Below are 57,671 nucleotides of genomic sequence, written 5' to 3'. Positions count from 1 at the left end.
CCATCGGCGTGATGATTGTTACCTCGCTTTCCGTGGCTCGCGAACGTGAACAAGGCACGCTTGACCAACTGCTGGTTTCTCCACTGGCGACCTGGCAAATATTTGTCGGCAAAGCGGTGCCTGCGCAAATTGTGGCGATTGGCCAGGCAACCATCGTGCTAGGGGTTGGGATATGGGGTTATCACATTCCGTTTTCCGGCTCGCTGCTGCTGTTTTACTTCACGATGCTGATTTATGGCTTGTCGTTGGTGGGGTTTGGTTTGCTTATCTCGTCCCTGTGCTCAACACAACAGCAGGCATTTATCGGGGTATTTGTCTTTATGATGCCGGCGATTTTGTTGTCAGGCTATGTGTCGCCTGTCGAGAATATGCCAGTGTGGTTGCAGAATCTGACATGGGTAAATCCGATACGGCATTTCACCGATATCACTAAGCAGATTTATTTGAAGAACGCGAGTTTTGACATTGTGTGGGGAAGTGTGTGGCCACTATTGGTTATAGCGGCCACAACGGGTTCAGCGGCGTACTGGATGTTTCGGCGCAAAATCGCCTGATGCCTTATCTTTAACCAGCAGTGAATAAATAATCGGCCCGGCAATCATTGCCAGGCCTGCGCCTGCCAGCAGAAATTTGTTTTCGACCACGCGTGATAATAGCCACAGCACGATCATCGCATTGCCGAAATACCAGGTGGTAGTCAGCTCTTCAAGAAAATCACCAATGTCACGTAACCGCCCAGAGCGTACACGCTGGAGGGCGAACATTAAAATTACTGTTGCTGCATACAGCAAACATAAGCCAATCCCGACCGGTATGAGGGAGGCAGTTTTCCAGCCAACGAGCAGTAAACAAAGCACAGAAAGATGCAGCATTATCTGCCAGCAGCTTAGGCCTGTTGTCACTTGTACACGTTGTTGCCATTTCATTATTTCTCTCCTGGCCGCTATTTCCTGTCATTCAGAGTACCGCAGTATGCGGAAAATTCCGTAACCCGGCACCTATTTGTGACAGAGACTACACTTTATTTTCATCAGGATGTTAACAATGCCGGGAGAAGCATGAGTAATAAGTCTCAGCACCTATCCTTTAAAGTGCTCACAATTAATACACACAAAGGCTTCACCGCACTCAACCGGCGTTTCATTTTGCCGGAGTTGCGTGATGCAGTACGTGCAGTTTCTGCTGACATTGTCTGTTTGCAGGAGGTGATGGGGGCTCACGAAGCACACTCACTGCATGTTGATAACTGGCCGGATACCAGCCACTACGAATATCTCGCCGATACGATGTGGAGCGATTTTGCCTATGGTCGCAACGCGGTCTATCCCGAAGGCCATCACGGCAATGCCGTATTATCTCGCTTCCCTATCAGCCAGTATGAAAATCGCGATATTTCTGTAGAAGGCCACGAAAAGCGCGGCATGCTGCACTGCCAGATAAACCTACCGGGTGCCAATATTCGTGCGCATGTTATTTGTGTGCATCTCGGTTTGCATGACGCTCACCGCCAGGCGCAACTCAATATGCTCTGCCAACTGGTGAATGAACTGCCAGAAGGCGAGCCAGTAATAGTGGCTGGCGATTTTAACGACTGGCAGCAACGCGCTAACCGGCAATTAAAGCAAACCGGATTGGATGAGGTATTTACCCGCGCATCTGGCCGCCCGGCACGCACCTTCCCTGCCCGCTTTCCGCTACTTCGCCTCGATAGAATTTATGTGAAAAATGCGTCCGCGAGTGAACCAACGGCGCTGCCATTGCGACAGTGGCGGCATCTCTCCGACCATGCGCCATTAGCCGTGGAGATTCATATATGAAAAATAACTGGCGTGACGGGAACCGAATTACATTACTCGAAAACGGTGACCAGTTTTTCCCGGCGGTATTTAAAGCCATCGAAAATGCACGCAGCAAAGTGATCCTCGAGACATTCATCTGGTTTGAAGATGATGTTGGAAAGCAATTACATGAAGTTTTGCTTACTGCTGCCCGTCGTGGCGTGAGTGTCGAAGTCTTGCTTGATGGCTATGGTTCGCCAGATTTAAGCGATGATTTTGTCAGCCAACTGACTACCGCCGGAGTGATGTTCCGCTATTACGATCCGCGCCCGTTGGTGTTTGGCATGCGTACTAATTTGTTCCGTCGTATGCACCGCAAAATCGTGGTCGTGGATGGCATCATTGCATTTGTCGGCGGTATTAATTATTCCGCGGAACAGATGAGTGATTACGGCCCGGAGGCGAAGCAAGATTACTCGGTCAAAGTTGAAGGACCGGTGGTGGATGATATTCACCAGTACGTGATTTCTAACCTGCCCGGCCACGACAATAAACGCCACTGGTGGCGACGCCGCCGTAATCCGGCACAAGAAAACCTGACGCCCGGTGAAGCACAAGCGTTGTTTGTCTGGCGTGATAACAACCAGCATCGCGATGATATCGAGCGTTATTACCTGAAAATGCTCAGTAAAGCGAAGCGTGAAGTGATTATTGCCAACGCCTATTTCTTCCCAGGCTACAGGCTGCTTCACGCAATGCGAACTGCATCTCGTCGTGGCGTTTCGGTGAAATTGATTGTGCAGGGCGAGCCTGACATGCCGATTGTCAAAGTCGGCGCACGCCTGCTGTACAACTACTTAGTGCGTTCCGGTGTGAAAATCTTTGAATATCACCGCCGCCCCCTGCACGGCAAAGTCGCCATCATGGATGACCATTGGGCAACGGTCGGCTCCAGCAACCTTGACCCGCTGAGTTTGTCGCTAAATCTTGAAGCGAATTTGATTATTCACGACCGCACATTCAATGACACGCTGCGTGCCAATCTAACCGGGTTGATTGCCAAAGATTGCCACCCGGTTGTTGAGTCGATGCTGCCAAAACGCACCTGGTGGAATTTGGGTAAGAGCGTGCTGGCATTCCACTTCTTGCGCCACTTCCCGGCGATGGTCGGTTGGTTACCCGCACATACGCCAAAACTTGCGCAAGTGATGCCACCAGCGCAACCACATATGGAAACGCAGGATCGGGTTGAGACAGATAATCCGGGGGTGAAATACTGATGTCGCACTCGCATCCCAAATGGCGCAAAGCGAAGAAGATACTCACTTGGCTATTTTTCATCGCCGTTATCGTGCTACTGACGGTGTATGCAACGAAGGTTGACTGGGAGGAAGTCTGGAAGGTTATCCGCAACTACAACCGCCTGGCACTGTTTAGCGCAGTCGGTCTGGTCATTTTGAGCTACCTGATTTACGGCTGTTACGATTTACTGGCGCGGTCGTATTGCGGGCATAAACTGGCAAAGCGCCAGGTGATGTTGGTATCTTTTATCTGTTATGCCTTTAACTTAACGTTGAGCACCTGGGTTGGCGGCATTGGCATGCGCTACCGGCTCTATTCACGGCTTGGTCTGCCCAGTGCCACTATTACGCGCATTTTTTCGTTAAGTATTTCGACTAACTGGCTCGGTTATATTCTGCTGGCCGGCATGATTTTTACGGTCGGCGTGGTGCAACTACCGGAGCACTGGTACATCGATGAGACGACATTACGGATTTTAGGTGCCGTTCTACTGGCGATCATCGCGGTGTATTTGTGGTTCTGCGCCTTTGCTAAACATCGCCATATGACGATAAAAGGCCAGCGCCTGGTGCTGCCATCATTTAAGTTTGCTCTGTTGCAACTGGCAATTTCAGGTGCCAACTGGATGGTTATGGGCGCGATTATCTGGCTATTGCTTGGTCAGGATGTGAATTACTTCTTCGTGTTAGGCGTGCTTTTGGTCAGCAGTATTGCCGGGGTAATTGTGCATATTCCTGCCGGGATCGGCGTGCTAGAGGCGGTGTTTATCGCGCTACTGGCAGGGGAGCATGTTAGCAACGGCACTATTATTGCCGCCCTGCTCGCCTATCGAATGCTCTATTTTATCGCACCACTGCTGCTGGCGATTGTTTGCTATTTAGGGCTTGAGAGTCGGGCGAAGAAGATGCGAGTGAAGAACGAGAAGAATATTCAGGAGAGTTCGTAAGAATTAGGGTGGATGTCGCTTACGCGCATCCACCCTACATAATCATCGAAATTAACGGCGGTTGCCGAAAATACGCAACAACATCAAGAACAAGTTGATGAAGTCGAGATACAGGGTCAATGCGCCAAGAATTGAATATTTGCGCATAGTTTGCGTATCACGGGTATCAATTTGTTCACCGATATTTTTCAGCTTCTGGGTGTCATAAGCCGTCAGACCAACAAAGACAATCACGCCGATATAGGTTACAGCCCACATCAGCGCCGTGCTTTTCAGCCACATGTTCACCAGTGAAGCCAACACAATACCGATCAGCGCCATAAACAGCATATTGCCAAAACCGCTGAGATCACGCTTGGTGGTGTAACCGTACAGGCTCATGGCCCCGAACATCCCGCCTGCGACGACGAAGGTGCTGGCAATGGACGAGTAGGTATAGACGATAAAAATGCTGGAAAGCGTCAGGCCCGTTAATGCCGAATAGAGCATGAACAAGCTGGTTGCCATACCTGCGCTGAGCTTATGCACCATGCCCGAGAGCACAAACACTAAACCCAACTGCACGATGATAAGCCCGAAGAAAGTGATTTTACTGGAAAAGACGAATTCCATTACTGCTGGGGTATTCGCCGCATACCAGGCGACAAATGCCGTCAGTAACAGGCCGCAGGTCATCCAGCCATAAACTTGTGCCATATATGCCTGCAAGCCGGTACGGGCCTGCTGCACGATGGTGTCATTGGAGCGTGGGAATCGATCCATGATGCTTCCTTAAGTGAATTACGTTGACCGAATTTCAGGCTTTAAAGCCTGTGCCTTAAGATTAACACAACTGCGCGAAGGTGCCTGTTACCAGCGTTTTGCCGCTTGCTTGTCAGTCTCACGCGCTTCGACCCAACGATCGCCGTCAACTGTGGCTTCACGCTTCCAGAACGGCGCTCGCGTCTTCAGATAATCCATAATGAATTGTGCAGATTCAAACGTTGAGCTGCGATGAGCTCCGGTCACACCAACAAAAACAATTTCGTCGCCAGGCCATAATTCCCCGATGCGGTGAATCACGCTTACGCGTTGCAGCGGCCAGCGAAGGCGCGCTTCTTCGATAATTTCAGCCAGCGCTTTTTCCGTCATACCCGGATAGTGTTCGAGAGTTAACGCACTCACGCTATCGCCAAGATTATGATTGCGCACTTTGCCGGTGAAGGTCACTACCGCACCATCTTCATCGCACTGAGCAAGCCATTGGTACTCGTCGCCAACGTTGAAGTTTTCATGGCTTACGCGGATTCGGGTGTTTTCCATTTCAGCCTCCAGTAACCGGCGGGAAGAAAGCGACTTCATCACCGTCGGTAAGTGGATGGTCGAAACTCACCAGCGTCTGGTTCACGGCGGCGAGTAATTTCCCCGACTCCAGCGCCAGCGCCCAGCGTTCGCTTTTGGCTGCAAGGCTCTCACGCAGCTGTTCAACATCGCCAAAAGTGGCGTCTAGCTGCAGTTGGTCACAATCGACCAATTCACGCACCTGGGCAAAAAACAGGACCTTAATCATTGCTCTCAACCTTAAAGTCGCCAGACTTGCCGCCACTTTTTGCCAGCAAACGCACCGGGCCAATCACCATATCTTTTTGCACGGCTTTGCACATATCGTAGATGGTTAACGCAGCGACCGATGCGGCAGTCAGCGCTTCCATTTCCACGCCGGTTTTACCCGTCAAACGGCATACAGATTCAATGCGCACGCGGTTATGTTCTGGTTCAGCGGCTAAATTCACTTCGACTTTGCTGAGCATCAGCGGGTGGCAAAGGGGGATTAAATCCCAGGTGCGCTTCGCAGCCTGAATCCCGGCAATACGCGCCGTGGCAAATACATCACCTTTGTGGTGACTACCTTCAATAATCATGGAGAGCGTTGCAGCTTCCATAGTGATAAACGCTTCAGCACGTGCTTCGCGCACCGTTTCAGTTTTGGCGGAAACATCAACCATGTGCGCTTCGCCTTGCGCATTAATATGAGTCAGTTGCGACATAGTTTATTTCTTGAGATGTGGGTGGAAATTACAAGGGCGCACGCGGGCATCCAGCTGTGGCTGAATGATATTTTCCCACGCGGTATGACATGCTTTGGTTGAACCTGGCATAGCAAAAATCAGCGTACGGTTCGCGATGCCTGCCAGCGCGCGCGATTGCAGCGTTGAGGTGCCGATTTCTTCAAAAGAGAGCATGCGGAACACTTCACCAAAACCTTCGATTTCGCGGTCAAACAGCGGCAGTAATGCTTCTGGAGCCTGGTCACCATCGGTAAAACCAGTGCCACCGTTAATCAACACCACCTGAACTTCATCATCAGCAATCCACTGGGAAACCTGAGCGCGAATCGCGTAACGGTTTTCTTTCACAATCGCTTTGGCAACAATGTGGTGGCCCGCGTCAGTTGCCGCTTCACGCAGATAATGGCCGGAGGTGTCGTCTTCTTCGCCACGGCGGCTTGAGACGGTCAGAATGGCAATATTTACCGGGACAAATTCGCTACTTATCTGGCTCATTGTTATCTTCCTTTTTATACCCAAAATTATTGGGCTACAGCGGGTTTTAGCCGCCGATATAAGACAGGTTTTGAGTGATGCCGGTATCACCGTCATGCAGGAAATGGGTCTGTTTCTTGTGCGTTAAAGCTTCAGCGATGCGCGCCTCAAGCTCGTCGATTTGCCCGTCATCCGCTAATAGGTCGCGCAGGGAAATGCCCTGTTCGCCAAACAAACACAGATGCAAATTGCCGACCGATGACACACGCAGACGGTTGCAGCTGGCACAGAAATCTTTTTCATACGGCATGATCAGGCCAATTTCGCCCTGATAATCCGGATGGCAAAAGACCTGCGCCGGTCCATCGTTGCGGCTGCGAAGCTGGTGAACCCAGCCGCGAGCCAGAAGCTGGTCGCGAATGGTTTTGCCCGAAATGTGGTGTTTGCGAAACAGATCACCGCCGTCGCCGGTTTCCATCAGCTCGATAAAGCGTAGCTGGATTGGACGGGATTTGATCCACGCAAGGAAGGTATCGAGTTCGTGATGATTTACATCGCGCATTAGCACGGTGTTCACTTTTACACGTTCAAAACCTGCTGCAAAAGCGGCATCAATGCCATCCATCACCTGGCGGAATTTATCCTGCCCGGTAATGGCGTGAAACTGGCGGGCATCGAGGCTATCAACGCTAACATTCACCGCAGTCAGTCCGGCATCACGCCACTGCTGAATATCACGCGCAAGGCGATAACCATTTGTGGTCATCGCAATCTGGCGAATACCGGGGTTTTCACGCACAGCGGCGATAATGTCAGTGAAGTCTTTACGCAAAGAGGGTTCACCACCTGTCAGGCGTACTTTTTCAGTACCCAGGGCGGCAAAAGCGCGGGTTACACGGCGAATTTCATCGACGTTGAGGAAACTTTTGTTCGCCACACCATGAGGCTTGTAGCCATCTGGCAGGCAATAGTTGCAACGAAAATTGCAAACGTCGGTAATAGATAGACGCAGGTAAAAAAACTTACGAGCGAATGCATCGGTAAGTTGGGTAGCCATGTACACCTTCCAAATACGGGAGATGCAGTCATTTCTTTCTGCACCCTGGTGACTCAAGGTCACGGCCAAAGCACCGTATCTTTCGACTTAGGTCCAGAGGCTTAGTGTGTTTAGAACGATAGTAGCGCGTGGGGAAATTATTCGCCATAGCAGCTTTCGTTATATAAATCTATATATAGCGAGCTAATCGTTCAATTTCGCCACAGACTACGCGAAAAGTGAACTTTTGCTTTGATATACATCATTATCCTCCGAGGCTGAATCGTATTCCGCACTCTTTTGCGCTACCTTATTTCGATAGTTCGTCATAAGGAATAGTTATGCGCAATCGTACGTTTGCGGATTTAGACCGGGTGGTCGCCCTTGGCGGTGGGCACGGTCTGGGCAGGGTTATGTCATCCCTATCCTCTCTTGGTTCACGCTTAACCGGCATTGTTACCACAACCGATAATGGTGGCTCGACAGGTCGTATCAGGCGCTCTGAGGGAGGCATTGCCTGGGGCGATATGCGCAACTGTTTAAATCAGTTAATTACTGAACAAAGCGTTGCTTCTGCTATGTTTGAGTACCGTTTTGGTGGTAATGGTGAACTTTCCGGGCATAACCTCGGAAACTTGATGTTAAAGGCATTGGATCACCTAAGCGTAAGGCCTTTAGAAGCCATTAATTTAATTCGTAACCTGCTAAAAGTGGATGCGTTTCTAATCCCGATGTCTGAACACCCTGTGGATTTGATGGCAACAGACGCAGATGGCCATTTTATTTATGGTGAAGTGAATATTGACCAGCTTTCTTCACCTCCCCAGGAGTTATCGCTATACCCAAAAGCGCATGCTACCCGCGAAGCTGTTCAGGCTATCTCCGAAGCAGATCTTATTCTGATTGGCCCCGGTAGTTTTTACACAAGCTTAATGCCGATACTTTTGCTGGAAGATATGGATCAAGCATTGCGCAGGACTCCTGCACCAGTAGTGTTTATCGGCAATCTGGGTAAAGAACTAAGCACCGCGGCCGCCAGCCTGTCGCTTGGGCAGACACTGGACATCATGGAGCAGCGCATCGGGAAACGTATTGTTGATGCGGTGGTAGTTGGCCCGCAGACCGACGTATCTGAAATTACCGATCGTCTAGTCATTCAAGAGCCGCTGGAAGCGGTTGATATTCGTTATCGCCACGACCGGCATCTGCTACGCCAGGCGTTGGAAAAAGCTATTCAGCAGCTCGGATAAAACAACGCCTTCTTCACGAAGGCGTTTTTACTACGACGTTGCAATAAACAACTGCCGCAACTGATGGAGCTGGTCACGGATCTGCGCGGCCTCTTCAAATTCCAGGTTTTGCGCATGCTCCAGCATCTTCCCTTCCAACTGGTGAATTTTCTGCTGCAAGGCTTTTGGCGTCAGGATGATTTCATCATCTTCAATCACGCTGCGAGCTTTACTCTTCATCCGGCCTTTGGTTTTCGCCATGCCTTCACCAAGCTGAAGGACATCGACGACTTTCTTGTTCAGCCCTTGCGGCGTAATACCGTTTTCTTCGTTGTAACGCTGCTGTTTTTCACGGCGACGTTCAGTTTCACCGATAGCCTTAGCCATTGATGCTGTGATTTTGTCGCCGTACAGAATCGCTTTCCCGTTGATATTACGTGCCGCACGGCCAATGGTCTGAATCAGCGAACGCTCGGAACGCAGGAAGCCCTCTTTATCGGCATCCAGAATCGCTACCAGCGACACTTCAGGCATATCCAACCCCTCACGCAGCAAGTTGATGCCCACCAGCACGTCGAACTCGCCAAGGCGCAAATCACGGATGATTTCCATACGCTCTACGGTATCGATATCTGAGTGCAGGTAACGCACCCGCGAGCCGTGCTCTTCGAGATATTCGGTTAAGTCTTCGGCCATGCGCTTGGTAAGCGTGGTGACCAACACGCGTTCGTTAACCTCAACGCGTTTGCGAATCTCAGAAAGTAGATCGTCAACCTGAGTACCGACCGGGCGAACTTCGATAATCGGGTCTAATAAGCCAGTTGGTCTGACGACCTGATCGACAACATCGCCGCCCGATTTTTCTAACTCGTAATGGCTTGGTGTTGCCGAAACATAAATTGTTTGCGGTGCCAGAGCTTCAAACTCTTCAAATCTCAGCGGGCGGTTATCAAGTGCTGATGGCAAACGGAAGCCATACTCCACCAGTGTTTCTTTGCGTGAACGGTCACCTTTGTACATTCCGCCGATTTGCGGAATTGTCACGTGGGACTCGTCAACAATTAGCAAACCATCTGCTGGCAGGTAATCGAAAAGCGTAGGAGGTGGCTCGCCAGGACCGCGCCCGGAAAGGAACCGCGAATAGTTTTCGACACCAGAACAGTATCCCAGCTCGTTCATCATCTCTAAATCAAACTGGGTACGTTGCGAGAGGCGTTGCTCCTCAAGCAATTTGTTATTCGCCAGCAGCACTTTTCTACGATCTGCAAGCTCAACTTTGATCTCTTCCATGGCTTGCAGAATACGTTCACGCGGTGTGACGTAGTGCGATTTTGGATAGACTGTGAAACGCTGGATGGCCTGGTCAACCTGCCCGGTCAGGGGGTCAAACAGCGACAACCGTTCTACTTCTTCATCGAATAGTTCCACGCGCAATGCCAGGTCGTCTGATTCAGCCGGGAAGATATCAACCACTTCACCGCGCACACGGAAAGTACCACGCTGGAATGCCTGGTCGTTGCGGGTATATTGCAGTTCAGTCAGGCGACGTATTATAGAGCGCTGATCGATGATCATCCCTTTGGTCAGGTGAAGCATCATCTTCAGATATAAATCCGGGTCGCCCAGGCCGTAAATTGCCGACACAGACGCCACCACAATCACATCCCGCCTCTCAAGCAATGCTTTGGTTGCCGATAACCGCATCTGCTCAATATGTTCGTTAACCGAAGAGTCTTTCTCGATAAATGTATCGGAACTTGGGACGTAGGCTTCTGGCTGGTAGTAGTCGTAATAAGAGACGAAGAACTCTACCGCGTTATCCGGAAAGAACTCTTTCATCTCACCATACAGCTGCGCGGCCAGCGTTTTGTTAGGAGCCAACACCATAGTGGGGCGTTGTAAATCAGCAATCACATTTGCCACGGTAAAGGTTTTACCAGAGCCCGTCACACCCAATAAAGTCTGATGGGCAAGCCCGTCTTCCAGACCTTCTTTAAGGCGACGAATGGCCTCTGGCTGATCGCCAGAAGGTTTAAATGCTGAATTTAATTTGAACGCTTTACTCATGAAGAGGCTACCTGATGAAGAAACGAGCGGGCCGGAGGATAATTTTACTCGGCACAGAAAATTTTGCCAGAAAATAATACTGGATGAAAAACCAGTTCCTCACTAGCGCGTTTAAGATACTTCCCCGCTTTACCGTCTGGTTTGCCGGTAAAATACTCTACTCACAGATATTTCAGCTGACCAAAATGGTTATCCCCAGATTTTTTTTACCTTTTAACATTTGTCAAGCAGTGTCATAAAAGCGTAAGGAACATCTGTGGCACTTTTATTGCAACGATTGATTTTATTCAACTGATTGATTTAAAGCAGTTATTTAAGAAAGTCTGGTTTCGCGCCAATTCATGCGCAACCCACGCCGGCTCTCGCTTACCACAAGTTTTCTAACTCTAATGCACATGGTTATCCACAGGAATAGTGGATAAGTGCTCTCAGCCCTTTTGCAGCGCACACCGCAAAAAACCATAAATTCTCTGTGCCGGGGCCCAAAAATATTTTTCATCATTATTTTTACTCTTTTTGGACTTACCTGATGCCTGCCATTTCTTATGATCCTGCTCACGAATTGCGCATTTCTATGGAGCAGTAGTCTGGTGTTGCACCAAACACACCAAAAATCAGGCACCGACAAAGTGCATTCTGATTTCCGAGTCGTAGAAGCCGAAGGCTTATTCAACCATTTTCATGAGGCTTTTCTCAAAGTTGCATTGTTCTGGTCAGCAAACGAGTTAATGGCAAGGTAATTGCAAAGTTTGTAACTCTTGCTTCGTGTTGCAGAAGCAGCCTGGGTCGTTAACCCTGCCAGAAGGAGAATGTCGATGTTGAGCCTGCGTGCTGTTAATCAGTTTTACGGTGAAAGCCATATCCTGTGGAATCTGGATCTTGAGCTGGCACCTGGAGAGTGCACCTGTGTTCTTGGCGCACCAGGGATGGGGAAAACAACGCTTGTAAACTGTATTACGGGTTACTTGCCAGTACAAAGTGGCAGTATGACCTGGCTTGAAGCAGGCCATCCACCACAGGATCTTCTCACCCAACCTATAGAAGGCCGAGTCGCACTGGGAATGAGTTATGTCGCGCATGACCGCCGAATATTCTCGCAACTAAGCGTTGAGGAAAACCTGCAAATTGCGCTATTGGCTGCTCGCGTGCGTTCCCGTAGCATTCCAGGCATGATCTATGAACTGTTCCCTGAACTGTACAGCTTAAGGCACATGCGCGGTGGGGAGCTATCAAGCGATCTTCAGCAGCAACTGGCATTGGCAAGAGCGCTAGTGACAGAACCAAAACTGCTGATTCTTGATGAACCCACTTTTGGCAGCGGCCAACGTTTTATCAATGAGCTGGGCAATATTATCCGCCGTCTGAGCCGTGATTTTGGCCTGACAATATTGCTGGTAGAGCAACGCTTATCGTTCATTCGCCGTGTGGCGGACCGTTTCTGCTTACTACACCGGGGCCGTAATGTTGCTCAGGGAAATGTCGCGCTTCTGGATGATAAGCTGGTATCCAGTTGGATAGATCCATGATGGTGCGCCGAACGACGGCATGAACAGCCTCTCAGGTTCTGCCGTCACAACTTACCAAGTTGCTTCTGCATATTTCTATCAAGACTGGCGAGCTCCCGTTGTAAGTTGCATTGCCGGGTTACAGCAGATAACTCCACCAGTGGCAAAGGTACTTTTGAAACTCCTGTTTCACGCATCCAACGCAGCACCGGTTCCAAATGCCAGATAGCGGTTTTACCGTCATGTACTGGTTGCGGAAAAGCCTCGCGGCTTACCATCACTTTGCGAATATACTGCCGTGAAAACCCCAGCAACTCAGCAATATCTGTTAACCCAACCAGATCTGGCATCACTTCGACCAACGCAGTACCTGGAATAATGCGTTTTACATCCTGAATCGCTGAAACAACGGCTAGTTTTGCATCCGATGCTTCGCGGATGAAATTCAGTGCAATTCGCCCTGTGACACCCACACCAACCAGCGCGTCATCGCAACCTTGCGCACCCAAAGCTTCAATCCATTGTTCCGGATTCTGGCCATTTTCTGGCAGGGTGAAAATCAACGTGAAGCTAAATTCTGACATATTCTGCTCCTTGAAAATTAATGTCTGATGGCAGGTGGCGAGCCTTGCTGGCTACAGTTATCGACGACACGACGTATCTGCCTTGCATGGTTATAAGCACTGTGCGGTGTGCTCCAGATGCAGCTAATGCAAAACTCACCGCAGCGGCAGGCTTTGTCGTTCCACGGACAATACATTTTCCCCCAACAATGTGCCCCACCGGGCCGCACTTGCCAGCCCTGACATTCGGCATAACTTAATGCTGCTTCAATGTCCTTATTGGGGTGTATACGCCGCTTCATAAAACCTCCTGTCCATATTCGCAAATAAGTTGTCATGTGACAACTTTAAATTGAGAAACAATTTACCTGCGAGGTATTTTTCTTCAAGGAGAAGATTTGAAAATTAGCGGTATCTGGAAGAGCGCCCGCAAGATTTATCGGGCGTTACAAAAATGAGCTGTGGATTTGCGAATTACTGTGAAAGAAGGGAGATATCCAGGTGACGACCGAGCGAGGTTTCATCGTCTATATGCGGATAGAACGGGATTTCACCTAACATGGGGGCTTTTAAAACATCACGTAACGTTGCGAGATACTCAGCATGGCGCTTCCCGGTAGGTTGAACATCATTAGCAATCCAGCCCGCCAGGCGCAGACCCGCATTTTGCACTGCATGCGCAGTTAACATGGCATGGTTGATACAGCCGAGTTTTACCCCCACGACCAAAATTACAGGCAACTGCTCTTGTATTGCCCAATCTGCAAAAGTTGTTGTTGCTGAAAGTGGTGTAAACCAACCTCCCGCCCCTTCAACCTGTAACCAGTCGACCTGAGAAGCAAGCGCTTCAAGGCCTGCTGACATCTGCGAAAATTCGATGGGCTGCAATGCTTCCGCACTAACAATATGCGGCGATGTTGGCTCCAAAAACGCAAACGGGTTGACCTGTGCATAGCTTAATTTGACGTTACTGTTGCGCTGTAGGGCAAGCGCATCACCGTTACGAATACCCTGAGCAGTCATTTCACTACCAGAGGCCACCGGCTTATATCCTGCAGTACGGTAACCCGCATCTCCTGCGGCCTGAAGCAAAGCACAGCTGGCAATAGTTTTACCCACTTCCGTATCCGTTCCGGTTACAAACCATTTTTTAATCACGTTCAATCACTCCACAAACGAGTTGCCAGGTCAGAGGGAATTGACCCTGTTTCTGTGGCCAGGCGAGACTTAATTTTTGTAATTGTTGGCGGGTCATCAGCGATGCTTTACGTCCATCATGAAGATGTGTCGCACCAATACCTTTTAGCGATTGCATGGCACTCAATACGCTATCGTAAGACTGGCTGATTTCATGAATTTCTAGACTGTAGCGCCACCCTTCGCACGCATCCTGAATCTGCTCAAATGTCATAAATCGGTTGGCATGAGACCGTTCATCTATCACCTGCCAGGCGGTATGCAGTTCGCAAAGTGAATTTGCCGCAAGCGTAGTAAATGCCAGGCAACCGCCCGAGCGAGTGACACGGTAAAGCTCACTTAAACCACTGCGCAAATCATTGCACCACTGCACCGCGAGGTTACTCCATGCAAGATCCACCTGCTGGTCGGCAAGGTTGATGGCTTCAATATCGCCTTCGAGATAGTTATCAGCTGAACCTTGAAGTGCAGCATGGTTCAGCATCGCGGGGGAGAGATCCAGCGCCGTAACATGGCAGCCTTTTTCACGCCAGGCGCGGCTATACCAACCCGTACCGCATCCAGCATCCAACACGTTGCTGATTTGACGGCCTTCAAGCATTCCCAGCAGCAAGTCTCCGCTGGTGCGTTGCAATTCGGCGTGGCTGTCGTAGGTGCTTGCCGCGCGGCCAAATGCTGCGGCAATAGCCGCTTTATCAACGAGTCGCGTCATACAGCGCCTCCAAAAGCTTGTTGATGTCTTCGCTGGTGTGGCTTGCAGTAAGCGTCACACGCAACCGCGCCGTACCAGGTGGCACGGTTGGTGGACGAATGGCTGTTAGCCAGAATCCGCGTTCGCGTAAGGTAGTGGCAAGGTTCACCGCAGGCTGATTTTCCCCCACGATCAATGGCTGGATGGCAGTTTGTGAGGCCATTAATTGCAGCGGTAGTTGTGCGGCTCCCGCACGGAAATGGGCAATATTGGCGTGTAATTGAGCACGCAGGGAATCCTCACGGCGGATAACATTCAATGCTGCCGATAACGCACACGCCTGTGCAGGTGGCATAGAGGTGCTGTAAATAAGATGCCGGGCGGATTGCAGCAGATAATCAGCCATCGATTCACTACACAGAACTGCGGCCCCACTTGCACCAAATGCCTTGCCGAACGTTACGACCAGCAAGTCTGGTTTGACGTGTTGCTGGTAGCAGCTACCGCGCCCTTCCTCACCTATCACGCCAATACCATGGGCATCGTCAACCATCAACAAGCCCTGTGCTTCCCGGGTAGCCTGCGCAATTCCAGCCAACGGAGCGGCATCTCCGTCCATGCTGAAAATTCCTTCGGTAATAACCAGTTGTTGACCGTCAGTTTGCGAGGCCAACAGCGTTTGCAACGATGCGATATCGTTATGGGCAAAACGCCGTAACTGCGCTGGACTGTGCATTGCGGCTTCCAGAAGTGAAGCATGGCTAAGTTTATCGGCAACAATCCGGTCTGATTTTTCAGTCAGTGCCGCGATAAGCGCCTGGTTAGCCGCGAAACCTGAAATAAACAGTAATGCGCGCGGATAACCCAGCCAGTCAGCTAACTGCTGTTCAAATCGCTGATGGGCTTCGTGATACCCGGTGACATGCCCGGAACCACCACTCCCAATACCGTAAATCTCAGCACCCTGCTGCCAGGCATTAACCACTTCAGCATGGTGACTGATTCCCAGATAATCGTTACTGGAAAAATTTAGATAACGGATATCGTTTTGAACAAGGTAGCGCCCGCTACCTTGTTGGTTGGCCTGCCTGGTGCGAAAACTGTTGTTTTCCCGCCGCCTGGCAAGCGCGCTATCAATGCGTTGCTGCCAGGTCATACAGCCGCCGCGTTGTAGTAATTCTCCGTATCCGCGTTGAGCAATTGATCGGTTAGTTGTTGTTGCTGCTCGTTGTCGCCTGCATGAGTGGTTGTTTGCTGCGGATTAAGCCCAAGCTTGCGGAACAATTGCAGGTCTTTGTCTTCTTCCGGGTTTGGCGTAGTCAGTAATTTGCAGCCATAGAAAATCGAGTTTGCACCAGCCATAAAGCACATGGCTTGAGTCTGCTCGCTCATCTGTTCACGCCCGGCAGAAAGCCGTACGAAAGAGGTCGGCATCATGATACGCGCGACAGCAATAGTGCGAATAAAATCAAATGCATCGACGTCCTCGTTATCTGCCATCGGGGTACCTTTGACTTTCACCAGCATGTTGATTGGCACGCTTTCTGGTGGCGTTGGCAAATTGGCTAATTGCAGCAGCAACCCGGCACGATCGGTTACCGTTTCACCCAAACCGACAATTCCGCCCGAGCAGACTTTAATCCCGGCATCACGCACTTTATCGAGCGTATCAAGACGTTCCTGATAAGTACGCGTAGTGATGATATTGCCGTAGAATTCTGGCGAGGTGTCGAGATTATGGTTGTAGTAATCAAGCCCTGCTGCCGCCAGGCGATGTGCCTGCGTATCGGTTAATGTGCCGAGCGTCATACAGGTTTCAAGCCCCATCTCGCGCACGCCCTGCACCATTTGTTCAAGGTACGGCATATCGCGATCGTTAGGGTTTTTCCAGGCAGCGCCCATGCAGAAACGAGTAGAACCCGCATTTAACGCTTTACGTGCGGAGTCCAACACTTGCTCAACTTCCATCAAGCGCTCGGAAGCCAGCCCGGTTTTGTATCGCGCACTTTGCGGGCAATATTTGCAGTCTTCTGGGCATGCGCCAGTTTTAATCGACAGCAGCGTACTGACCTGAACGTGGCGGGGATCGAAGTGCTGACGATGCACCGTTTGTGCTTCAAACATCAGTTCGAGGAAAGGTTTTTCAAATAAAGCAGTGACCTGCGACATTGACCAGCGTGCGTGGTGAGCCATGGGGCGTCTCCAAAAAGGGTGTTGTTAGCCATTGATTGACGTTATACTTGTAAACCTAAATCTTTTTCAAATGGTTTACAAGTCACCCTATGACCCCTGCTGATTTAGCGTTCGACCAACAACATATCTGGCACCCTTACACCTCCATGACTAAACCGTTACCGGTTTATCCGGTTGTGGCGGCAACAGGCTGCGAACTACAACTTGCTGATGGTAAAGCCCTTGTTGACGGGATGTCGTCCTGGTGGGCGGCAATTCATGGCTACAATCACCCGCGCTTAAATCAGGCAATGAAAGACCAGATTGACCAGATGTCGCACGTCATGTTTGGCGGGATCACGCACCCACCCGCAGTGGCACTGTGTCGTAAACTGATCGCCATGACGCCGGAAAACCTCGAATGCGTATTTCTTGCAGACTCCGGTTCTGTCGCCGTAGAAGTCGCAATGAAGATGGCATTGCAGTACTGGCACGCCAAAGGCGAACCTCGTCAGCGTTTCCTCACTTTCCGCAACGGTTATCACGGCGATACTTTTGGTGCCATGTCGGTGTGCGATCCGGATAATTCGATGCACAGCCTTTGGCAAGGTTACCTGCCTGAGCACCTGTTTGCTCCCGCGCCAAATTGCCGTTTTGACGATGAATGGGATGAGATGGACATCGTGCCATTTGCACGTTTAATGGCCGCTCATCGCCAGGAAATTGCAGCAGTGATCCTTGAGCCTATTGTTCAGGGGGCTGGCGGTATGCGGTTCTATCACCCGGAATGGCTAAAGCGTATTCGCCGCATGTGCGATCGCGAAGGCATTTTGCTGATTGCCGATGAGATTGCGACCGGCTTTGGCCGTACAGGCAAGCTGTTTGCCTGTGAACACGCGGGAATTTCACCGGATATTATGTGCCTCGGCAAAGCGCTGACGGGCGGCACAATGACACTTTCTGCAACTATCACTACCCGCCTGGTCGCAGAAACCATTAGCGACGGTGAGGCCGGATGCTTTATGCATGGCCCAACGTTTATGGGCAACCCACTGGCCTGTGCTGTTGCGACCGAAAGCCTTGCGTTACTCGAAGATGGCCACTGGCAGCAGCAGGTCAAAGCGCTTGAAGAGCAGTTGCTGGAAGGGCTGAAACCTTTACGCGACTGTGAACTGGTGGCAGATGTTCGCGTGCTTGGCGCCATTGGCGTGGTAGAAACTCTTCATCCGGTAGATATGGCGGCCCTTCAGGCATTCTTTGTTGAACAAGGTGTCTGGATTCGCCCGTTCGGCAGGCTGATTTACCTGATGCCGCCGTACGTTATCAACCCTGAGCAACTGGATAAATTGATCCAAGCCGTAACGCTTGCGGTACAAAATCCGGCATTTTTCAGAAGCTGAGAGCCAGCAAGCCTTACGGGTATGCACTACACTTCGAGGATCTTTTCACGTCCCAAACAGGGAGATTCAGATGAAAATCCTCATGGTTTTAACCTCGCACAATCAGCTCGGCAACACCGGTAAACCCACAGGCTTTTGGCTTGAGGAGTTTGCCGCGCCGTATTATGTCTTTCACGATGCCGGGTTGAAAATCACCCTTGCTTCACCAAAAGGTGGGCAACCGCCGCTTGATCCCAAAAGCGATGAACCGGATGCGCAAACCGACGACACGCGCCGTTTTCGCAGCGACACCGCCGCACAAAAACTGTTAGCCAACACCGAAAAGCTTGAAAACATCCATGCAGATGATTTTGACGCGGTGTTTTATCCTGGCGGCCACGGCCCGTTGTGGGATCTCGCAGAAGATGGCCATTCCATCAAACTGATTGAGCAATTTTGGGCCGCTGGCAAACCCGTTGCTGCGGTGTGCCATGCCCCTGGGGTTTTGCGCAAAGTAACAAAACCCGACGGCTCACCGTTGGTCAAAGGCAAACGGGTCACCGGCTTTACCAATAGCGAAGAAGAAGGTGTAGGTTTAACCTCAGTGGTGCCCTTCCTGGTAGAAGATGAACTGAAGAAAGCAGGTGGCTTATATGAGCGCACCGATGACTGGGGCGAGTATGCTGTAGTCGACGGGCACTTAGTTACCGGGCAAAACCCGGCATCTTCTGCGATTGCGGCCGAAGAGTTGCTGAAGTTACTGAATATCTAAACGCGAGGAGTTGAGATGAAACTGGTCAGTCAGGATTTCAACGATGGGGATAAACTCCCATGGCGTCAGGTACTTAATGGAATGGGTTACGATGGCAATAATATTTCGCCTCACTTAGCGTGGGATGATGTTCCTACGGGAACCAAAAGCTTTGTCGTGACCTGCTACGATCCTGACGCACCAACTGGTTCAGGTTGGTGGCATTGGGTGGTAATCAATTTGCCAGCCGATACACGCGTTCTGCCGCAAGGTGCAGGTTCAGGCCTGTCTGAACTGCCAGAACCTGCTGTGGAGACACTCACCGACTTTGGTAAACCGGGTTATGGTGGTGCAGCACCACCGAAGGGTGAAGTACACCGCTATATTTTCACAGTTCACGCGCTTGATGTTGAAAAGCTAGAGGTGACGGAAAATGCATCCGGGGCAATGGTGGGCTACAACGTCCATTTCCATTCATTAGGCAGCGCTTCAATCACCGCGAAGTTTAATTAACCCTATCTTTTTATACCCAAATAATTCGAGTTGCAGGTAGACGGCAAGAGAAAGAGTCCCGATGAGCTTACTTGAGTAAGTGATTCGGGCCATTGAGCGTAGCCAACAACCCTGCAACTCGAAGAATGACGGGTATATGAAGCCGATTTGCACAATCGGCTTCCAGTTTCCCCCAACTTAGTATAAAAAAGCAGGCTTTAAGATCCCCTTTTAAATTTGCACTGCAAGGAGCAACCCTTGAACACCTTCTCTGTTTCTCGTCGGGCAGCTGTGCTCGCTTTTGCTGTGGCGCTATCGGCTTGTAGCTCTACACCGCCAGAAGATAAACCGTCCACGCAAGTGGCACCAGGCACCCAATCTCGTCCAGTTTTATCGTCCGATGAAGCCCAGAACTTTGTTCAGGCACGTTACTTCTCATCTAAAAATAAAAATGAAACCCCCTGGACTCCGTCATCCATTCGTATTCCGCAGCAGCCTGACTTTGTTGTTGGTGCAGCCGGTGGCGAAGGTGTGACCCATACATCTGTCCAGGCTGCCGTTGATGCAGCCATCATGAAACATAGCAACACCCGTCAATACATCGCTATTCAGCCAGGTGAGTATGTTGGCACAGTTTATATTCCGGCCGCTTCTGGCAGCGTAACGCTGTACGGCACCACCGATAATGCAAGTGATGTGAAAATCACTATGCCACTGGATTCTGAAATCGATGCGAATACCTGGCGTCGTGCAGTTAACCCAGGTGGTAAATATATGCCGGGTAAACCTGCCTGGTACATGTTTGATAGCTGCCAGAACAAGCGTAATGCCACCGTAGGTATTATGTGTTCTGCTGCTGTCTGGTCTCAGAACAGCGGCTTGCAGATGCAAAACCTGACTATCGCTAACACTCTGGGTGACAGCGTAGATGCCGGTAATCATCAGGCTGTAGCACTGCGTACTGATGGCGATAAAGTACAGTTGAACAATGTTCACCTGTTGGGCCGCCAGAATACCTTCTTCGTCACTAACAGCGATGTGCAAAACCGCCTGTTAAATGACCGCCAGACACGCACATTAGTGACTAACAGCTACATTGAAGGTGATGTGGATGTGGTTGCAGGTCGTGGTGCTGTGGTGTTCGAAAATACCGACTTCCGTCTGGTTAACAGCCGTACAAAAGAAGGGACCGTGTTTGCGCCAGCTACACTGCCGAATATTTATTACGGTTTCCTGGCGATCAATAGCCGCTTCACTGCAGCAGGCGATAACGTCGCACAACTGGGCCGCGCCTGGGATGTTGAAGCAAGTGAAAATGGTTATACCGCAGGCCAGACCTCTAACGGTCAGGTTGTTATCCGTGACAGCGTGATTAATGAAGGTTTTAACAGTGCAAAACCTTGGGGCGATGCCGCTGGTTCTAAGCGTCCATTCGCTGGCAATATCGGTACTAAAGGCGAGAAAGGCGAAATCCAACGCGATTTGAATGATGCGAATGCTAACCGTCTATGGGAGTTCAACAACCGTGGCGTAGGTAGCTCGGTGGTTGCCGAGTAAAATCAGCGCTGTGCACAAAATAAAAAACCTCGCAATCGCGAGGTTTTTTTTATCAGCATAATTAAAAATTTATACTGCGTTTACCACAACCCACATCGGCCCTTGCCCTACTGCATAACGGCCTTTCTCTTCCAGTAAACCTTGTTCACCGGTAATTTGATAAACCGCGATGTGATGCGATTTCTGGCCTGCTGCAATCAGATATTTACCACTGTGATCTACATTGAAGCCACGTGGTTGCGTTTCAGTCGGCTGATAGCCTTCCACCGCAAGAACGCTACCATCTTCTGACACGCTAAATACCGTGATGATGCTGGCAGTACGGTCACAAGTGTAGAGATGGCGACCATCTGGTGTAATGTGGATATCTGCGCCCCAGCGCGTATCTGAGAAGCCCGGAGGCATCATGTCCAACGTCTGCACGCATTCAATTTTACCGTTAGCGTTTTTCAGTTCCCAGACATCAACAGAACCATTGAGCTCATTGACGCAATAAGCATATTTTTGATTTGGATGGAACGCCATATGGCGCGGACCAGCCCCTTCCACGGTGGTGACTTCTGCCGGGGTCTGCGCCACCAGATGGCCATCGTCAGACAAGGTAAACTGGCAAATGCGATCTTGTTTCAGTGCCGGAACCCAAAGTGTGCGGTTATCAGGGGTGATATTGGCTGAGTGGCAACCTTCCAGCCCTTCCATTACATCAACAACTTCACCTGGCAGGCCATCATTGGCAAGACTAACAACGCTCACGCTGCCTGAATTATAAGAAGCGCTGAACAGGTAGCGGCCCTGGTGGTCGGTAGAAATATGCGTTGGGCTGCCTGGAATGGCAGTGACACCCGCCTCGGTGAGCGAGCCGTCATCTGGTGTAATACGATAGGCGATAACGCGAAACTCAGGGCGCACACCCACGTACAGGTAACGTTTGTCAGGGCTAATAACCATTGGCTGAACCTGGCCTGGGACATCAACGACCTGCACAAGCGTAAGCTCACCACCTGGGTTAAGCTGCCAGACGTGAATTTGCTGGCTTTCCGGGCTGGCGGTATAGACTGTTTGTTTCATGAAATCTCTCTCCTCCCAACGTCTTGAGTAATAGTCACAAGGGTAGTGCGTGTTGCCATTTTGAACAACGCGGCAAGCGGTGTAACATCGACACAAGCCTTATGATTCTGAATTTGACTGGAACCCTAAATGTCTTATCGTGTAATCGCCCTTGATCTTGACGGCACATTGCTGACACCGCAAAAAACCATTCTTCCTGAATCACTGACAGCTTTACAACGCGCACGTGACGCTGGCGTGAAAGTTGTCATCGTGACGGGCCGTCATCACGTTGCCATCCATCCTTTTTATCAGGCACTGACCCTGGATACACCTGCAATTTGCTGTAATGGCACTTATTTGTATGATTATCATGCGAAAAAGGTTCTTGAGTCCGATCCATTACAACCGCAGCAGGCCAATCAGTTGATTGACTTACTGGATACCCACAACGTTCATGGGCTGATGTATGTTGATGATGCCATGCTGTATCAAGAGCCAACCGGCCACGTTTTGCGTGCCGAAAACTGGGCAAAATCTTTACCTGAATCGCAACGTCCTGTGTTCCGCCATGTGAATTCACTGCGCGAAGCGGCTTATGAAGTTGACGCAATCTGGAAATTTGCTCTTACCGATGAAGATACGGTGAAACTGCAAAACTTTACCCAGGTCGTTGAGCAGCAGCTTGGACTGACGTGCGAATGGTCATGGCACGATCAAGTCGATGTGGCGCAAAACGGTAACAGTAAAGGCAATCGCCTGGCGAAATGGGTTGAATCACAAGGTTTATCTATGAGTCAGGTGATGGCTTTTGGTGACAACTTTAACGACCTGAGCATGCTGGAAAGCGCAGGTTTGGGTGTGGCGATGGGTAACGCTGATGACGCGATTAAAGCACGCGCGGATTTGGTGATTGGTACTAACCTGGAAACAGGCATTGCCGAGACGATTTATAAGCATTTGATTTAGTTTTATGAAAAGGGTGGATGACCCTTTCGCTTATCCACCCTACAAAACAGTCTCGTCATTCGACAAAATCACGCGGTTATCGAAACACTCTTAATTTGCGCGTACAACCACTGGCCTGGCTTAATCATTAACTCATCCCGCGCCCACGGGCTAATACGCGCCCAAAGTGTTCTTGAACCCACTTCCAACTGCACTTCAACCTGCCCCTCATCGTCGTAGCACTGTGCAACCCTGGCACGCAGCACGTTACGAATACTGCTGTTGACCGGCGGCTGGAGAATCAATGAAACATCTGACGCCTGAATGCGAATGCGCAATGTTGCCTGCAATGGGCTTTCCAGTTTATTCACCCATAAATGCTGGTCGCCCAGCGCCAACGCGGTCATCGCGTAATGCGGATGATGTTCCAACACTGTCACTTTCAGCACGCTACTTTGCTGCTCTTTTGGCAACCATGGGTGCATAACACTGCTACCCCATACCTCCTCCAGATTGCCAAACGCTTTCACTTCACCGCCGTCGAGCACCAGTACTTTATCCGCCAGATGAAGGATCTCTTCCAGCGAGTGGCTGACATATAGCATCGGAATGTTAATTTCACGCGCCAGGCGTTGCAGATACGGCAGCAACTCGCGCTTACGCGGGATGTCCAACGAGGCGAGCGGTTCATCCAGCAGCAGCAACTCTGGTGATGTCAACAGAGCGCGGCCAATCGCTACACGCTGTTTCTCGCCACCAGACAAACTCCACGGAAAGCGCTCCAGTAAAGGTTCAATACCCAGTAAAGCGACTAATTTATCAAACTGCCCGGCGGCGGATCGGTGCATACCGTATTTCAAATTGCCGCGCACACGGTAGTGCGGGAACAAACGCGCATCCTGAAAAACATAGCCAATGCGACGTTTTTCAGGAGCCAGGAAACGCTTGTTTTCGGCATCACTTAACACGCGGTCATTAAGAACGATTCGCCCCTCTTGCGGGCGAGTCAGGCCGCTAATGGCGTTAATCAGTGAGGTTTTCCCCGCGCCTGAAACGCCAAATACCGCAGTAATCCCCTGTCCCGGCAAGGTTTCGTTAATCGCCAGACGATGGTCGCCCAGCGTCTGAACAAAATTCAGCTCCAGCATTAAAGTGCCCCTATCCGTTTACGGCTCTGGCGCGCTAACCATTCGGCCACCAGCAAAGAAACCAGCGCCAGCACGATGGAAATCACGCACAGTCGTGCAGCCGCATTTTCGCCGCCAGGGGTTTGAATCAGGGTGTACATCGCCGAAGGAATGGTACGGGTTTCACCCGGAATATTGGAAACGAAAGTAATAGTGGCACCGAATTCACCGAGTGAACGCGCAAATGCCAGCACAGTTCCGGCAATAATGCCGGGTAACGTCAGAGGGAGCGTAATGGTGCAGAACACTCGCCAGCGCCCGGCACCTAATGTGCGAGCAGCCTGTTCGAGTTTCATATCTACACCTTCAAGCGCAAGGCGAATCGCTCGCACCATCAGCGGGAAGGACATCACCGCTGCGGCAAGCACCGCACCGCGCCAACTAAACGCGAAGGTGATACCGAAAACATCGTAAATCCAGGCGCCAATCACGCCACGTCTACCCATCGCAATCAGCAATAAATAACCAACGACTACAGGGGGGAGAACTAATGGGAGATGGATAATACTGTCGAGTAAAGCTTTACCCGGGAACCGGCAACGCACCAGCACCCAGGCAAAGAAGATCCCAAAAGGAAGACTAAATAGCACCGCAAGGGTGGAGACTTTCAGGCTCAGCAGTACCGCCTGCCATTCGGGATCGGTCAATATCATTTGATAGTCGTAAATCCGTAACGTTGGAAGATAGCCGCCGCTTCCGGTCCTTTCAGATAGGTGTAAAAAGCGCTAACGGTTGGGTTGTCGTGGCCTTTTACAATGGCAATTGGGTATTCAACTTTCTTGTGGGAGTCTTCCGGGAAAGTGCCCACAACTTTCACGCCTTTGCTGGCAACCGCATCGGAACCGTAAACGATACCAAGTGGTGCTTCATCACGCTCAACCAGAGCCAGTGCGCCACGAACATCTTCTGCCGGAGCTAATTTTGGCGATAGGGTATCCCACGCACCTAATTTTTGCAGCGCTTCTTTAGCGTAAATGCCAGCAGGAACATGGTCAGGATCGCCTACAGCAAGACGGCCACCTTTCAGTAATGAAGCCCAATCGGTTTTCGCGTTAATGGCTACATCACCAATTTTACTGGCTTTCGGTGCAACGACCACAAGGCTGTTGCCGAGCAGCGTTTCGCGGGTGTCAGTTTTGATAGCATCTTTGCTTACTGCGTAATCCATCCATTTCTGGTCAGCAGAAATGAATAAATCAGCAGGAGCACCCGCTTCAATCTGGCGCGCAAGCGTTGAAGATGAGGCGAAAGAAGATGCGATTTCAACAGTCTTACCTTTCTGATATTGCGTAGCAATATCCTGCATCGCATTGGTTAAGGATGCCGCGGCGAAAACGGTAATTTTGCTGTTATCGGCAAATGCCTGCCCTGCCATTGTGACGCTCAACGCGGCACCTAATGCCAGACGTACCCATTGCTTAGCCATTTGTTACTCCACTTGGTTTCGTTATGTAGCGCATAATATAACGATGCTAAGGCGGAATTTACAGATCTTATCGGCAAGATGGGCGGAAAGTTTACCCACAGGAGAAGTTCAAGTGGCTGTGGCTACAATAAAAATATTGTCGCCAGCCCCAGGAATATAAAGAAACCACCGGTGTCGGTGATAGCGGTAATCAGCACGCTTGAACCGACAGCCGGGTCTTTGCCCAGACGCATCATGATCATCGGGATCAGCACGCCCATTAGCGATGCCACCAGCAGATTGAGTACCATCGCAAGCGTCATCACACCGCCCAACGCCATATCGTCGTAGAGCAGCCAGGTCACACATCCCATTACACCGCCCCAGATAATCCCGTTAAACAAGGCAACGCCCAGTTCACGTAACACTAAAAAGGAGAAGTTCCCCGGCTGGATATGTTGCAGCGCCAGCGCCCGCACAATCATGGTGATAGTCTGGTTACCGGTATTACCGCCGATACCTGCAACAATCGGCATCAGAGAAGCCAGTGCCACCAGTTGGGAAATGGTGTGTTCAAACAAGCCGATAACGCGTGAGGCGACAAACGCGGTACACAAATTTATTGCCAGCCACGCCCAGCGCGCTTTAACCGCTTTACTCACCGGGGCAAACACATCTTCTTCTGCGCTTAAGCCACCCATACGGCGCAAATCATTGTCGGTTTCTTCGTAAACCACATCAACGATCTCATCAATCGTCAGGCGACCAATCAGTTTGCCGCTGCTGTCGATGACCGCCGCACTGACTAAGTCATCACGTTCAAAGGTACGCGCCGCAACTTCGTCATTGTCTTCGGGAGCAAAGCAGGTTGGGTTGTCGTCCATCACGTTCATGACCAGCGTCTGCGGAGCATGCAGTAAGATGGTGGTTAACCCCAGCTCCCCAAGCAGCGTTTTATCCCGCGTGGTGACAAAAACTTTATCCGTGTTTTGCGGCACTTTGCCGCGTAAACGCAGGAATCGTTGTACCACCGCAAGCGTTACATCCGCCCGTACGGTGATCACTTCGAAATCCATAATCGCGCCAACACTGTGCTTTTCGTAGTGCAACACTTGCCTGACACGGACGCGTTGTTCCTGTGGCATGGTCGCCAGCAAACGCCCCATCAAGTCGCGAGGCAGATATTGCGCAAGGTAAATTTGGTCGTCGATATCCAATGGGCGAATGATATTGAGCAGCGCTTTATCGCTCATCCCTTCAATCAGGTCATCCCAAACAGTTTCCGAGGCTTCAATTAATATCTTGCCGCGCTGATCATCTTTGAGCAGTCGCCATAACGCATGGCGTTCTTCCGTCGGTAAGGCTTCCAGGACGTCAGCAAGATCGGCCGCGGGCAGTCTTGCCACAAGCGTGGCTACCTCTGAAATATCCTGTTCGGGAGTGTGGGCATCAGGTTGCGGCAACCTGCCCAGAATGCCTGTGGCAACGGCTTTATTGGTTAATAGAATTTGGAGGATGCGGGCTCGGTCTTGCGCACGTTGTTTAGTGCTGTACTTTGGAGTGACAGACATCTGGCAATATTCCCTGAGAACGACGAGCTAAGTTATAGTCCTTTCAAGCCCATAAAACAAAAAACCAGCCGATTAAGGCTGGTTTTATTGATCAGTTGACCGTTCGCGCGACGGCATCGCGCGAAGCATGCTCTCGCTCGTGGCCGGTTAACTCACCGAGTTGCCCGTGGCGCATTTCCAGTAACCGATCCGCATGAACAAAATAGTGATCGTCATGACTGATGGCAAAAATGGTTTTGCCCATTTGCTGCATTAGCGGCAATAGCGTCTGGTAGAACTCGCGACGGAAATGCGGGTCCTGGTCGGCGGCCCATTCATCTAACAAAATAATGTCGCGCTCTTCCGCTAACGCCAGCAGTAAGGCCACGCGTTTTTTCTGCCCTTTCGACAGTTTCAAATTGAGAATAGTGCCGTTTTCCAGCTCGAGCTTGTCGCTCATTTTCAGGCGCTCAATCCATTGCGTAACCAACTCTGGGTTAGCCTGTTCACCCTGCGGCCCGAGCAGGCGGTCAAACAACCAGACATCGGTGAACACCGCAGAAAACAGCTTGCGATAATCGTCCTGATTACCGGCATCAATCTTTTTACCGTCCAGATAAATAGCGCCAGATACTGGCTGATAAAGCCCGGTCAGCAGCATCGCCATGGTCGATTTTCCGCTACCGTTGCCGCCAATGAGGAACAACAATTCGCCACGTTCAATTTTGAGATTCAGCGGCCCAACGGAGAAGCTGTTGTCACCGTACTGGAACACCACATCGCGCATTTCGAGGGTTTGCCAGTGGGCAGGTTCAAGGCTTCGTGGGAATGCGGCATCGTAAGGTGCAAGATGGAATTTGTTCAGTTTGTTGAATGCCACCTGAGCGGTAAGTAACGTCGGTAATGCGCCAATCGCCGACAACATCGGCGTGCGTAAGAACAGAAGTGTCAGAGAAAACGTGGCGGCAACATTGGTATCAGACCAACCGAGGCTGTTTGCCATCCAGAACACCAGGCCAATCACGCCGAGCATCATAATATTCGACCAGTTCACCGCACTCAGATGGTAGGTATCCGCGCGAATAATATGGCTGCGATAATCGTTAGCATGAGGAATATAAGTGTCTTCATAGACGCGTTCAGCACGTTCGCGGTTTAAAGCCAGTTCTTTGCGCCCTTCAATCACGGTCTGGTAATCGTTGTAAAGCTGGTCTTCAATTTCGCGCAGTTGCGCAAGGTGCTTGTAAACTCGCGCCACCAACACATAGCCGCCATAGATGGTTACAGCGACCCAAATCGCCGTGACACCCAGCATTTTTGGTGACAGCCAGGCCAGATATGCCGCTGAACCAAAGGTCAAAATAATGCCCTGCACTAGTTCCGGCAGGCGCACAAAGGCAATGGTAATATTGCGCACATCACTGGTTAAACCCGCCAGCAGTGCCGCATTGCCGAGTTGTTCAACCCGTTCCACGTGCGTGTCCATCAGGCGTTTAATAAATTCACTACGCAGGCGGAACACAAAATGATGGCCGAGTGTGGTCAACGCCAGCTGCGAGCCTAATGTGACTGCCATTAATAGCAGTAATAAGCCAAGAAATTCGGGTAGCACCGAAAGAGAGAGATCGGGCGTTTCAATCAGCCGCAAATTAATAAAGGCAATTAAGCCGATACCTAACGCCGCGCTGAGCAGGCTTAATGCCATTACTGTCAAGAAAGGCCAGCGATACTGCCGGTAAACCACACGTAAAAGTTCCATCACTCACTACCCAAAATCGAAAACAGCGAGCAGTTTAAACGGCAATTACTGTACAGCAAGAATAATTCTTATTTATATTCGTGTTACCGGGTGCGGCGGAAAGTGAGATTGTAGCGAAACTCGTCAGTAGCAGGATGATGGCCCGGTTTAAGCGGTAAAATACCATGATAAAACAGCCTTGATGACCCGCCCCAAACCACGACATCACCGTGTTCGAGCATCACTCTTTTCAGCGGGTCATTGCGCTTAAGCCCACCAAACTGAAACACGGCGGGTAACCCAAGCGACACCGAAACAATTGGCTGTTGCAGATTTAGCTCATCTTTATCCTGATGCAGCGAAAGTTTAGCGCCCGGTGCGTAGCGGTTAACCAGGCAGGCATCAGGATTAAAATCAGGATACCCCGCAGCCTTTGATGCGGCATCGGACAACTGGCGAAAAACGGTCGGTATCGCGGGCCAGTGTTGTGACGTCAGCGGGTCAATCGGGGAATAGAGGTAGCCGTGAGCGTTAGTCGTCCAGCCGACTTCGCCGCAGTTGGTCATCGCCACCGACATCGTGTACCCGCCTGGCGTGACCATCTGGCGAAAGGGGGAAAATGCAGCAACTTCCTCAATTTGCGCGATAAGCAGCCGTGCATCCGCGCAGGCAAAGCGGCGCAAAATAACCGCGCCATCAGCCAACGGCTCTAGCCACGGTGCTTCATCGGCAAATAAATCGAGCATCACTCACTCCCCTGCTGTTCGGCTTCGATCTTAAGAAGTTGGCGTTTACGCTCAACGCCCCAACGGTAGCCAGAAATCGCACCGTCATTACGCACAACACGGTGGCATGGAATAATGACCGCCAGTTTGTTTGCGGCGCATGCTCCGGCCACTGCACGTACTGCCTGCGGCTTGCCGATGCGTTCGGCAATGTCGCGATAGCTCGCAGTCTGCCCAGCAGGGATGTCACGCAACGCCTGCCAAACTTGTTGCTGAAATGCGGTGCCCTGAATATCCAATGGCAAATCAAACTGCTGGCCTGGGCGCTCTAGTAAACTCACCACCTGCGCGACATTTTGCGCAAAGAGTTCGTCGCCTGCCATTAATGCAGAGTGCGGGAACAGCGTTTCCAGTTCGGCAATCAGCGTTTTGGCCTCGTTACCTAACAGTATGGCGCAAATACCTCGCTCGCTCTGCGCGACCAGAAACGCCCCCAAACGACATGACCCCACCACAAATTGAATCACGGTGCGGTCACCTCCATGGCGGTATTGTTTCGCCGTCATCCCTAAGACTTTATCCGCCTGCTGGTAATAGTTGCTTCCTGACTGAAAACCAGCGTCTAAAACAGCCCGTGTGACTGGCTCACCCTGGGCCAACTGCGCACGTAACCGTTTTGCCCGCAACGCCTTTTGCCACGCGTGAGGCGTTAGCCCGGTGACTTGTTTAAACAGACGATGAAAATGGAACGGGCTCATTGCTACTTGCGAAGCTAAGTCGGCAAGAACGATTGAATCGTTGCTGGCTTCAAGGATTCGGCAGGCCTGCGTGATGCGGTCAATACGTTGTTGCTCAGGCGCTTGTTTGTCCGGCTGGCAGCGTTTGCACGGGCGAAAACCGGCATCAACGGCGGCGTCAACGCTTTCAAAGAACAGCACATTTTTACGTAACGGATGACGCGCGCTGCAAGAAGGACGGCAGCAGATCCCGGTAGTTTTCACCGCAAAGACAAACTGCCCATCAGCGCGACTATCACGGGTTTCCACAGCCTGCCAGCGGCTTTCATCGTTGGCTTTATCAAAAAAATGATTCATGACTGGCTCCTGTATTTTGCTGTCATGGTATGACTTTGACAGTTTGAGGACGCTGGGAAACCCGCAATCTTGCTTTCTAATTTTACTCGCTAAGTAAGAAGGTTTTAAACTGAGGAGACATCCAGGTGGTGAAACTATCGCCCTCTTTGGTTATTAAATAAACCGCCAGCCCCTCTTTTTCAGCCACCTGTTTGGCTTTTTCAGTTCCAAGCACCATCAAACCAGTATCCCAACCGTCGGCTTCCATCGCCGTTGGTGAAATCACCGTCGCGGAAACTAATTTATGCTGAATCGGTTGGCCTGTTTGTGGGTCAATCACATGGGACAAACGCTTGCCATCAAGTTCATAATAATTGCGATAGCTGCCGGAGGTGCTTATCCCGTGCCCGTTGAGATCAACCACCGCCTGCACCGCGTTTTCGCGATCGGTCGGTTTCTGAATGGCGACGCGCCAGGCTTTGCCATCGGCATTCGTGCCACGCGTGACCACCGCCCCACCAACGGAAACTAAATAACGGCTGATGCCATTTTGTTCCATTAAACGCGCCAGATGATCGGCAGCATAACCCTCACCCATCGTGGAAAGATCAACATACAAACCCACAAGATCTTTCTGTAACCACTGTTTCCCGGCCTGGTTTATCACCGTGAGATGATGCAAACCGGTCAGCGCTTTCGCAGCATCAATCTGTGCCTGATTAGGCGTTTTTATCGGTTGTTTATCTGGGCCAAATCCCCACAGATTCACCAACGGACCGACGGTGATATCCATCGCGCCATCGGTCTTCGCGCCAATGCGCAAAGCCATAGTCACAATATCGCTCATTGCTTCAGCAACGGGGTAAGGTTCCGTCGAAGAGGACTGGTTAAAGCGCGATAAGGCAGAATCTTTTTTGTAGGTCGACAAGAGGCGATCGTCACCATCTAGCTGTGTCTGAATTTTTTCCCGCAGCTCAGTCTGTCTTGCATTATCCACACCCGCGAGACTTGCACGCCAGTATGTCCCCATGGTTTTGCCTTCCAGCACCATGCCAGTATTACCTTTTGCTGCTGGGTTATCGCAGCCTGCCAAAGCACCCAAAACTATGGCAAACAGGCCATAGCGTAATAATCGTAAGTCCATTGTTTCTCTCTCCTGTTTGAGCGCAAAAGGGTACACCAACTGGCAAAGAATTGGATTAAAAGTGAAGGATTGTTGAGAGTTCAGACATAAAAAAGGCGCCCTAAGGCGCCTTTTATAACGAACACTGCGAAAGCAGGAATTAGAACTGGTAAACCAGACCAACACCTACGATATCGTCAGTACCAATGCCAGCGGCTTTGGTGAACTCGTTCTCGTCCAACAGGTTGATTTTGTAATCAACATAGGTGGACATGTTTTTGTTGAAGTAGTAAGTCGCGCCAACATCAACATATTTCAGCAGGTCCTGGTCGCCGTAGTTGGTGGCGCCATTGTTGATGTCCTTACCTTTAGATTGCAGGTAAGCAATGGATGGACGCAGACCGAAGTCGAACTGGTACTGTGCAACTACTTCGAAGTTCTGTGCTTTATCAGCAAAACCGTAAGCGTCGGAGTCAGAGCTGCCGCCGAAACGAGTTGCGTTATAAGTCTGGGTGTACTGTGCAGCCAGGTAGACATTGTTGGCATCATATTTCAGGCCACCGGTATAAGTCTCAGCACGGTCGCCGTTACCATAGATACCAGCTTCGCTGTTCTGGTCAGCAGTACGTTTGGAAGAAGACATCGCTGCACCAGCACCGAAACCTGAACCCAGATCGTAAGTTACAGACATACCGTAAGCATCACCGTTCTGTTTCAGAACGCTGCGGCCGCCAAAGTCTTCACCGCTGGTGCTACCGTTTTTACCCTGGTATTGCAGAGCAAAGTTCAGGCCATCAACCAGACCGAAGAAATCGGTGTTGCGGTAAGTTGCAACGCCGTTAGCACGGGATTGCAGGAAGTTATCTGCACCATAAGTGTCGCCGCCAAATTCTGGCAGAACGTCGGTCCAGGATGTTACATCGTAAACTACGCCGTAGTTACGACCATAGTCGAAGGAACCATAATCGCTAACGCGCAGACCAGCAAACGCCACACGAGTCCATGCATTGTTTTCGCTTTCAGAGGTGTTGCCCTGAATCTGGTATTCCCACTGGCCGTAACCGGTCAGTTGGTCATTTACCTGAGTTTCGCCTTTGAAGCCCAGACGCATATAGGTCTGATCACCGTCAGCGCTTTTGTCGTCGGAGAAGTAATGTAAGCCATCTACTTTACCGTACAGATCTAATTTGTTGCCATCTTTGTTATAAATTTCGGCCGCATGAGCGGTGCCTGCTACCAGCAATGCTGGAACCAGGAGGGACAGTACTTTAACTTTCATGTTATTAACCCTCTGTTATATGCCTTTTTATATGCCACTGCTTACTGATTAATTTACTAATCAGTCGGCTAACCCATTCTCCAAAACAAATACAGATTAATCCAATCCGAATATGATACTAAAACCACAGAGATGTTTCATTTGTCTATATACGTGTTTCAAAATGTAAATATGATGGAACTTTTTTCCGCACAAAAAGACAATAATATAAGCACTAATCGTCAAAAAAATTAAAATAATAAACAAAATCAATTTGATGGATTAAATAAATATACGTAGCACTGAATGATAAAACACACTCAATATTTATATATAAAATAGCTCCCGCTATCATCATTAACTTTATTTATTACCGTCATTCAGCTTTGAATGTCTGTTTACTAGTATTTTGGACCGGATGCTTGCATCCGGTTTTTTTTACGCTTCTTTACGTAACTTTAATCATTTTGTGCTACTCCCTTCAAAAAATAACGTCTATTAACAAATTGCCGCTTCGCTTAGAGACAAATCTCACTTCTCATGCGGGAACTTTCTCAAAAAAGAAAACCTAAATAGACAATCATTTCATATTAAATAATTGTACAAATGAAATTAATTTGTACAAAAACACCGCAAAAGATTGGTTAAAATACACTCCGTTTAATGGCGTTATTTCGGCTAATTATCAACAGCCTGGAAATATCACGATTTCGAATTATACTCGTTGAGTTTTAAGACACAGACGATGACGCCAACGCCTGTTGCAGGTATTCTTAATCTGGATATGTTGGTTTACTTACTAACAGCTATAACGCCTGCTGGCTTGCCTTGCAGAGCAGTGGATTTTTTTAAGTGGCGAATGCTCGCCGGGTTGCGCGCTAACAATGAGTCAGTCAGACCGAATGATCCCTAATAAATTTTCGCTTATCCCCAGCAATATCACGCGCTTCTTCCTGCTATTGATAGTCGTGCTACTGGTTGCCATGGGGGTCATGGTGCAAAGTGCCGTCAACACTTGGCTCAAAGATAAAAGCTATCAGATTGTCGACATCACCCATGCGCTTCACAAAAGGGTCGATACCTACCGTTACGCTACCTGGCAAATCTATGACAACATCGCCGTCTCAACGGCGCCAGCAAGCGACGGCCTGCAAGAAACGCGTCTACGCCAGGATGTGTATTATTTAGAGAAGCCGCGTCGTAAAACCGAAGCCCTGATTTTTGGCTCACATGACAGCTCAACACTGGATATGACACAACGTATCTCTACTTATCTTGATACGTTGTGGGGTGCTGAAAACAGCCCATGGTCGATGTACTATTTAAATGGCCAGGATAACAGCATGATCCTGGTCTCGACCTTGCCACTTAAAGATCTTTCTTCCGGTCTTAAAGAAAGCGGCGTCGGTTCCATAGTCGATTCACGCCGCGCTGAAATGCTTCAGCAAGCAAACGCACTGGATGAGCGCGAAAGCTTCTCTCAACTACGCCATCTTGCGTGGCAAAACGGTTATTACTTTACCCTGCGAACAACCTTTAACCAGCCAGGCCACCTGGCAACGGTCGTAGCGTTTGATTTACCCATCAACGATTTGATTCCACCAGGGATGTCACTAGACAGCTTCCGTCTGGAAAATAACGATGCTCCAATGGCGGCTAACGGCATAGAAAAAGAAGATCCGGATAGCATCTCCATTAATTTTAATGGCGCGAAGATTGAAATAGCTTCCCCGCTTGCTACAACCCATATGCGGCTGGTCTGGCAGGTTCCTCTCGGCACTCTGCTGATGGACACCTTGCAGAATATTATATTACCTCTGCTACTCAATATCGGCCTGCTGGCGCTGGCGCTGTTCGGCTTCACCACTTTCCGCCAACAGGCAGCCCGTCCCGTAGAAGTGCAAAACGGCAACGGCGAATTACAAATTTTACGTGCACTTAACGAAGAAATTGTCTCGCAATTGCCACTAGGCCTATTGGTACATGACCTGGATTCAAATCGCACAGTTATCAGCAATAAAATTGCCGACCATTTGTTGCCACACCTTAATTTGCAAAACATCATTGCGATGGCCGATCAGCATCAAGGTGTAATTCAGGCAACTATCAATAATGAACTGTATGAGATTCGCCAGTTTCGCAGCCAGATTGCGCCGCGCACGCAGATATTTGTGATTCGCGACCAGGACCGCGAAATTCTGGTTAACAAAAAACTCAAGCAAGCTCAGCGTTTATATGAAAAAAACCAGCAGGGACGAATTACGTTCATGCAGCATATTGGTGAAGCGCTACAGCTACCGGTGAAAAATATCGCCGAACACGCCAGTGCACTAAATACTCCAGAGGGGCATGCAGTTGCCAATGAAGCCCAAAGCATTGTGCGCCTGGTGGATGAGATTCAGTTGCTGAACATGCTGGAAACCGATACCTGGAAAACTAATGCAACGCTGTTCGCAATCCAACCATTGATTGATGAAGTTGCACTTGAGATGTTGCCCATTATCAAGCGTAAAGGTTTGCAGCTGCTGATTAACAACCATCTGGCAGCAGATGAAGAGCGTCATGGCGACCGGGAAGCACTACGTAAAGTGCTGCAGTTATTGCTGCATTATTCGGTAACGACTACCCAAATTGGCAAAATCACCCTGGATATTAGTGAAGAAGAGTCCGGGCCTGACCGTCTACTATTCCGTATTTTGGATACCGGTGAAGGCATCAGTAGTGGTGAAGTCGATAATCTCCACTTCCCTTTCCTCAACGAAACCAGTGAAGATCGTTACGGGCATGCTAATGGATTAACATTCTATTTATGCGATCAGCTTTCACGCAAACTCGGCGGGCATCTGAATATCAAGACCCGTGAGGAAATTGGTACACGTTACAATTTGCACATCAGAATGACAGCCGAACCGCAGCAGGAAGAGCAGGAAGAGAAACTGCTCGATGATGTGGTGGCGATGATTGATATCACCTCCAATGAAGTCCGAAATATTGTCACTCGCCTGCTGGAAAACTGGGGCGCGCAGTGCATCACTCCGGATGAAAGACTGGCAAGTCAAGAGTTTGATATCTTCCTGACAGATAATCCGTCTAATCTTACATCTTCGGGTTTGCTTTTAAGCGATGATGAGAACGGAATGCGGAAGCTAGGCCCAGGCCAGTTCCGAGTTAACTTTAATATCAGTAATGCTATGCAGGATGCGGTGCTGCAGCTGATAGAAGAGCAACTGGCGCAAGAAGGTATTTCAGAATCACCATTGGGTGGCGATGAAAATGCACAACTTCATGCCAGCGGCTATTACGCGCTGTTTGTCGACACAGTACCGGAAGATGTTAGGAGATTGTATACTGAATCAGCGGCGCACGATTTCGCAGCATTAGCACAAACAGCTCACCGCCTGAAGGGAGTGTTTGCAATGCTCAATCTGGTACCCGGCAAGCAGTTATGTGAAACGTTAGAGCATCACATTCGTGAAAGTGATGCTACCAACATACAAAAATATACCAGCGATATTGACGCTTACGTCAAGAGTTTGCTGTAGCAAGGTAGCCTATTACATGAACAGTATGAACGTAATTATTGCCGACGACCATCCGATTGTCCTGTTCGGCATTCGTAAATCACTCGAGCAGATCGAGTGGGTGAATGTTGTCGGTGAGTTTGAAGATTCCACAGCGCTTATCAATAACCTGCCAAAACTTGATGCTCATGTTTTGATAACCGATCTCTCAATGCCTGGCGATAAATACGGCGACGGCATTACGCTTATCAAGTACATCAAGCGTCACTTCCCTAGCATTTCTATCATCGTTTTGACGATGAATAACAACCCAGCCATTTTGAGCGCGGTGTTAGAACTGGATATCGAAGGAATTGTGCTCAAGCAAGGCGCGCCAACTGATTTACCAAAAGCGCTGGCAGCACTGCAGAAAGGCAAAAAATTCACACCGGAAAGCGTATCTCGCCTGCTGGAAAAAATCAGCGCCGGCGGTTACGGTGACAAGCGTTTGTCTCCGAAAGAGAGCGAAGTTTTACGTCTGTTCGCCGAAGGTTTCCTGGTGACTGAGATTGCCCGCAAACTGAACCGCAGCATCAAAACCATCAGTAGCCAGAAGAAATCAGCAATGATGAAACTGGGTGTGGAAAATGACATTGCGTTGCTGAACTATCTTTCGTCGGTAAGTCTGTCTCCGGCCGACAAAGACTAATTCAATGTCGGATGACGCTGCGCTTATCCGACCGACAAGAAAGCAATCGTAGGGTGGATTAGCGTAAGCGACATCCACCATTTTTTTATCTGCCGCTACGCACCCTTGCAGCATACAGATCGACCGTCGTTTTCAGAATATCCAGCGTGACCGGTTTCGACAGGCAGCTATCCATTCCCGACTCAATACAGCGTTGTTTCTCTTCTGCCAGCGCATTTGCCGTCACCCCCACCACCGGCAAAGTCAAACCGAGCTGACGAATCCGTTGTGTCAGACGATAACCATCCATATTCGGCATGTTGACGTCGCTCAGCACAATATCAATGTGATTTTTACTCAACACATTCAATGCATCGACACCGTCGTTTGCCGTTTTACATTGATAACCCAACGATCCCAACTGATCTGCCAGCAAACGTCGGTTGATAGGATGATCATCGACAACAAGAATCATCATATCGTCATTTTTTTCATTGCTATCAACGGCTACCGGTTGGGTGGAGTCGGTCCCTGGCAGATTAACCGTAATGCTGTAAATGCGCCCAAGGAGCAGCAATAAATCATGGGGTGCTGCGAGGCTATGTAACCAGCAACCCGGTGAGGCTTCAATTGGGATCCCGATATGGCGACGGCAGAAGATAATGGCGCCGCGCCCTTCCCAGGCTTTTTCCAGCTCATCATCGGTTATTAAAATATCGTCGTTATCCGGCCTCTGACCCTGATACTGCCGAACATCGATTTGGTTTCGAGCAAGCACAGACTCGAGATATTTACTCAGCGAAGCATTACGCACCGCCAGCCAGCAGCGTTTATTAACCAACCCTTCGACCTGGGATTGCTCGGCGTATTTTGCAGCGTATAAAGGAATACGGATCGTAAACTGGCTACCCATCCCCACTTCAGTATCTACGGCAATATCACCATCCATCATGCTAATTAGCTTCTCGCAGATGGCCAGCCCAAGCCCTGTACCCTGGAAGTTGTGCTGCACGCCTGTGCCCACCTGGAAGAATGGGTCAAATAAGCGCGTGACTTCTTTAGCCGGGATACCCACGCCGGTATCACGCACACGCCAGGAGAGGTAGTCCCCTTCCACACTGACGTGAAGAACAATACAGCCAATATCGGTAAATTTGATGGCGTTACTGAGCAAGTTGGAAATGACCTGCTGCAAACGCATTGGGTCGCCTTGCAGCGTTAACGGCACATCCGGTTCGATAAAACAGTACAGTCCGAGCTGTTTACGCACCACTAGCGGCAGGTAGTTTGCGGTGATATGGCTCATCACTTCACGTGGTGAGAACTCATGCGGCTCTATTTTTAACTGCTCTGATTCAATTTTTGAGAAGTCGAGAATATCGCTGATGATTTTCAGCAACAGGCTCGATGAGTTGTTCATCGCCGTCACCAGGCGATCGACCCCTTTCGGTAGCTCTTTAGTCTGCAATAAATCCAGGTTACCGATGATGCCATATAGCGGTGTGCGCAGTTCGTGGCTCACGGTGGCTAAGAACATAGATTTTGACTGGCTCGCCTGCTCTGAGGCTTGTGCCATTTCCTGGAGCGACTCTTCCATCTTGACGCGCGCACTGACATCCACCAGCACACAAATTGCGACGTTTTCATTACGATAACGCGAATGGACAAAGCTAATCTGCAAGTTGGTGTGGCTACTGGTCAACACATCGACAAAGTTAACCTGCTGGCCACAGATAATTTGCGTTAACCGCTGTCGGTCTTCATGTGTCAGCATATTGAGATAATTGTGCGCCAGTTCGTTACTCAGAATGTTTGTCCCATCCTGAGTGCGCAAAATACAGATACCGACCGGCGCTGAGGCGACAATTTTACGGTTGAACTGCTCGTGCTCTTCGAGGCGCAGGGCATCATTTTCCGCCGGAATAAAGATCCGTTTTTCATACATACGCGCCAGAGTAAACAGCACAACTCCAACCAGGATATTCAGCAGCACCGCATTGAGAATCAACATGCGAATGCGTTCCAGCACCATATCCACAGGTACGGAGTACACCACGCTCATCGATGACGGCGGCAAGTTTTTCTTGAGAATAAATTGCTTATATCCGGCGGTATAGCCAAACCAGGAACGTTCCTGAAGCCATTTTTCATCAGGCTGAATGTTTGCTTCCGGGCCGGTAAGTGAAATCAATGGATGGCTATTTTCATCGAGAATTGTCACGCCAATTGGCATTGAACCCGGTGAAAGGAAGTTCTCCATACGAATGGTTTGCTCAACCCCCAACAGAGCCTGCAAGCGGTTAGCCAGATACACCGGCGTAAGAGTATAGAAATACCCGACTCCTGGGCGTGAACCCTGACCAATCCAGTAAATACTATTGCTGCGCTCATCCTGTGGTGCATTGCGATATTTCATGATGCGCTCATGCAGCGTTTTCAACGCTTTTTCACGCTCAAGGGGCATTTCACGTAGGCCGAAATCCGCCATGCAAAGATTGTCACCGCCAATTAAAAAGACGCGATTGAGATCGTAGGCCGCCGAGAAATTGTCTCGCCAATAGCGTAAAAACCACGCCAGGGATTGCAAAGATGAACGCCAGGTTGAGCTGACAGCTGAACAGTCAGAGTCGGGGAACAACGGCATGAAACTCGGTGGGTCGACTCTGTTGTCATCATTTTCCACCGACGGCAACACGCCATTAGCGGCGGTCAGACGATTTTCCGCAATGTACTTGAGCTCTTTCACCACATCAGACGTACGCTGGATATAACGCTGAGCCTGGTCAAAGCTGATATTAAATTCCTGGCGAATTTCTGACTCTTTTTCGTGTAGGGCATTCATGATGTAGAACACCGAAAAGAGCGCAATCAGCAGCCAAAGCAATAAAGCCAGTGCCCGAAACAGGTAGCGGGAGACTTTTAGTGTGGCGCGAAAGGAGACAAGATATTTCAAATTGAGCCTGGTCGTGGAAATAGCAAAACTTTGGATGCCGTTAAGGTAGCCGCAAAAATGGCAGCCCGCAACGGCAAACCGGTAAGGTTTATCGCGATCGATACCTACAAATTGCCGTGGCGGGCGCCTGTATTTATCCGATCGCGAGGTATTACTTTCAGAACTTTTCGATAACCTTGAAGTGCATCAACACCAGTGTCATATCCGGAGAGAACAGATCGTACTCTTCAAAAAAGCGTTTATGCTCGTTACGCCAGTACGCCAGCGTGCGGTCACCTTCACCTTCTGCCAGAGCGTGGGCTTCGCCCACCTGTTCAAAAGTAGTCATTTCCGTGGTGGTCAGTTCAATCGCGCAAACCGGCTTATTCTTGCCATCTACCACCACAAAGATATCGCCTGGCTGGGCAATACCCTCGCCATCCAGATTAGCGCAGGTGGCTGTTTTCACGCCATCGAGCACTAATTTAACCAGTTCGTCCGCCTGTTTTTCTGTATCACCAAACGCCCAGCGTTCTACATCTTCATACTTCTCAGGAATAGCCATTGAATTACCTTATGAGTTAAACCAAGCCTAACTTGATATTAAAATAAAAAACGCCCGATGCAATAAATGCATCGGGCGTTATGAGTCATATCAAACAACAAAATTCAGATTATTCGTCTGCTTCGTCGTCTGCTTCATCAGAAGCGTTGTCATCAACGTCTGCTTCAGGTGCGATTTCGTCATCACCTTCCGCAACGGTACCGTCGATAGCATCCAGTTCTTCTTCATCAACCGGTTCTGCAACACGTTGCAGGCCCACCACGTTTTCATCATCCGCAGTACGGATAAGAATAACGCCCTGTGTGTTACGGCCAACGACACTCACTTCAGAAACGCGAGTACGAACCAGAGTACCAGCATCGGTAATCATCATAATCTGGTCAGTATCTTCCACCTGTACCGCGCCAACAACACTGCCGTTACGCTCGGTCACTTTGATGGAAATAACGCCCTGAGTCGCACGTGACTTAGTCGGATACTCATCAGCCGCGGTACGTTTACCATAACCATTCTGCGTCACGGTCAGGATAGAACCTTCGCCGCGCGGAATGATCAGGGAAACGACTTTGTCTTCACCCGCAAGCTTAATACCGCGAACACCTGTAGCAGTACGGCCCATGGTACGAACGGCGTCTTCTTTGAAGCGCACCACTTTACCCGCAGCCGAGAACAACATCGCTTCGTTACTACCGTCGGTCAAATCAACACCAATCAGCTCATCACCCTCGTTGAGGTTGACGGCGATGATGCCCGCAGAGCGTGGACGGCTGAAGTCGGTCAACGCAGTTTTCTTGACGGTACCGCTAGCGGTCGCCATGAACACGTTAACGCCTTCGGCATACTCACGTACCGGCAGGATCGCGGTAATACGTTCGTTCGCTTCCAGTGGCAGCAGGTTCACAATTGGACGGCCACGCGCACCACGGCTCGCTTCCGGCAACTGATAAACCTTCATCCAATACAGACGACCACGGCTGGAGAACAGCAAGATGGTGTCGTGAGTATTGGCAACCAACAGACGGTCGATGAAATCTTCTTCTTTAATTCGTGCTGCGGACTTACCTTTGCCACCACGACGTTGTGCTTCGTAGTCGGTCAGCGGTTGATATTTCACATAGCCCTGGTGGGACAGAGTCACAACCACATCTTCGCGGTTGATCAAATCTTCAATGTTGATATCAGAGGTATTTGCAGTGATCTCAGTACGACGTTTGTCGCCGAACTGATCGCGCATGGCAACCAGCTCTTCGGTGATCACTTCCATCAGACGTTCAGCGCTGCCCAAAATGTGCAGCAACTCAGCGATCTGCTCCAGCAGCTCTTTGTACTCGTCAAGCAGTTTTTCGTGCTCAAGGCCAGTCAGTTTCTGCAAACGCAGATCCAGAATTGCCTGAGCTTGTTGCTCGGTCAGGAAATATTGACCATCACGAATACCGAATTCTGGCTCCAGCCACTCAGGGCGCGCAGCATCATCGCCTGCACGTTCCAGCATGGCAGAAACATTGCCCAGCGCCCATGAACGGGCAATCAGGCCAGCTTTCGCTTCTGCTGCATTCGGAGAATGACGAATCAGTTCGATAATCGGGTCGATGTTCGCCAGAGCGATCGCCAGACCTTCAAGGATGTGTGCACGGTCGCGTGCTTTGCGCAGTTCGAAAATAGTACGACGAGTAACAACCTCACGACGGTGACGCACGAACGCAGAAAGAATATCTTTCAGGTTCATGATCTTCGGCTGGCCCTGGTGCAGCGCAACCATGTTGATACCGAAGGACGTTTGCAGTTGAGTCTGAGAATAAAGGTTATTCAGAACCACTTCGCCCACTGCATCGCGTTTGATTTCGATAACAATGCGCATACCGTCTTTATCAGACTCGTCACGCAGAGCGCTAATGCCCTCAACGCGTTTGTCTTTCACCAGTTCAGCGATTTTCTCAATCAGGCGTGCTTTGTTAACCTGGTATGGAATTTCATGAACGATGATGGTCTCACGACCTGTTTTCGCATCTGCTTCAACTTCTGCACGGGCGCGAATGTAAATTTTGCCACGGCCGGTGCGGTACGCTTCTTCAATGCCACGACGGCCATTGATGATAGCGGCAGTTGGGAAGTCTGGGCCTGGGATGTGTTCCATCAACCCTTCAACGGTAATCTCTTCGTCTTCAATAAACGCCAGACAGCCGTTGATAACTTCAGTGATGTTATGAGGCGGGATGTTAGTTGCCATGCCTACTGCGATACCGGATGAACCGTTAACCAGCAAGTTAGGAATTTTGGTCGGCATAACATCAGGAATGCGCTCGGTTCCGTCGTAGTTATCGACGAAATCTACCGTGTCTTTTTCGAGATCGGCCATCAGTTCGTGAGCGATTTTCGACATACGGATTTCCGTATAACGCATCGCCGCGGCGGAGTCACCGTCCACAGAACCAAAGTTACCCTGGCCATCTACCAACATGTAACGCAATGAGAATGGCTGCGCCATACGCACGATAGTGTCATAGACAGCGGTATCACCATGAGGGTGATATTTACCGATTACGTCACCAACAACACGGGCGGATTTTTTGTACGCTTTATTCCAGTCATTGCCCAATACGTTCATGGCGTAAAGTACGCGACGGTGTACCGGCTTGAGTCCATCGCGGACATCTGGCAGTGCGCGGCCGACAATAACCGACATCGCGTAATCCAGATATGAGCTCTTTAGCTCTTCCTCAATGTTGACCGGTGTAATTTCTCTGGCAAGGTCGCTCATGTATCCGCTATCCCTCTACTGTGTCCCGGATTCAAAGGTCGCAAATTATAACACAATCGCCCTACTTTGGGGAAACCACAACATGGTTGCCGAATGGTTTATTCACAGACATTGACTGATATACTCCCGCCACGAAACGAACAAGGAGTGAGTAGCCCCATGAATGCCGAAAACCAGCCGGTTATCCAGAACGTCGACCATGATGAAATCGCCAAATTCGAAGCCGTAGCTTCACGCTGGTGGGATCTTGAAGGCGAATTTAAGCCTCTCCATCGCATCAACCCGCTGCGTTTGGGTTATATCAGCCAACGCGCAGATGGGTTGTTTGGTAAAACGGTGCTTGATGTCGGCTGTGGCGGTGGGATTCTGGCAGAGAGCATGGCGCGCGAAGGCGCTAATGTGACCGGGTTGGATATGGGTTTCGAGCCATTACAGGTTGCTAAGCTCCATGCGCTGGAAAGCGGTATTAAGGTGGATTACGTTCAGGAAACCGTTGAGCAGCACGCGGAAAAATTTGCCGGGAAGTATGACGTCGTCACCTGTATGGAAATGCTCGAGCACGTGCCGGATCCGAAATCTGTCGTCACTGCCTGCGCGAAATTAGTAAAACCGGGTGGCCACGTCTTTTTCTCCACTCTTAACCGTAATGGCAAATCCTGGTTGATGGCGGTGGTAGGTGCTGAATACATCCTGCGCATGGTGCCAAAAGGCACGCACGACATTAAGAAATTCATCAAGCCTGCGGAATTACTCTCTTGGGTTGACGACACCCCACTGCGCGAACGCCACATCACAGGGTTACATTTCAACCCGCTGACCAATACGTTCAAACTTGCACCAGGTGTCGATGTTAATTACATGCTGCATACAAAAGCTGAAAAATGATTTGTATCCATAAGCCAGATTGATGAAAATTGCGCGGTATCAAACCGCGCACTTATCAATGAAGTTTAAGAAATCAGCACTCGATCAAAAATATCATTTTTTTTGCATCCCATTGACAATTGTCACAGGCCTTATGTGACGTGGACTTAGCGAAATTCCGCTTGTCACAACCTTAAATCCGTCTCGAAATCAATACTTGTTCTCAGCCGATTAGTTACTAGAATACTCACCATATAGTGATCAAGTAATCCACAACCCCCTACATATAGTATTTATCCACAAGGTTAGCCACTAGAGGCCAACTGTGGATAAACGGGGCATTTTTCATTTCACGGACAGGTACAAACGCACATGAATCAGAGTCTGCTGGTTACAAAACGTGACGGTCGCACTGAGCGTATCGATCTGGATAAAATCCATCGAGTTCTGGATTGGGCCGCCGAAGGCTTAAATAACGTATCCGTATCACAGGTTGAACTGCGCTCGCACATCCAGTTTTATGACGGCATCAAAACCTCTGACATTCATGAAACCATCATCAAAGCAGCGGCCGATTTAATCTCTCGCGAAGCGCCTGATTACCAGTATCTGGCTGCGCGCCTGGCTGTGTTCCATCTGCGCAAAAAAGCTTACGGTGAGTTCGAGCCGCCTAAACTCTATAACCATGTCGTGAAAATGGTAGAGATGGGCAAATACGATCAACATCTGCTGGAAGACTACACGGAAGAAGAGTTCAAGCAGATGGACGATTACATCGACCATGAGCGCGACATGAGCTTCTCCTACGCGGCTGTAAAACAGCTCGAAGGTAAGTATCTGGTTCAGAACCGTGTCACCGGCGAAATCTACGAAAGTGCACAGTTCCTTTATATTCTGGTTGCCGCGTGTCTGTTCTCCGGCTATCCGCGTGAAACCCGTCTGAGCTACGTGAAACGTTTTTACGATGCGGTTTCCTTGTTCAAAATTTCTCTGCCTACGCCAATTATGTCAGGCGTGCGCACCCCTACTCGCCAGTTCAGCTCTTGTGTACTGATCGAGTGCGGCGACAGTCTGGACTCCATCAACGCCACTTCCAGCGCGATTGTGAAGTATGTTTCCCAACGAGCAGGCATCGGCATCAACGCCGGTCGTATCCGTGCGCTGGGTAGCCCAATTCGCGGCGGTGAAGCGTTCCACACTGGCTGTATCCCGTTCTACAAACACTTCCAGACCGCAGTGAAATCCTGTTCTCAGGGCGGCGTGCGTGGCGGTGCTGCGACACTGTTCTACCCAATGTGGCACCTGGAAGTTGAAAGCCTGCTGGTACTGAAAAACAACCGTGGTGTTGAAGGCAACCGCGTCCGTCATATGGACTACGGTGTGCAAATCAACAAACTGATGTACACCCGTTTGCTCAAAGGCGAAGACATCACACTGTTCAGCCCGTCTGACGTTCCAGGTCTGTATGACGCATTCTTTGCCGACCAGGAAAAGTTCGAGCAGCTGTACACCAAATACGAAAAAGACGACAGCATCCGTAAGCAACGTGTGAAAGCGGTTGAGCTGTTCTCACTGATGATGCAAGAGCGTGCCTCAACTGGCCGTATCTACATTCAGAACGTTGACCACTGCAACACCCACAGCCCGTTTGACCCGGCTATCGCGCCAGTTCGCCAGTCTAACCTGTGCCTGGAAATCGCGCTGCCGACCAAACCACTGAATGACATCAACGACGAAGACGGTGAAATTGCACTGTGTACGCTATCTGCATTCAACCTGGGTGCTATCGAAAGCCTGGATGAGCTGGAAGAATTAGCGATTCTGGCTGTGCGTGCTCTGGATGCGCTGCTGGATTACCAGGACTACCCAATCATTGCCGCTAAACGCGGTGCGATGGGTCGCCGTACTCTGGGTGTGGGCGTGATTAACTTCGCTTACTACCTGGCGAAGAATGGCGTTCGTTACTCCGACGGCAGCGCCAACAACCTGACGCACAAAACCTTCGAAGCGATTCAGTATTACCTGCTGAAAGCCTCAAACGAACTGGCGAAAGAGCAAGGCCCTTGCCTGTGGTTCAACGAAACCACCTACGCAAAAGGCATTCTGCCAATCGACACCTATAAGAAAGACCTGGATGTGATCAGCAATGAGCCGCTGCATCTGGATTGGGAAGCGCTTCGTGAGTCAATCAAGACCCACGGCCTGCGTAACTCAACACTTTCTGCTTTGATGCCGTCTGAAACCTCTTCACAGATTTCTAACGCTACCAATGGTATCGAACCACCGCGCGGCCATATCAGCATTAAAGCGTCAAAAGACGGTATCCTGCGCCAGGTTGTGCCAGATTACGAAACGCTGAAAGACAACTATGAGCTGCTATGGGACCTGCCGAATAATGACGGTTACCTGCAATTAGTGGGTCTGATGCAGAAGTTTATCGACCAATCGATCTCTGCAAACACCAACTACGACCCAACGCGCTTCGCGTCTGGTAAAGTGCCGATGCAGCAGTTGCTGAAAGATTTGCTCACTGCTTATAAATTCGGTGTTAAAACGCTTTATTATCAGAACACCCGCGACGGTGCGGAAGATGCGCAAGACGACCTGGCGCCTTCAATCCAGGACGATGGCTGCGAAAGCGGCGCATGTAAAATCTAACTTAAAATCCCCTCACCTAGCTGAGGGGATTTTTTCGACGCATTACAGGATTTAACCTCATGGCTTACACCACTTTTTCACAGACGAAAAACGATCAGCTTGCAGAACCGATGTTCTTTGGCCAGTCGGTTAACGTGGCTCGCTACGATCAGCAAAAATATGACATCTTCGAAAAGCTGATTGAAAAGCAACTCTCCTTCTTCTGGCGTCCGGAAGAAGTGGACGTTTCCCGTGACCGTATCGACTATCAGGCGCTGCCCGATCACGAAAAACACATTTTCATCAGCAACCTGAAATACCAGACTCTGCTGGACTCCATTCAGGGCCGCAGCCCGAACGTGGCTCTGCTGCCGCTGATCTCCATTCCTGAGCTGGAAACCTGGGTTGAAACGTGGGCGTTTTCCGAAACTATCCACTCACGCTCTTACACCCACATCATCCGTAATATCGTTAACGATCCGGCGATTGTGTTTGACGATATCGTCACTAACCAGGAAATCTTAAAGCGCGCAAAAGATATCTCCGGTTACTACGACCGTCTGATTGAGATGACAAGCTACTGGCATCTGCTGGGTGAAGGTACGCACAACGTTAACGGCAAAACCGTGACCGTGAACCTGCGTGCGCTCAAGCGCCAACTCTATTTGTGCCTGATGAGCGTGAATGCGCTGGAAGCGATTCGCTTCTACGTCAGCTTCGCTTGTTCCTTCGCATTCGCCGAGCGCGAACTGATGGAAGGCAACGCGAAAATCATCAAACTGATTGCCCGTGACGAAGCGCTGCACCTGACCGGGACTCAGCATATGCTGAACCTGATGCGCTCCGGTGAAGACGATCCTGAAATGGCAGAAATCGCCCAGGAATGCCGCCAGGAATGCTATGACCTGTTCGTACTGGCCGCCGAGCAAGAGAAAGAGTGGGCAAGCTACCTGTTCCGCGACGGTTCGATGATCGGTCTGAACAAAGATATTCTATGCCAGTATGTTGATTACATTACCAACATCCGTATGCAGGCAGTCGGCCTGGATTTGCCATTCAAGACGCGTTCAAACCCAATCCCATGGATTAACGCATGGTTGGTTTCTGACAACGTGCAGGTCGCACCGCAAGAAGTAGAAGTGAGTTCTTATCTGGTAGGTCAGATTGATTCGAACGTTAACACCGACGATTTAAGCGATTTCCAGCTGTAATTTATGAGCCGCATTACGCTACGAATCACCGGAGCACAACTCCTGTGTGAAGAAGAACATCCTTCTTTGCTGGCGACACTGGAATCCCACCAGGTCGCCGTGGAATATCAGTGCCGGGAAGGTTATTGCGGCTCCTGCCGCATCCGTCTGACGGCAGGCGAAGTGAAGTGGCTTACCGAACCGCTGGCGTTTATCCAGCCCGGTGAAATACTGCCCTGCTGCTGCCAGGCGCAGGGCGATATTGAGATAGAGCTGTAAAAAAACCTCCCGCTGGAGGTTTTTTATTTTCTGGGATTACTGACCTTCCCGCGCTTTCATTTCCTGGTGATGTTTGTTTTCACCCACCATCACCACCAGCAGTAGAATCACGGCCATAATACTGCCGCCTATCATCACCATAAAGCCGCCGTCCCAGCCGAAGAAATCAACGGTATATCCGACAATGGCACTCGCGGCGACCGACCCACCGAGGTAGCCGAACAAGCCAGTGAAGCCCGCTGCCGTTCCCGCGGCTTTTTTCGGTGCCAGTTCCAGCGCGTGCAGGCCAATCAGCATCACCGGTCCGTAGATCAGGAAGCCAATCACAATCATACATGCCATATCCACGCCCGGATTTCCCGGCGGGTTCAGCCAGTACACAATGGTCGCAATCGTCACCAGAATCATAAAGAACACACCAGTAGCACCGCGGTTGCCTCTGAACACTTTGTCCGACATCCAGCCACACAGCAGCGTGCCAGGGATCCCAGCGTATTCATAAAGGAAATAAGCCCAGGATGATTTATCCAGCGCGAAGTGCTTCACTTCTTTCAAATACGTTGGCGACCAGTCGAGAATGCCGTAACGCAGCAAGTAGACAAAAACGTTAGCAATGGCGATGTACCACAGCAGGCGGTTAGGGAAAACGTACTGCATGAAGATCTGTTTAGCCGTCAGTTCCTCTTCCGTTTTGTCGTTGTAGTCGTCCGGGTAATCGTTTTTGTACTCTTCGATTGGCGGCAAGCCGCAGGATTGCGGGGTATCGCGCATTAATGCAAAGGCAATCAATGCCACCAGAATCGCCGCAAAGGCTGGCATATAAAGTGCCGCATGCCAGTCGTTAAACCACGCCATCCCGAGTAAGAACAGCAACGGCGGCAAACCCCCACCCACGTTATGTGCGCAGTTCCAGACAGAAACAATTCCGCCACGCTCTTTCTTGGACCACCAGTGCACCATGGTGCGCCCACACGGCGGCCAGCCCATGCCCTGGAACCAGCCACATAAGAACAGCAGCACAAACATAACTGCGATGCTCGATGTCGCCCATGGCACAAATCCCATGAATAGCATGACTAACGACGCCAGAATTAAACCGGCGGGTAAGAAAACTCGCGGATTAGAGCGGTCAGAAACCGACCCCATGATGAATTTTGAAAAGCCGTAGGCGATAGAAATACCAGAAAGCGCGAATCCTAAATCCCCTCGCGAGAAACCTTGCTCAATCAAGTAGGGCATCGCCAGGGTGAAGTTTTTACGCACCAGATAGTAGGCCGCGTAACCGAAGAAAATACCCATAAAGATTTGCCAGCGCAGGCGTTTATAAGTTGGATCTATGTGCTCGCTTTTCAGCCGTGGCTGATGGGCGGTAGGTTTGAAAATGCTCAGCATAAATGCCTCCGTGGCAGGTTTTATCAGGCAATGTTCTTTTGCGAGCGCATGGTAAGAATTATCCCGTCTGGTTAGTGTGAAACACCCCGCAAATTATTACATTTTTATTACAAACTATCGAAATAGTGCATGACATCACACTTCACTTTCGATTTATGCTCGAATTTGCTCGATATCAAACATTGATAATCTTTTCTGTGGCTGAATAGCGTTCAAGAGGTTCTTTCCAGGAGAAGCGCATGAACGCGGATAGCAAAGAAAGGGATGTCATTATTATTGGTGGAGGTGCAACGGGTGCCGGGATTGCCCGCGACTGTGCGCGACGCGGGTTACGCACGCTACTACTGGAAAGGCATGATATCGCCACCGGTGCGACAGGCCGAAACCATGGCTTACTCCACAGCGGTGCGCGATACGCCATGACAGATAGCGAATCAGCCCGCGAGTGTATTGAAGAAAACCGCATCCTTAAACGCATTGCTCGCCACTGTATTGAGCGCACAGACGGGTTGTTTATCACCCTTCCTGAAGATGATTTAGCCTTGCAGAGCATGTTTATTGCTGCGTGCCAGGACGCCGGAATCAATGCTCAACAGCTCGATCCTAAAGAAGCATTACGGATAGAACCTGCGGCCAATCCTGCGCTTATCGGTGCGGTTCGCGTGCCGGATGGAACTGTCGACCCCTTCCGCCTGACCGCCGCCAATATGCTCGATGCCAGAGAACATGGCGCAGAAATTCTTACCGGGCAGGAGGTTACCGGGTTGATTCGCCAGGGCAGTCGCGTAACGGGTGTCAGGGTCTACAACCACCAGAGCCATCAACGCCACGATTTATATGCAAATATCGTCGTGAATGCTGCCGGGATCTGGGGGCAGCGTATCGCTGAATATGCTGATTTAAGTATTCGTATGCTGCCTGCAAAAGGCTCGTTGCTGATACTCGGGCATCGCATCAACAATATGGTGATCAACCGCTGCCGCAAACCTGCTGATGCCGATATTCTGGTGCCCGGCGATACCATTTCGCTGATTGGTACCACGTCAACACCTGTTGAGTACGACCAAATCGACAATATGCGCGTCACACCGCAAGAGGTCGATATCCTGATTCGTGAAGGGTCTAAACTTGCGCCCAAACTCGCAGCCACCCGCATTTTGCGTGCCTATGCTGGCGTTCGCCCACTGGTTGCCAGCGATAACGATCCGAGCGGGCGCAACGCCAGCCGGGGGATCGTATTGATGGATCACGCAAAGCGTGACGGAATGGACGGCTTTATCACCATCACTGGCGGCAAACTCATGACCTATCGCCTGATGGCTGAATGGGCCACCAATGCGGTGTGCGAAAAACTCGGTCATTCCAGCCCCTGCACCACCGCAACCGTCCCGCTTCCTGGTTCAGGAAGCTCGCAAGAAGAGACACTCAGTAAAGTCATTTCGCTACCGCCAACCATCCGCCGCTCTGCTGTCTGGCGCCACGGCGATCGTGCTGAACAACTTCTGGCGGGCGACCGCCTGAGCAACAGCCTGGTTTGCGAATGTGAAGCGGTAACGGCCGGTGAAGTTCGCTACGCGGTCAATAAACTGGCTGTCGCCAATCTTGGCGATTTACGCCGTCGAACCCGCGTAGGAATGGGTACCTGCCAGGGTGAGTTATGCGCCTGTCGCGCCGCCGGTTTATTACAACGTTTTGGCACGTCATCGCCTGCGCAATCGCTCGACCAGTTATCGCTTTTTCTCAATGAACGCTGGAAAGGGATCCGCCCTATTGCCTGGGATGATGCGCTGCGAGAAAGCGAATTTACCGCTTGGGTGTACCAGGGGTTGTGCGGGCTAAAAAAAGGAACGCCACAATGAAATTCGACAGCCTGATTATTGGCGGTGGACTCGCCGGACTGGTGTGCGGTATCCGTCTGGCGGAAGCGGGGCTGCGTTGCGCTATCGTCAGTCGCGGGCAAAGCGCACTTCATTTTTCGTCAGGATCGCTGGATTTACTGGCGGAGTTGCCCGATGGCACTCCGGTAAACTCTCCCCTGGATGCACTGGCAGCATTAAAACTGCAGGCACCAGAACATCCTTATAGTCTGATGGGGGCGCAAAACGTACAGCGTTTCGCGATGGAGAGTGAAGCGCTGCTGGCCCGTTGCCATATCACACTTACGGGCAGCTATAAGCAGAACCACCAGCGTATTACGCCGCTTGGAATTGAACGTGCAACGTGGCTTAGCCCAATGGAAATCCCCGTAGCACCCCTTCCGTGGAAACACATCACGGTAGTCGGTATTGCCGGTTTTCTCGATTTTCAGCCAGAACTTGTCGCTGGTTCACTGGCAGAAAACCACATCAATGTGAAAACCGCGGAACTGACACTTCCCGCACTGGACACGTTACGCAATAACCCCAGCGAGTTCCGCGCTGCCAATATCGCCCGCGTACTGGATATGCCAGAACAACAACGCCTGCTTATTGATGAGCTTAAAACGCTGGCGCATGACACTGATGCCCTGTTCCTTCCGGCATGCCTCGGGAGTGAAGATGATAAAGCCTGGCAGGCGGTAAGCCGTGAATTACCCTGCCCGATTCGCCTGTTACCCACACTTCCCCCTTCGGTGCTCGGTATGCGGTTGTATCACCAGTTGCGCCGCCGTTTTCAGCAGCTCAACGGGATAATGATGCCCGGTGACGCCGTGGTGAGGACGGAAACACAGCTGCAAAATATCAGTGCGATTTTCACCCGCAACCACGCAGAAGTCCCGCTGCGGGCAAACCATTATGTCCTCGCCAGCGGCAGCTTTTTCAGTAACGGCCTTGAGGCAAAATTCAGCGGCATACGCGAACCCGTTTTTGGCCTCGATATCTGCGCCCCAGCCGAGCGTGAAGCGTGGTGCAAAGAGGACTTTTTCAGCCCGCAGCCGTATTTGCAGGCAGGTGTTGCCGTTGATAAGCATTTCCACCCTGCCCGCGCCGGGCAACGTATCGAAAACCTTTACGCCATCGGTTCGGTACTGGCCGGGTTCGACCCGCTGCAACAAGGTTGCGGCGCGGGTGTGTCAATGACTGGCGCACTGCATGTCGCACAACGCATTCTTGAATCGCAGGGGGCAGCGCATGAATCTGCTTGATGAAACCAGTTTTGAAAACTGCATTAAATGCACTGTCTGCACTACTGTCTGCCCGGTCAGCCGGGTTAACCCAGACTACCCCGGTCCTAAGCAGTCCGGGCCTGACGGAGAGCGCCTGCGCCTGAAAGATGCCGCACTTTATGACGACGCCCTTAAATTTTGCACTAACTGCAAACGCTGCGAAGTCGCCTGCCCATCTGATGTGAAAATTGGCGATATTATCCAGCGTGCTAAAGCGCGTTATGGCAAAACACCCTTTAAATTAAGAGATGCCATTCTCAGCCATACCGATTTGATGGGCACCCTTTCGACGCCATTTGCACCGCTGGTGAATACCGCGACATCTCTTATGCCGGTGCGAAACTTGCTTGATAAAACGCTCGGCATCGACAGCCACCGCACATTACCGAAATACTCCTCGGGAACATTTCGTCAGTGGTATCGCAAACATGCCACGGCGCAAAAATCCTTTGCTGAGCAAGTGGCATTTTTCCACGGTTGCTATGTGAATTACAACCACCCGCAGTTGGGCAAAGATCTGGTCAGCGTGATGAATGCCATGGGCTTTGGCGTACAACTGCTGGAACGTGAAAAGTGCTGCGGCGTACCGTTAATTGCTAACGGTTTTATCGACAAAGCGAAAAAGCAGGCGGCAATTAACGCGGCTTCTTTGGGCAAAGCCGTACTCGAGCAAGGGCTGCCGGTTATCGCGACGTCCTCCACCTGCACGTTTACATTGCGCGATGAATACCCGCAGGTGTTGGATATCGACACGCGCCCAATGCGTGACCATATTGAACTGGCGACTCGCTTTATCTGGAAGCAGCTCGAAGACGGGCGGGAGTTGAAACTGAAAGCATTACCACTGCGTATTGCTTACCACACGCCATGTCATATGGAGAAAATGGGCTGGTCACTCTATACGCTAGATTTACTGCGGCGCTTGCCGGGTGTGGAGTTGATAATGCTCGAATCCCAGTGCTGTGGAATTGCAGGCACGTACGGGTTTAAAAAGGAAAACTACCAATTTTCACAAAGCATTGGCGCACCGTTATTCCAGCAGATTGAGGAGAGCGGCGTCGATTTGGTGGTCACAGATTGCGAAACCTGCAAATGGCAGATTGAGATGTCCACCAGCAAGAAATGCGAGCACCCGATTACGCTTTTGGCTCGGGCACTCGCATAATTTTTAGATTTCTAGTGAGTCGACAACATTCACCCAGCCATGCTCAGCGGCGACATCCCAGCCGTTGAGCCAGCGGCGCAGCATGTTGAGGGCCATCATCGCGCAGACTTCCTGGCGTGTACGCAGGGCATAGCGGGTAACGTTGAATTTCACTTGCAGGCCATAAGTCCCTTTTGGCGTGTGCAATGCGAAATGAAGATGCTCATCATCAAGGCACCCCACCACCAGCGCCAGAGCACTACCCGCTTGCAGCGCGAAAGTTTTTGCACGCTCAGTTATCTGCTGCAGTGTTTCAGGGCGTGCAGAAAGCACTTCACTATTACCCAATGGCGCTTGCGCACTGGCGAGTTGCAGGCACAACAGCCCGGCGGTGAATTGTTCACTGACGGCAATATTGTGTGACTGCTCGCGCAGGCGTTCCGCTAACTGTGCAGGCAAACCATCCGTGCCCTCAAAGATAGCGCTTTCTCCCGCCACACGTTGCACTTGCGGCCAGACAGCTTCCATTTCCACCCGCTGAGTGGCAGGCCCGGTCAGTTTCAGCTCGATAATCGGCATTGATGAGCGATAGCCCATTACCGCGCCTTCAGGTAATGACAGAGGTTCAAGGCTTTGCGCCAACTCACTTTCAGAACGCCCGAAGGTCGTCAGGCGCAGGCAAACTGGCGGCTCAGGCAACACAAAACGCTCACGCAGGCGCGGCATGATTTGTTGATCAACCATCACTTTAAATTCGGAAGGAACGCCTGGGGTGAAGAACATCAGGCAGCGGTTGAGTTGTAGAGCAAACCCGCATGCGGTGCCGACTGGGTTATCGACCATTTCGCTGGTAGCCGGAATAAGCGCTTGTTTGCGGTTGCTCGGTGCCATTTCACGCCCGCGTTCGGCAAAGAATCGTTCCATATGCTCAAGCCATTGCTGGTGCATAACCAGTTCAACGCCTGCGGCAGTAGCGGCTGCCTGCGCACTGAGGTCATCGCTGGTTGGCCCAAGGCCACCGTTCACAATCAGGACATCGGCATGTTCGCTGCGCTCTTTGAGCACCGCGATTAAATCGTCAAGACTATCGCCCACCGTATTACGGCGCGACATTGGTAAACCCTGGTTAAAGAAATAATCAGCAAGCCAGGCTGCGTTGGTATCAATAATTTGACCATGCAGCACTTCGTCGCCGGTAGACAGCATTTCCACTTTTATCATTGTTGTGCTCCGCGGGAAGAAAACGGTTCACTATAGCGCAAATCATTTTAGGTATAGAGAGGGAATCAGAAATGATAATCCACGATAGACTTCACGTTGCAGGAGGGCAGCAAGAGAACGAATCCCGAATCGCTTAGTAAACTAAGTGATTCGGGTAAGCGAACGCAGCAAACGTACCTGCAACGCGAAAGACGAAGGGTTTAGAAGCCTGCGCTCACGCCCACATACGGACCATCGGCGATAGCGTTATCACGGCTGCCATCTTTACCGTTAACACCGATATAGCGATAACCAGCTTCAACAGTGATTGGGCGAATCACAGTCCAACGAGCACCCGCACTGGCTTCCTGGTAATCTTTCACGCCACTGGAAAGAGAGTCTGGAGAGTAGTAGTAATCACCGAATACGGAGATGCTATCAAATACCTGCCAGCTCAAACCACCACCCACTGCCAACGCATAACCTTCATCACCATCTTTCGGATTCAGATAAACCGCACGGCCACCAACTGTACCCATAAATGGACCCAATGGCACATTCAGACCGAGTCCCAGACCTGCGGTATCACCGTCGTCATCATTATGCGCGTAGTTACCGTTCATGGTCAGACCGGCAGAATCCTGGCCGAAGCCTACTGCGATGTTTGTATATTTTTCACCCGCCTGGCCGCTAACGCTAATAGCGCTTGCAGATGCAGATACGAGTGCTAAACCGGCAAAGCCAGCCAAAAGTAATTTGTTCATGCTTTCAATCCTGAGCAGTAAAAAGGGATGTCCCTGAAAAAACGCCGATTTTACAGCCAGGGGTGAGGTAATCAATGCGTTAGAAATGCTTTTCTTCATTCGTTTGTAAGAAAATGAAAAAACGCCCTGTTAAACAGCCGCCAGCTTTACTCTCACCAATCCCCGCCACAAGTTGCAGCAGTAGAAAAATAGGCGAGTTTAAGTGTAAGCGAGACGGCATTTATGGTAGTTAAGGCAACAAAAAACCGCCCTTAGGCGGTTTCATTTCCCTCTTCATCTTACCGGGTCCAAGGGTAAGTCAGGATCAAGCGGCTCAATGGGGTCTGGAACATCTGGTACCGTATCTCCGGGCAGCGGTTCATCGATAGGTACCGGGTCGACCAAGTTTGGATGGTTAGACATAAGAACCTCCAACGTAAGAGCATTTAAAACCTACAAATGGAACAAAGCTTATTTTTGATTTTGCTTTGGCTTTTTCTCATCGTTCTTAGGTGCTTTATCTGGGTTTTTAGGCTGCTCTTTGGAAACGTTCATGTTTAGTGTTTTCATAACTCATTCCTCAGTGATTGCAGAACTTTACTGCAACCCAAGTATAGTTTTAGGTTCATTAACTTGCTAGCGAAGCGGTTTGCAATATTTTTATCTGGTTTATATGGATTGCCAATAAAAAAGCCGCTCGAACAGAGCGGCAGAAATCAGTATTAGAGTCAGGTATGTAAGTCGGATTAGCGTTAACGACACCCGACATTAAAACGGGGGTGGCATTAAATTGTAGCCTCCCGCTTTACCCATAACTTTAACTGCACTCGCGAAATCTTAATCCCCCCCTGCTTGAATTCATCAGGCAAGCGTAACCAACGCACCGGATGCTGAAAACGGGCTACTTTTCCCGGCAACCACTCAGACAATAGCGACAGGTCAAAATCCTCGTCGGCTTCAACCACCGCAACCGGGCGCTGGCCAAATTCGGGATCATCGATTGGTACGACAAAAACCTGTTTCACCGCGGGATGAACTGCAATCACGCGCTCAACTTCTTCTGGTTGGATACCTTCCCCACCACTGAAAAACAGATTATCGAGCCGGCCAATAAGCGTTAGACGGTGCGCATTCAGAACACCGCGATCGCGTGTTGCAAACCAGCCCTGGGAATTAACCAGCGGCACGACAACACCCTCTTTCCAGTAGCCTGATGCCAGGCTATCGGCACGAATCCACACTTCTTGGTCAACGATTTTCACTTCCCGGCCTGGCAGAGCTTCACCCACATCAGGCAACCCATCAGCACGTTTGGCGCAGACCGTTGAGGCCAGCTCCGTTAACCCATAACCACACCAGCAATTGATGCCTTTTTCTTGCGCCGCTTGCGTGA

52 protein-coding genes and 1 riboswitch (2 of these 53 running past the window's edge) are annotated in these 57,671 nt (G+C 50.4%); of the genes, 20 read left to right on the top strand and 32 right to left on the bottom strand.

Annotation, left to right across the window (positions count from 1 at the left end; genetic code table 11):
* A protein-coding gene (locus M977_RS17170; protein WP_064517240.1) for an ABC transporter permease crosses the window boundary here: on the top strand, window positions 1-554 show its 3' portion. The gene continues 553 nt to the left of window position 1, outside the view; 554 of the gene's 1,107 nt are visible here — the last part of the coding sequence; the start codon falls outside the window, past its left edge; the stop codon is at window positions 552-554.
* On the opposite strand, the gene M977_RS17165 is transcribed toward M977_RS17170, so the two are convergent.
* Window positions 516-926, bottom strand: coding sequence for a YbhQ family protein (locus tag M977_RS17165; RefSeq protein WP_064517237.1), 411 nt, complete (start codon window positions 924-926; stop codon window positions 516-518). The genes M977_RS17170 and M977_RS17165 overlap by 39 nt on opposite strands.
* 132 nt (window positions 927-1,058) lie before the next feature.
* On the opposite strand from M977_RS17165, the gene M977_RS17160 reads away from it, so the two are divergent.
* The 3 genes from M977_RS17160 to M977_RS17150 are packed head-to-tail and all read left to right on the top strand — an operon-like array spanning window position 1,059 to window position 4,026.
* Complete coding sequence (locus tag M977_RS17160) at window positions 1,059-1,817, top strand: endonuclease/exonuclease/phosphatase family protein (RefSeq protein ID WP_064517234.1); 759 nt, start codon at window positions 1,059-1,061, stop codon at window positions 1,815-1,817.
* Window positions 1,814-3,058: a cardiolipin synthase ClsB gene (gene clsB, locus M977_RS17155; protein WP_064517231.1), complete on the top strand. Its 1,245-nt coding sequence runs from the start codon at window positions 1,814-1,816 to the stop codon at window positions 3,056-3,058. The genes M977_RS17160 and clsB overlap by 4 nt, the downstream gene beginning before the upstream one ends.
* Entirely contained in the window at window positions 3,058-4,026 is a 969-nt protein-coding gene (locus M977_RS17150) for a lysylphosphatidylglycerol synthase domain-containing protein (RefSeq protein WP_064517228.1), read from the top strand. The genes clsB and M977_RS17150 overlap by 1 nt, the downstream gene beginning before the upstream one ends.
* Window positions 4,027-4,077: 51 nt before the next feature.
* On the opposite strand, the gene M977_RS17145 is transcribed toward M977_RS17150, so the two are convergent.
* The 6 genes from M977_RS17145 to moaA form a co-directional block, all read right to left on the bottom strand.
* Entirely contained in the window at window positions 4,078-4,788 is a 711-nt protein-coding gene (locus M977_RS17145; RefSeq protein WP_034456535.1) for a Bax inhibitor-1/YccA family protein, read from the bottom strand.
* An 87-nt stretch (window positions 4,789-4,875) separates the two neighbouring features.
* Window positions 4,876-5,328, bottom strand: a complete 453-nt coding sequence (gene moaE, locus M977_RS17140; protein ID WP_064517225.1) for a molybdopterin synthase catalytic subunit MoaE — start codon at window positions 5,326-5,328, stop codon at window positions 4,876-4,878.
* Window position 5,329: 1 nt separating this feature from the next.
* Window positions 5,330-5,575: a molybdopterin synthase sulfur carrier subunit gene (gene moaD, locus M977_RS17135; protein WP_064517222.1), complete on the bottom strand. Its 246-nt coding sequence runs from the start codon at window positions 5,573-5,575 to the stop codon at window positions 5,330-5,332.
* Window positions 5,568-6,053, bottom strand: a complete 486-nt coding sequence (gene moaC / locus M977_RS17130; protein WP_064517219.1) for a cyclic pyranopterin monophosphate synthase MoaC — start codon at window positions 6,051-6,053, stop codon at window positions 5,568-5,570. The genes moaD and moaC overlap by 8 nt, the downstream gene beginning before the upstream one ends.
* Window positions 6,054-6,056: 3 nt before the next feature.
* Window positions 6,057-6,569: a molybdenum cofactor biosynthesis protein B gene (gene moaB / locus M977_RS17125; protein WP_064517216.1), complete on the bottom strand. Its 513-nt coding sequence runs from the start codon at window positions 6,567-6,569 to the stop codon at window positions 6,057-6,059.
* Between the two features lie 46 nt (window positions 6,570-6,615).
* Entirely contained in the window at window positions 6,616-7,605 is a 990-nt protein-coding gene (gene moaA, locus M977_RS17120; protein WP_064517213.1) for a GTP 3',8-cyclase MoaA, read from the bottom strand.
* Window positions 7,593-7,724, bottom strand: a riboswitch (molybdenum cofactor riboswitch). Its footprint overlaps the gene before it by 13 nt.
* 201 nt (window positions 7,725-7,925) lie before the next feature.
* On the opposite strand from moaA, the gene yvcK reads away from it, so the two are divergent.
* Window positions 7,926-8,834: a uridine diphosphate-N-acetylglucosamine-binding protein YvcK gene (yvcK, locus tag M977_RS17115; protein WP_064517210.1), complete on the top strand. Its 909-nt coding sequence runs from the start codon at window positions 7,926-7,928 to the stop codon at window positions 8,832-8,834.
* A gap of 30 nt (window positions 8,835-8,864) precedes the next feature.
* On the opposite strand, the gene uvrB is transcribed toward yvcK, so the two are convergent.
* The gene (gene uvrB / locus M977_RS17110; RefSeq protein ID WP_064517207.1) at window positions 8,865-10,880 is read right to left on the bottom strand and encodes an excinuclease ABC subunit UvrB; all 2,016 of its coding nucleotides are present in this window, start codon (window positions 10,878-10,880) and stop codon (window positions 8,865-8,867) included.
* A gap of 815 nt (window positions 10,881-11,695) precedes the next feature.
* Here uvrB and M977_RS17105 point away from each other — a divergent pair.
* The gene (locus tag M977_RS17105; RefSeq protein WP_064517204.1) at window positions 11,696-12,406 is read left to right on the top strand and encodes an ABC transporter ATP-binding protein; all 711 of its coding nucleotides are present in this window, start codon (window positions 11,696-11,698) and stop codon (window positions 12,404-12,406) included.
* Between the two features lie 44 nt (window positions 12,407-12,450).
* Here M977_RS17105 and M977_RS17100 read toward each other — a convergent pair whose 3' ends face one another.
* The 6 genes from M977_RS17100 to bioB form a co-directional block, all read right to left on the bottom strand.
* Window positions 12,451-12,969, bottom strand: coding sequence for a helix-turn-helix transcriptional regulator (locus M977_RS17100; RefSeq protein WP_064517201.1), 519 nt, complete (start codon window positions 12,967-12,969; stop codon window positions 12,451-12,453).
* Between the two features lie 17 nt (window positions 12,970-12,986).
* Window positions 12,987-13,250 (bottom strand): hypothetical protein, encoded by a 264-nt coding sequence (locus M977_RS24505; RefSeq protein WP_074392053.1) that lies wholly within the window; start codon window positions 13,248-13,250, stop codon window positions 12,987-12,989.
* Between the two features lie 172 nt (window positions 13,251-13,422).
* A complete protein-coding gene (gene bioD, locus M977_RS17095; protein ID WP_064517199.1) occupies window positions 13,423-14,106 on the bottom strand; it encodes a dethiobiotin synthase in 684 nt (227 codons plus the stop codon).
* Entirely contained in the window at window positions 14,099-14,857 is a 759-nt protein-coding gene (gene bioC / locus M977_RS17090; protein WP_064517195.1) for a malonyl-ACP O-methyltransferase BioC, read from the bottom strand. Before bioC ends, bioD begins: the two co-directional genes overlap by 8 nt.
* On the bottom strand, window positions 14,841-15,992 hold the full coding sequence (gene bioF, locus M977_RS17085; protein WP_064517192.1) for an 8-amino-7-oxononanoate synthase: 1,152 nt from the start codon (window positions 15,990-15,992) through the stop codon (window positions 14,841-14,843). The genes bioC and bioF overlap by 17 nt, the downstream gene beginning before the upstream one ends.
* The gene (bioB, locus tag M977_RS17080) at window positions 15,989-17,029 is read right to left on the bottom strand and encodes a biotin synthase BioB (protein WP_064517189.1); all 1,041 of its coding nucleotides are present in this window, start codon (window positions 17,027-17,029) and stop codon (window positions 15,989-15,991) included. Before bioB ends, bioF begins: the two co-directional genes overlap by 4 nt.
* Window positions 17,030-17,118: 89 nt before the next feature.
* Between bioB and bioA the strand changes: the two genes are divergently transcribed.
* The 4 genes from bioA to M977_RS17060 all read left to right on the top strand — a co-directional run bounded on the left by bioA (window position 17,119) and on the right by M977_RS17060 (window position 21,187).
* Window positions 17,119-18,408 carry an adenosylmethionine--8-amino-7-oxononanoate transaminase gene (gene bioA / locus M977_RS17075; protein ID WP_064517188.1) on the top strand — a complete coding sequence of 430 codons (1,290 nt, stop codon included), beginning with the start codon at window positions 17,119-17,121 and terminating at the stop codon, window positions 18,406-18,408.
* Between the two features lie 70 nt (window positions 18,409-18,478).
* Complete coding sequence (locus M977_RS17070; RefSeq protein WP_064517186.1) at window positions 18,479-19,159, top strand: type 1 glutamine amidotransferase domain-containing protein; 681 nt, start codon at window positions 18,479-18,481, stop codon at window positions 19,157-19,159.
* Window positions 19,160-19,174: 15 nt separating this feature from the next.
* The gene (locus M977_RS17065; RefSeq protein WP_064517184.1) at window positions 19,175-19,651 is read left to right on the top strand and encodes a kinase inhibitor; all 477 of its coding nucleotides are present in this window, start codon (window positions 19,175-19,177) and stop codon (window positions 19,649-19,651) included.
* A gap of 237 nt (window positions 19,652-19,888) precedes the next feature.
* Window positions 19,889-21,187, top strand: coding sequence for a putative acyl-CoA thioester hydrolase (locus M977_RS17060; RefSeq protein ID WP_064517181.1), 1,299 nt, complete (start codon window positions 19,889-19,891; stop codon window positions 21,185-21,187).
* A gap of 69 nt (window positions 21,188-21,256) precedes the next feature.
* Here the strand turns inward: M977_RS17060 and pgl are convergent, their stop codons facing one another.
* Window positions 21,257-22,255, bottom strand: a complete 999-nt coding sequence (pgl, locus tag M977_RS17055; RefSeq protein ID WP_064517178.1) for a 6-phosphogluconolactonase — start codon at window positions 22,253-22,255, stop codon at window positions 21,257-21,259.
* Between the two features lie 129 nt (window positions 22,256-22,384).
* On the opposite strand from pgl, the gene M977_RS17050 reads away from it, so the two are divergent.
* Window positions 22,385-23,203 carry a pyridoxal phosphatase gene (locus M977_RS17050; RefSeq protein WP_064517176.1) on the top strand — a complete coding sequence of 273 codons (819 nt, stop codon included), beginning with the start codon at window positions 22,385-22,387 and terminating at the stop codon, window positions 23,201-23,203.
* A gap of 68 nt (window positions 23,204-23,271) precedes the next feature.
* On the opposite strand, the gene modC is transcribed toward M977_RS17050, so the two are convergent.
* The 9 genes from modC to M977_RS17005 all read right to left on the bottom strand — a co-directional run bounded on the left by modC (window position 23,272) and on the right by M977_RS17005 (window position 33,262).
* Complete coding sequence (gene modC, locus M977_RS17045; RefSeq protein ID WP_064517174.1) at window positions 23,272-24,330, bottom strand: molybdenum ABC transporter ATP-binding protein ModC; 1,059 nt, start codon at window positions 24,328-24,330, stop codon at window positions 23,272-23,274.
* Window positions 24,330-25,022 (bottom strand): molybdate ABC transporter permease subunit, encoded by a 693-nt coding sequence (gene modB / locus M977_RS17040; RefSeq protein ID WP_064517172.1) that lies wholly within the window; start codon window positions 25,020-25,022, stop codon window positions 24,330-24,332. Before modB ends, modC begins: the two co-directional genes overlap by 1 nt.
* Window positions 25,019-25,795: a molybdate ABC transporter substrate-binding protein gene (modA, locus tag M977_RS17035; RefSeq protein WP_064517169.1), complete on the bottom strand. Its 777-nt coding sequence runs from the start codon at window positions 25,793-25,795 to the stop codon at window positions 25,019-25,021. Before modA ends, modB begins: the two co-directional genes overlap by 4 nt.
* Window positions 25,796-25,917: 122 nt before the next feature.
* Window positions 25,918-27,345 carry a magnesium transporter gene (gene mgtE, locus M977_RS17030; protein WP_064517167.1) on the bottom strand — a complete coding sequence of 476 codons (1,428 nt, stop codon included), beginning with the start codon at window positions 27,343-27,345 and terminating at the stop codon, window positions 25,918-25,920.
* 91 nt (window positions 27,346-27,436) lie between these two features.
* On the bottom strand, window positions 27,437-29,083 hold the full coding sequence (locus tag M977_RS17025; RefSeq protein WP_064517165.1) for a multidrug ABC transporter permease/ATP-binding protein: 1,647 nt from the start codon (window positions 29,081-29,083) through the stop codon (window positions 27,437-27,439).
* A gap of 83 nt (window positions 29,084-29,166) precedes the next feature.
* The gene (alkB, locus tag M977_RS17020) at window positions 29,167-29,808 is read right to left on the bottom strand and encodes a DNA oxidative demethylase AlkB (protein ID WP_064517164.1); all 642 of its coding nucleotides are present in this window, start codon (window positions 29,806-29,808) and stop codon (window positions 29,167-29,169) included.
* Window positions 29,808-30,881, bottom strand: a complete 1,074-nt coding sequence (gene ada / locus M977_RS17015) for a bifunctional DNA-binding transcriptional regulator/O6-methylguanine-DNA methyltransferase Ada (RefSeq protein ID WP_064517162.1) — start codon at window positions 30,879-30,881, stop codon at window positions 29,808-29,810. The genes alkB and ada overlap by 1 nt, the downstream gene beginning before the upstream one ends.
* An 82-nt stretch (window positions 30,882-30,963) precedes the next feature.
* Window positions 30,964-32,004 carry an FAD:protein FMN transferase ApbE gene (gene apbE / locus M977_RS17010; RefSeq protein WP_064517160.1) on the bottom strand — a complete coding sequence of 347 codons (1,041 nt, stop codon included), beginning with the start codon at window positions 32,002-32,004 and terminating at the stop codon, window positions 30,964-30,966.
* Window positions 32,005-32,143: 139 nt separating this feature from the next.
* Window positions 32,144-33,262, bottom strand: coding sequence for a porin OmpC (locus tag M977_RS17005; RefSeq protein WP_064517158.1), 1,119 nt, complete (start codon window positions 33,260-33,262; stop codon window positions 32,144-32,146).
* A gap of 863 nt (window positions 33,263-34,125) precedes the next feature.
* On the opposite strand from M977_RS17005, the gene rcsD reads away from it, so the two are divergent.
* Together rcsD and rcsB are read left to right on the top strand one after the other, a co-directional pair.
* On the top strand, window positions 34,126-36,783 hold the full coding sequence (gene rcsD / locus M977_RS17000) for a phosphotransferase RcsD (protein WP_209438610.1): 2,658 nt from the start codon (window positions 34,126-34,128) through the stop codon (window positions 36,781-36,783).
* 16 nt (window positions 36,784-36,799) lie between these two features.
* The gene (gene rcsB / locus M977_RS16995) at window positions 36,800-37,450 is read left to right on the top strand and encodes a response regulator transcription factor RcsB (RefSeq protein WP_064517154.1); all 651 of its coding nucleotides are present in this window, start codon (window positions 36,800-36,802) and stop codon (window positions 37,448-37,450) included.
* 85 nt (window positions 37,451-37,535) lie between these two features.
* Here rcsB and rcsC read toward each other — a convergent pair whose 3' ends face one another.
* The 3 genes from rcsC to gyrA all read right to left on the bottom strand — a co-directional run bounded on the left by rcsC (window position 37,536) and on the right by gyrA (window position 43,684).
* Entirely contained in the window at window positions 37,536-40,382 is a 2,847-nt protein-coding gene (rcsC, locus tag M977_RS16990) for a two-component system sensor histidine kinase RcsC (protein ID WP_064517151.1), read from the bottom strand.
* Between the two features lie 157 nt (window positions 40,383-40,539).
* Window positions 40,540-40,926, bottom strand: coding sequence for an ASCH domain-containing protein (locus tag M977_RS16985; RefSeq protein WP_064517149.1), 387 nt, complete (start codon window positions 40,924-40,926; stop codon window positions 40,540-40,542).
* Between the two features lie 109 nt (window positions 40,927-41,035).
* Window positions 41,036-43,684, bottom strand: a complete 2,649-nt coding sequence (gene gyrA / locus M977_RS16980; RefSeq protein WP_064517147.1) for a DNA topoisomerase (ATP-hydrolyzing) subunit A — start codon at window positions 43,682-43,684, stop codon at window positions 41,036-41,038.
* A 159-nt stretch (window positions 43,685-43,843) separates the two neighbouring features.
* On the opposite strand from gyrA, the gene ubiG reads away from it, so the two are divergent.
* From ubiG to yfaE, 4 genes are all read left to right on the top strand, one after another.
* Window positions 43,844-44,569 (top strand): bifunctional 2-polyprenyl-6-hydroxyphenol methylase/3-demethylubiquinol 3-O-methyltransferase UbiG, encoded by a 726-nt coding sequence (gene ubiG / locus M977_RS16975; RefSeq protein WP_064517145.1) that lies wholly within the window; start codon window positions 43,844-43,846, stop codon window positions 44,567-44,569.
* A gap of 351 nt (window positions 44,570-44,920) precedes the next feature.
* Entirely contained in the window at window positions 44,921-47,206 is a 2,286-nt protein-coding gene (nrdA, locus tag M977_RS16970; RefSeq protein WP_064517143.1) for a class 1a ribonucleoside-diphosphate reductase subunit alpha, read from the top strand.
* A 59-nt stretch (window positions 47,207-47,265) separates the two neighbouring features.
* Window positions 47,266-48,396, top strand: a complete 1,131-nt coding sequence (gene nrdB / locus M977_RS16965) for a class Ia ribonucleoside-diphosphate reductase subunit beta (RefSeq protein ID WP_064517141.1) — start codon at window positions 47,266-47,268, stop codon at window positions 48,394-48,396.
* Between the two features lie 3 nt (window positions 48,397-48,399).
* Entirely contained in the window at window positions 48,400-48,654 is a 255-nt protein-coding gene (gene yfaE, locus M977_RS16960; protein ID WP_064517139.1) for a class I ribonucleotide reductase maintenance protein YfaE, read from the top strand.
* A 36-nt stretch (window positions 48,655-48,690) separates the two neighbouring features.
* Here the strand turns inward: yfaE and glpT are convergent, their stop codons facing one another.
* A complete protein-coding gene (gene glpT / locus M977_RS16955) occupies window positions 48,691-50,046 on the bottom strand; it encodes a glycerol-3-phosphate transporter (protein WP_064517137.1) in 1,356 nt (451 codons plus the stop codon).
* 239 nt (window positions 50,047-50,285) lie between these two features.
* Between glpT and glpA the strand changes: the two genes are divergently transcribed.
* From glpA to glpC, 3 genes are read left to right on the top strand one after another with little or no spacing between them, the layout of a single operon-like run.
* Window positions 50,286-51,905, top strand: coding sequence for an anaerobic glycerol-3-phosphate dehydrogenase subunit A (gene glpA / locus M977_RS16950; protein ID WP_064517135.1), 1,620 nt, complete (start codon window positions 50,286-50,288; stop codon window positions 51,903-51,905).
* On the top strand, window positions 51,902-53,170 hold the full coding sequence (gene glpB, locus M977_RS16945; RefSeq protein ID WP_064517133.1) for a glycerol-3-phosphate dehydrogenase subunit GlpB: 1,269 nt from the start codon (window positions 51,902-51,904) through the stop codon (window positions 53,168-53,170). The genes glpA and glpB overlap by 4 nt, the downstream gene beginning before the upstream one ends.
* Window positions 53,157-54,356: an anaerobic glycerol-3-phosphate dehydrogenase subunit GlpC gene (glpC, locus tag M977_RS16940; RefSeq protein ID WP_064517131.1), complete on the top strand. Its 1,200-nt coding sequence runs from the start codon at window positions 53,157-53,159 to the stop codon at window positions 54,354-54,356. The genes glpB and glpC overlap by 14 nt, the downstream gene beginning before the upstream one ends.
* Before the next feature lie 3 nt (window positions 54,357-54,359).
* Here the strand turns inward: glpC and M977_RS16935 are convergent, their stop codons facing one another.
* The 4 genes from M977_RS16935 to menE all read right to left on the bottom strand — a co-directional run.
* Window positions 54,360-55,556, bottom strand: a complete 1,197-nt coding sequence (locus M977_RS16935; protein WP_064517130.1) for a nicotinamide mononucleotide deamidase-related protein YfaY — start codon at window positions 55,554-55,556, stop codon at window positions 54,360-54,362.
* Between the two features lie 200 nt (window positions 55,557-55,756).
* The gene (locus M977_RS16930) at window positions 55,757-56,299 is read right to left on the bottom strand and encodes a YfaZ family outer membrane protein (RefSeq protein ID WP_064517128.1); all 543 of its coding nucleotides are present in this window, start codon (window positions 56,297-56,299) and stop codon (window positions 55,757-55,759) included.
* A 273-nt stretch (window positions 56,300-56,572) separates the two neighbouring features.
* The gene (locus tag M977_RS25815) at window positions 56,573-56,701 is read right to left on the bottom strand and encodes a hypothetical protein (protein WP_245163514.1); all 129 of its coding nucleotides are present in this window, start codon (window positions 56,699-56,701) and stop codon (window positions 56,573-56,575) included.
* A 362-nt stretch (window positions 56,702-57,063) separates the two neighbouring features.
* A protein-coding gene (gene menE / locus M977_RS16925; protein WP_064517125.1) for an o-succinylbenzoate--CoA ligase crosses the window boundary here: on the bottom strand, window positions 57,064-57,671 show its 3' end. 757 nt of this gene lie beyond the right edge of the window; only the last 608 of its 1,365 coding nucleotides appear in the window; the start codon falls outside the window, past its right edge — the gene reads right to left on this strand; it ends in the stop codon at window positions 57,064-57,066.

The organism is Buttiauxella gaviniae ATCC 51604 (genome assembly GCF_001654835.1).
GTDB classification, from domain to species: Bacteria; Pseudomonadota; Gammaproteobacteria; order Enterobacterales; family Enterobacteriaceae; genus Buttiauxella; species Buttiauxella gaviniae.
This window is presented reverse-complemented; position numbering and strand designations above follow the sequence as displayed.

Excerpts from the sequence above, each read along its gene's own strand:
- M977_RS17165 (WP_064517237.1), bottom strand. The coding sequence starts at position 926 with ATGAAATGGCAACAACGTGTACAAGTGACAACAGGCCTAAGCTGCTGG.
- M977_RS17160 (WP_064517234.1), top strand. The coding sequence starts at position 1,059 with ATGAGTAATAAGTCTCAGCACCTATCCTTTAAAGTGCTCACAATTAAT.
- clsB (WP_064517231.1), top strand. The coding sequence starts at position 1,814 with ATGAAAAATAACTGGCGTGACGGGAACCGAATTACATTACTCGAAAAC.
- M977_RS17150 (WP_064517228.1), top strand. The coding sequence starts at position 3,058 with ATGTCGCACTCGCATCCCAAATGGCGCAAAGCGAAGAAGATACTCACT.
- M977_RS17145 (WP_034456535.1), bottom strand. The coding sequence starts at position 4,788 with ATGGATCGATTCCCACGCTCCAATGACACCATCGTGCAGCAGGCCCGT.
- moaE (WP_064517225.1), bottom strand. The coding sequence starts at position 5,328 with ATGGAAAACACCCGAATCCGCGTAAGCCATGAAAACTTCAACGTTGGC.
- moaD (WP_064517222.1), bottom strand. The coding sequence starts at position 5,575 with ATGATTAAGGTCCTGTTTTTTGCCCAGGTGCGTGAATTGGTCGATTGT.
- moaC (WP_064517219.1), bottom strand. The coding sequence starts at position 6,053 with ATGTCGCAACTGACTCATATTAATGCGCAAGGCGAAGCGCACATGGTT.
- moaB (WP_064517216.1), bottom strand. The coding sequence starts at position 6,569 with ATGAGCCAGATAAGTAGCGAATTTGTCCCGGTAAATATTGCCATTCTG.
- moaA (WP_064517213.1), bottom strand. The coding sequence starts at position 7,605 with ATGGCTACCCAACTTACCGATGCATTCGCTCGTAAGTTTTTTTACCTG.
- yvcK (WP_064517210.1), top strand. The coding sequence starts at position 7,926 with ATGCGCAATCGTACGTTTGCGGATTTAGACCGGGTGGTCGCCCTTGGC.
- uvrB (WP_064517207.1), bottom strand. The coding sequence starts at position 10,880 with ATGAGTAAAGCGTTCAAATTAAATTCAGCATTTAAACCTTCTGGCGAT.
- M977_RS17105 (WP_064517204.1), top strand. The coding sequence starts at position 11,696 with ATGTTGAGCCTGCGTGCTGTTAATCAGTTTTACGGTGAAAGCCATATC.
- M977_RS17100 (WP_064517201.1), bottom strand. The coding sequence starts at position 12,969 with ATGTCAGAATTTAGCTTCACGTTGATTTTCACCCTGCCAGAAAATGGC.
- M977_RS24505 (WP_074392053.1), bottom strand. The coding sequence starts at position 13,250 with ATGAAGCGGCGTATACACCCCAATAAGGACATTGAAGCAGCATTAAGT.
- bioC (WP_064517195.1), bottom strand. The coding sequence starts at position 14,857 with ATGACGCGACTCGTTGATAAAGCGGCTATTGCCGCAGCATTTGGCCGC.
- bioF (WP_064517192.1), bottom strand. The coding sequence starts at position 15,992 with ATGACCTGGCAGCAACGCATTGATAGCGCGCTTGCCAGGCGGCGGGAA.
- bioB (WP_064517189.1), bottom strand. The coding sequence starts at position 17,029 with ATGGCTCACCACGCACGCTGGTCAATGTCGCAGGTCACTGCTTTATTT.
- bioA (WP_064517188.1), top strand. The coding sequence starts at position 17,119 with ATGACCCCTGCTGATTTAGCGTTCGACCAACAACATATCTGGCACCCT.
- M977_RS17070 (WP_064517186.1), top strand. The coding sequence starts at position 18,479 with ATGAAAATCCTCATGGTTTTAACCTCGCACAATCAGCTCGGCAACACC.
- M977_RS17065 (WP_064517184.1), top strand. The coding sequence starts at position 19,175 with ATGAAACTGGTCAGTCAGGATTTCAACGATGGGGATAAACTCCCATGG.
- pgl (WP_064517178.1), bottom strand. The coding sequence starts at position 22,255 with ATGAAACAAACAGTCTATACCGCCAGCCCGGAAAGCCAGCAAATTCAC.
- M977_RS17050 (WP_064517176.1), top strand. The coding sequence starts at position 22,385 with ATGTCTTATCGTGTAATCGCCCTTGATCTTGACGGCACATTGCTGACA.
- modC (WP_064517174.1), bottom strand. The coding sequence starts at position 24,330 with ATGCTGGAGCTGAATTTTGTTCAGACGCTGGGCGACCATCGTCTGGCG.
- modB (WP_064517172.1), bottom strand. The coding sequence starts at position 25,022 with ATGATATTGACCGATCCCGAATGGCAGGCGGTACTGCTGAGCCTGAAA.
- modA (WP_064517169.1), bottom strand. The coding sequence starts at position 25,795 with ATGGCTAAGCAATGGGTACGTCTGGCATTAGGTGCCGCGTTGAGCGTC.
- mgtE (WP_064517167.1), bottom strand. The coding sequence starts at position 27,345 with ATGTCTGTCACTCCAAAGTACAGCACTAAACAACGTGCGCAAGACCGA.
- M977_RS17025 (WP_064517165.1), bottom strand. The coding sequence starts at position 29,083 with ATGGAACTTTTACGTGTGGTTTACCGGCAGTATCGCTGGCCTTTCTTG.
- alkB (WP_064517164.1), bottom strand. The coding sequence starts at position 29,808 with ATGCTCGATTTATTTGCCGATGAAGCACCGTGGCTAGAGCCGTTGGCT.
- ada (WP_064517162.1), bottom strand. The coding sequence starts at position 30,881 with ATGAATCATTTTTTTGATAAAGCCAACGATGAAAGCCGCTGGCAGGCT.
- apbE (WP_064517160.1), bottom strand. The coding sequence starts at position 32,004 with ATGGACTTACGATTATTACGCTATGGCCTGTTTGCCATAGTTTTGGGT.
- M977_RS17005 (WP_064517158.1), bottom strand. The coding sequence starts at position 33,262 with ATGAAAGTTAAAGTACTGTCCCTCCTGGTTCCAGCATTGCTGGTAGCA.
- rcsD (WP_209438610.1), top strand. The coding sequence starts at position 34,126 with ATGAGTCAGTCAGACCGAATGATCCCTAATAAATTTTCGCTTATCCCC.
- rcsB (WP_064517154.1), top strand. The coding sequence starts at position 36,800 with ATGAACAGTATGAACGTAATTATTGCCGACGACCATCCGATTGTCCTG.
- M977_RS16985 (WP_064517149.1), bottom strand. The coding sequence starts at position 40,926 with ATGGCTATTCCTGAGAAGTATGAAGATGTAGAACGCTGGGCGTTTGGT.
- gyrA (WP_064517147.1), bottom strand. The coding sequence starts at position 43,684 with ATGAGCGACCTTGCCAGAGAAATTACACCGGTCAACATTGAGGAAGAG.
- ubiG (WP_064517145.1), top strand. The coding sequence starts at position 43,844 with ATGAATGCCGAAAACCAGCCGGTTATCCAGAACGTCGACCATGATGAA.
- nrdA (WP_064517143.1), top strand. The coding sequence starts at position 44,921 with ATGAATCAGAGTCTGCTGGTTACAAAACGTGACGGTCGCACTGAGCGT.
- nrdB (WP_064517141.1), top strand. The coding sequence starts at position 47,266 with ATGGCTTACACCACTTTTTCACAGACGAAAAACGATCAGCTTGCAGAA.
- yfaE (WP_064517139.1), top strand. The coding sequence starts at position 48,400 with ATGAGCCGCATTACGCTACGAATCACCGGAGCACAACTCCTGTGTGAA.
- glpT (WP_064517137.1), bottom strand. The coding sequence starts at position 50,046 with ATGCTGAGCATTTTCAAACCTACCGCCCATCAGCCACGGCTGAAAAGC.
- glpA (WP_064517135.1), top strand. The coding sequence starts at position 50,286 with ATGAACGCGGATAGCAAAGAAAGGGATGTCATTATTATTGGTGGAGGT.
- glpB (WP_064517133.1), top strand. The coding sequence starts at position 51,902 with ATGAAATTCGACAGCCTGATTATTGGCGGTGGACTCGCCGGACTGGTG.
- glpC (WP_064517131.1), top strand. The coding sequence starts at position 53,157 with ATGAATCTGCTTGATGAAACCAGTTTTGAAAACTGCATTAAATGCACT.
- M977_RS16935 (WP_064517130.1), bottom strand. The coding sequence starts at position 55,556 with ATGATAAAAGTGGAAATGCTGTCTACCGGCGACGAAGTGCTGCATGGT.
- M977_RS16930 (WP_064517128.1), bottom strand. The coding sequence starts at position 56,299 with ATGAACAAATTACTTTTGGCTGGCTTTGCCGGTTTAGCACTCGTATCT.
- M977_RS25815 (WP_245163514.1), bottom strand. The coding sequence starts at position 56,701 with ATGTCTAACCATCCAAACTTGGTCGACCCGGTACCTATCGATGAACCG.